The organism is Paraburkholderia bannensis NBRC 103871, assembly GCF_000685015.1.
Lineage (GTDB): Bacteria > Pseudomonadota > Gammaproteobacteria > Burkholderiales > Burkholderiaceae > Paraburkholderia > Paraburkholderia bannensis.
On the sequence record NZ_BAYA01000027.1, the window covers coordinates 57,333 to 115,003 of the forward strand.

At 62.9% G+C, this 57,671-nt stretch carries 53 protein-coding genes (2 of these 53 cut by a window edge); 30 read left to right on the forward strand and 23 right to left on the reverse strand.

What is annotated here, in order from left to right:
- The 3 genes in view from BBA01S_RS43385 to BBA01S_RS30110 are tightly spaced (at most 56 nt apart) and all read left to right on the forward strand, a layout consistent with a single transcriptional unit that may run on beyond the window.
- A protein-coding gene (locus tag BBA01S_RS43385) for a non-ribosomal peptide synthetase (protein WP_027819691.1) crosses the window boundary here: on the forward strand, positions 1-3,267 show its 3' portion. It extends 978 nt beyond the left edge of the window; only the last 3,267 of its 4,245 coding nucleotides appear in the window; its start codon lies off the left edge, out of view; its stop codon occupies positions 3,265-3,267.
- 6 nt (positions 3,268-3,273) lie between these two features.
- Positions 3,274-4,509, forward strand: coding sequence for an MFS transporter (locus tag BBA01S_RS30105; protein ID WP_027819692.1), 1,236 nt, complete (start codon positions 3,274-3,276; stop codon positions 4,507-4,509).
- A 56-nt stretch (positions 4,510-4,565) separates the two neighbouring features.
- Positions 4,566-5,192: a glutathione S-transferase family protein gene (locus BBA01S_RS30110; RefSeq protein WP_027819693.1), complete on the forward strand. Its 627-nt coding sequence runs from the start codon at positions 4,566-4,568 to the stop codon at positions 5,190-5,192.
- Positions 5,193-5,262: 70 nt separating this feature from the next.
- Here BBA01S_RS30110 and BBA01S_RS30115 read toward each other — a convergent pair whose 3' ends face one another.
- From BBA01S_RS30115 to BBA01S_RS30145, 7 genes are all read right to left on the reverse strand, one after another.
- Positions 5,263-6,183 carry a branched-chain amino acid transaminase gene (locus tag BBA01S_RS30115; RefSeq protein ID WP_027819694.1) on the reverse strand — a complete coding sequence of 307 codons (921 nt, stop codon included), beginning with the start codon at positions 6,181-6,183 and terminating at the stop codon, positions 5,263-5,265.
- A gap of 72 nt (positions 6,184-6,255) precedes the next feature.
- The gene (locus tag BBA01S_RS30120; RefSeq protein ID WP_027819695.1) at positions 6,256-6,885 is read right to left on the reverse strand and encodes a 2OG-Fe(II) oxygenase; all 630 of its coding nucleotides are present in this window, start codon (positions 6,883-6,885) and stop codon (positions 6,256-6,258) included.
- Positions 6,882-8,165, reverse strand: coding sequence for a fatty acid desaturase (locus BBA01S_RS30125; protein ID WP_084162644.1), 1,284 nt, complete (start codon positions 8,163-8,165; stop codon positions 6,882-6,884). Before BBA01S_RS30125 ends, BBA01S_RS30120 begins: the two co-directional genes overlap by 4 nt.
- A complete protein-coding gene (locus BBA01S_RS30130; protein ID WP_156966133.1) occupies positions 8,162-9,427 on the reverse strand; it encodes a hypothetical protein in 1,266 nt (421 codons plus the stop codon). The genes BBA01S_RS30125 and BBA01S_RS30130 overlap by 4 nt, the downstream gene beginning before the upstream one ends.
- A gap of 76 nt (positions 9,428-9,503) precedes the next feature.
- Positions 9,504-10,400: a DMT family transporter gene (locus BBA01S_RS43390; RefSeq protein WP_245641629.1), complete on the reverse strand. Its 897-nt coding sequence runs from the start codon at positions 10,398-10,400 to the stop codon at positions 9,504-9,506.
- A 458-nt stretch (positions 10,401-10,858) separates the two neighbouring features.
- Positions 10,859-12,268: an aminotransferase-like domain-containing protein gene (locus tag BBA01S_RS30140; RefSeq protein WP_174479188.1), complete on the reverse strand. Its 1,410-nt coding sequence runs from the start codon at positions 12,266-12,268 to the stop codon at positions 10,859-10,861.
- Positions 12,269-12,699: 431 nt separating this feature from the next.
- Positions 12,700-13,950 carry a PLP-dependent aminotransferase family protein gene (locus tag BBA01S_RS30145; protein WP_084162645.1) on the reverse strand — a complete coding sequence of 417 codons (1,251 nt, stop codon included), beginning with the start codon at positions 13,948-13,950 and terminating at the stop codon, positions 12,700-12,702.
- Between the two features lie 580 nt (positions 13,951-14,530).
- Here BBA01S_RS30145 and BBA01S_RS30155 point away from each other — a divergent pair.
- The 11 genes from BBA01S_RS30155 to paaD all read left to right on the forward strand — a co-directional run bounded on the left by BBA01S_RS30155 (position 14,531) and on the right by paaD (position 23,534).
- Positions 14,531-15,490: a DMT family transporter gene (locus BBA01S_RS30155; protein WP_027819700.1), complete on the forward strand. Its 960-nt coding sequence runs from the start codon at positions 14,531-14,533 to the stop codon at positions 15,488-15,490.
- A 68-nt stretch (positions 15,491-15,558) separates the two neighbouring features.
- On the forward strand, positions 15,559-16,566 hold the full coding sequence (locus tag BBA01S_RS43395; protein WP_027819701.1) for an iron-containing redox enzyme family protein: 1,008 nt from the start codon (positions 15,559-15,561) through the stop codon (positions 16,564-16,566).
- Positions 16,567-16,602: 36 nt separating this feature from the next.
- Positions 16,603-17,574, forward strand: coding sequence for a 3-oxoacyl-[acyl-carrier-protein] synthase III C-terminal domain-containing protein (locus tag BBA01S_RS47125; protein WP_156966134.1), 972 nt, complete (start codon positions 16,603-16,605; stop codon positions 17,572-17,574).
- Between the two features lie 13 nt (positions 17,575-17,587).
- Complete coding sequence (locus BBA01S_RS30170) at positions 17,588-18,349, forward strand: SDR family NAD(P)-dependent oxidoreductase (RefSeq protein ID WP_027819703.1); 762 nt, start codon at positions 17,588-17,590, stop codon at positions 18,347-18,349.
- 48 nt (positions 18,350-18,397) lie between these two features.
- Complete coding sequence (gene hemA / locus BBA01S_RS43400) at positions 18,398-19,735, forward strand: glutamyl-tRNA reductase (RefSeq protein ID WP_052391954.1); 1,338 nt, start codon at positions 18,398-18,400, stop codon at positions 19,733-19,735.
- Between the two features lie 9 nt (positions 19,736-19,744).
- Positions 19,745-20,143: a carboxymuconolactone decarboxylase family protein gene (locus BBA01S_RS43405; RefSeq protein WP_042298126.1), complete on the forward strand. Its 399-nt coding sequence runs from the start codon at positions 19,745-19,747 to the stop codon at positions 20,141-20,143.
- Positions 20,144-20,172: 29 nt separating this feature from the next.
- A complete protein-coding gene (locus BBA01S_RS30185; RefSeq protein ID WP_042298127.1) occupies positions 20,173-20,457 on the forward strand; it encodes a (2Fe-2S) ferredoxin domain-containing protein in 285 nt (94 codons plus the stop codon).
- 69 nt (positions 20,458-20,526) lie between these two features.
- Positions 20,527-21,267, forward strand: coding sequence for an SDR family NAD(P)-dependent oxidoreductase (locus tag BBA01S_RS30190; protein WP_027819705.1), 741 nt, complete (start codon positions 20,527-20,529; stop codon positions 21,265-21,267).
- Positions 21,268-21,294: 27 nt separating this feature from the next.
- Entirely contained in the window at positions 21,295-22,236 is a 942-nt protein-coding gene (locus tag BBA01S_RS43410; protein WP_052391955.1) for a Phenylacetic acid catabolic protein, read from the forward strand.
- Between the two features lie 18 nt (positions 22,237-22,254).
- Positions 22,255-23,025 carry a 1,2-phenylacetyl-CoA epoxidase subunit PaaC gene (gene paaC / locus BBA01S_RS30200; RefSeq protein WP_042298128.1) on the forward strand — a complete coding sequence of 257 codons (771 nt, stop codon included), beginning with the start codon at positions 22,255-22,257 and terminating at the stop codon, positions 23,023-23,025.
- Positions 23,019-23,534: a 1,2-phenylacetyl-CoA epoxidase subunit PaaD gene (paaD, locus tag BBA01S_RS43415; RefSeq protein WP_052391956.1), complete on the forward strand. Its 516-nt coding sequence runs from the start codon at positions 23,019-23,021 to the stop codon at positions 23,532-23,534. Before paaC ends, paaD begins: the two co-directional genes overlap by 7 nt.
- A gap of 41 nt (positions 23,535-23,575) precedes the next feature.
- Here the strand turns inward: paaD and pdxR are convergent, their stop codons facing one another.
- Complete coding sequence (gene pdxR / locus BBA01S_RS30210) at positions 23,576-25,024, reverse strand: MocR-like pyridoxine biosynthesis transcription factor PdxR (RefSeq protein ID WP_245641631.1); 1,449 nt, start codon at positions 25,022-25,024, stop codon at positions 23,576-23,578.
- 264 nt (positions 25,025-25,288) lie between these two features.
- Here pdxR and BBA01S_RS43420 point away from each other — a divergent pair, with 264 nt between their 5' ends.
- Positions 25,289-25,912 carry a TetR/AcrR family transcriptional regulator gene (locus BBA01S_RS43420; protein WP_042298131.1) on the forward strand — a complete coding sequence of 208 codons (624 nt, stop codon included), beginning with the start codon at positions 25,289-25,291 and terminating at the stop codon, positions 25,910-25,912.
- Positions 25,913-25,940: 28 nt separating this feature from the next.
- Here the strand turns inward: BBA01S_RS43420 and BBA01S_RS43425 are convergent, their stop codons facing one another.
- On the reverse strand, positions 25,941-27,035 hold the full coding sequence (locus tag BBA01S_RS43425) for an iron-containing redox enzyme family protein (protein WP_084162648.1): 1,095 nt from the start codon (positions 27,033-27,035) through the stop codon (positions 25,941-25,943).
- A 321-nt stretch (positions 27,036-27,356) separates the two neighbouring features.
- A complete protein-coding gene (locus BBA01S_RS30225) occupies positions 27,357-28,070 on the reverse strand; it encodes a hypothetical protein (RefSeq protein WP_027819708.1) in 714 nt (237 codons plus the stop codon).
- Positions 28,071-28,540: 470 nt separating this feature from the next.
- On the opposite strand from BBA01S_RS30225, the gene BBA01S_RS30230 reads away from it, so the two are divergent.
- Positions 28,541-28,903 (forward strand): hypothetical protein, encoded by a 363-nt coding sequence (locus BBA01S_RS30230; RefSeq protein ID WP_218004266.1) that lies wholly within the window; start codon positions 28,541-28,543, stop codon positions 28,901-28,903.
- 162 nt (positions 28,904-29,065) lie between these two features.
- On the opposite strand, the gene scpA is transcribed toward BBA01S_RS30230, so the two are convergent.
- The 9 genes from scpA to BBA01S_RS30275 are packed head-to-tail and all read right to left on the reverse strand — an operon-like array spanning position 29,066 to position 37,795.
- Positions 29,066-31,144 (reverse strand): methylmalonyl-CoA mutase, encoded by a 2,079-nt coding sequence (gene scpA, locus BBA01S_RS30235; RefSeq protein ID WP_027819710.1) that lies wholly within the window; start codon positions 31,142-31,144, stop codon positions 29,066-29,068.
- Entirely contained in the window at positions 31,137-32,000 is an 864-nt protein-coding gene (locus BBA01S_RS30240; protein WP_042298132.1) for a Pnap_2097 family protein, read from the reverse strand. Before BBA01S_RS30240 ends, scpA begins: the two co-directional genes overlap by 8 nt.
- A complete protein-coding gene (locus tag BBA01S_RS30245) occupies positions 31,984-33,267 on the reverse strand; it encodes an MSMEG_0569 family flavin-dependent oxidoreductase (RefSeq protein ID WP_027819712.1) in 1,284 nt (427 codons plus the stop codon). Before BBA01S_RS30245 ends, BBA01S_RS30240 begins: the two co-directional genes overlap by 17 nt.
- A 45-nt stretch (positions 33,268-33,312) precedes the next feature.
- Positions 33,313-33,594 (reverse strand): MSMEG_0570 family nitrogen starvation response protein, encoded by a 282-nt coding sequence (locus BBA01S_RS30250; RefSeq protein WP_027819713.1) that lies wholly within the window; start codon positions 33,592-33,594, stop codon positions 33,313-33,315.
- Positions 33,595-33,616: 22 nt separating this feature from the next.
- Positions 33,617-34,636: a sll0787 family AIR synthase-like protein gene (locus BBA01S_RS43430; protein WP_042298133.1), complete on the reverse strand. Its 1,020-nt coding sequence runs from the start codon at positions 34,634-34,636 to the stop codon at positions 33,617-33,619.
- Complete coding sequence (locus BBA01S_RS30260) at positions 34,633-35,196, reverse strand: MSMEG_0567/Sll0786 family nitrogen starvation N-acetyltransferase (RefSeq protein ID WP_042298134.1); 564 nt, start codon at positions 35,194-35,196, stop codon at positions 34,633-34,635. Before BBA01S_RS30260 ends, BBA01S_RS43430 begins: the two co-directional genes overlap by 4 nt.
- Positions 35,193-36,320 carry an MSMEG_0568 family radical SAM protein gene (locus BBA01S_RS30265; RefSeq protein ID WP_027819715.1) on the reverse strand — a complete coding sequence of 376 codons (1,128 nt, stop codon included), beginning with the start codon at positions 36,318-36,320 and terminating at the stop codon, positions 35,193-35,195. Before BBA01S_RS30265 ends, BBA01S_RS30260 begins: the two co-directional genes overlap by 4 nt.
- Positions 36,271-37,296 (reverse strand): Nit6803 family nitrilase, encoded by a 1,026-nt coding sequence (locus BBA01S_RS30270; protein WP_042298135.1) that lies wholly within the window; start codon positions 37,294-37,296, stop codon positions 36,271-36,273. Before BBA01S_RS30270 ends, BBA01S_RS30265 begins: the two co-directional genes overlap by 50 nt.
- A gap of 16 nt (positions 37,297-37,312) precedes the next feature.
- Complete coding sequence (locus BBA01S_RS30275) at positions 37,313-37,795, reverse strand: MSMEG_0572/Sll0783 family nitrogen starvation response protein (protein ID WP_027819717.1); 483 nt, start codon at positions 37,793-37,795, stop codon at positions 37,313-37,315.
- A gap of 367 nt (positions 37,796-38,162) precedes the next feature.
- On the opposite strand from BBA01S_RS30275, the gene BBA01S_RS30280 reads away from it, so the two are divergent.
- Positions 38,163-39,554, forward strand: coding sequence for an aminotransferase-like domain-containing protein (locus BBA01S_RS30280; RefSeq protein WP_027819718.1), 1,392 nt, complete (start codon positions 38,163-38,165; stop codon positions 39,552-39,554).
- Positions 39,555-39,743: 189 nt separating this feature from the next.
- On the opposite strand, the gene BBA01S_RS43435 is transcribed toward BBA01S_RS30280, so the two are convergent.
- From BBA01S_RS43435 to BBA01S_RS30300, 4 genes are all read right to left on the reverse strand, one after another.
- The gene (locus tag BBA01S_RS43435) at positions 39,744-41,228 is read right to left on the reverse strand and encodes a carbohydrate porin (RefSeq protein WP_167336057.1); all 1,485 of its coding nucleotides are present in this window, start codon (positions 41,226-41,228) and stop codon (positions 39,744-39,746) included.
- Positions 41,229-41,475: 247 nt separating this feature from the next.
- On the reverse strand, positions 41,476-42,318 hold the full coding sequence (locus BBA01S_RS30290) for an SDR family NAD(P)-dependent oxidoreductase (RefSeq protein WP_245641632.1): 843 nt from the start codon (positions 42,316-42,318) through the stop codon (positions 41,476-41,478).
- A 16-nt stretch (positions 42,319-42,334) separates the two neighbouring features.
- Positions 42,335-43,561, reverse strand: a complete 1,227-nt coding sequence (locus BBA01S_RS30295) for an MFS transporter (protein ID WP_052391959.1) — start codon at positions 43,559-43,561, stop codon at positions 42,335-42,337.
- Positions 43,562-43,759: 198 nt separating this feature from the next.
- Entirely contained in the window at positions 43,760-44,701 is a 942-nt protein-coding gene (locus BBA01S_RS30300; RefSeq protein WP_027819721.1) for a LysR family transcriptional regulator, read from the reverse strand.
- A 172-nt stretch (positions 44,702-44,873) separates the two neighbouring features.
- On the opposite strand from BBA01S_RS30300, the gene BBA01S_RS30305 reads away from it, so the two are divergent.
- From BBA01S_RS30305 to sapR, 13 genes are all read left to right on the forward strand, one after another.
- Complete coding sequence (locus tag BBA01S_RS30305; RefSeq protein WP_084162650.1) at positions 44,874-45,362, forward strand: VOC family protein; 489 nt, start codon at positions 44,874-44,876, stop codon at positions 45,360-45,362.
- A gap of 50 nt (positions 45,363-45,412) precedes the next feature.
- Complete coding sequence (locus BBA01S_RS30310) at positions 45,413-46,456, forward strand: SMP-30/gluconolactonase/LRE family protein (protein WP_156966135.1); 1,044 nt, start codon at positions 45,413-45,415, stop codon at positions 46,454-46,456.
- Between the two features lie 47 nt (positions 46,457-46,503).
- On the forward strand, positions 46,504-47,787 hold the full coding sequence (gene hisD / locus BBA01S_RS30315; protein ID WP_027819724.1) for a histidinol dehydrogenase: 1,284 nt from the start codon (positions 46,504-46,506) through the stop codon (positions 47,785-47,787).
- A 19-nt stretch (positions 47,788-47,806) separates the two neighbouring features.
- Positions 47,807-48,577: an SDR family NAD(P)-dependent oxidoreductase gene (locus BBA01S_RS30320; protein WP_042298136.1), complete on the forward strand. Its 771-nt coding sequence runs from the start codon at positions 47,807-47,809 to the stop codon at positions 48,575-48,577.
- Positions 48,578-48,615: 38 nt separating this feature from the next.
- Entirely contained in the window at positions 48,616-49,632 is a 1,017-nt protein-coding gene (locus BBA01S_RS30325) for a fumarylacetoacetate hydrolase family protein (RefSeq protein WP_027819726.1), read from the forward strand.
- On the forward strand, positions 49,629-51,497 hold the full coding sequence (locus BBA01S_RS30330; protein ID WP_027819727.1) for a phytoene desaturase family protein: 1,869 nt from the start codon (positions 49,629-49,631) through the stop codon (positions 51,495-51,497). Before BBA01S_RS30325 ends, BBA01S_RS30330 begins: the two co-directional genes overlap by 4 nt.
- Complete coding sequence (locus tag BBA01S_RS30335) at positions 51,494-52,438, forward strand: NAD-dependent epimerase/dehydratase family protein (RefSeq protein ID WP_027819728.1); 945 nt, start codon at positions 51,494-51,496, stop codon at positions 52,436-52,438. Before BBA01S_RS30330 ends, BBA01S_RS30335 begins: the two co-directional genes overlap by 4 nt.
- A 73-nt stretch (positions 52,439-52,511) precedes the next feature.
- Positions 52,512-53,444, forward strand: a complete 933-nt coding sequence (locus BBA01S_RS30340; protein ID WP_027819729.1) for a VOC family protein — start codon at positions 52,512-52,514, stop codon at positions 53,442-53,444.
- On the forward strand, positions 53,441-53,806 hold the full coding sequence (locus tag BBA01S_RS30345; RefSeq protein ID WP_042298137.1) for a Rieske (2Fe-2S) protein: 366 nt from the start codon (positions 53,441-53,443) through the stop codon (positions 53,804-53,806). Before BBA01S_RS30340 ends, BBA01S_RS30345 begins: the two co-directional genes overlap by 4 nt.
- Before the next feature lie 14 nt (positions 53,807-53,820).
- Complete coding sequence (locus BBA01S_RS30350; protein WP_027819731.1) at positions 53,821-54,984, forward strand: alpha/beta hydrolase family protein; 1,164 nt, start codon at positions 53,821-53,823, stop codon at positions 54,982-54,984.
- Positions 54,985-55,036: 52 nt separating this feature from the next.
- Complete coding sequence (locus BBA01S_RS30355; protein ID WP_027819732.1) at positions 55,037-56,170, forward strand: FAD-dependent oxidoreductase; 1,134 nt, start codon at positions 55,037-55,039, stop codon at positions 56,168-56,170.
- 44 nt (positions 56,171-56,214) lie between these two features.
- Positions 56,215-56,967 (forward strand): SDR family NAD(P)-dependent oxidoreductase, encoded by a 753-nt coding sequence (locus BBA01S_RS30360; RefSeq protein WP_027819733.1) that lies wholly within the window; start codon positions 56,215-56,217, stop codon positions 56,965-56,967.
- 185 nt (positions 56,968-57,152) lie between these two features.
- Positions 57,153-57,671 carry the 5' portion of a sap1 transcriptional regulator SapR gene (sapR, locus tag BBA01S_RS30365; protein WP_027819734.1) on the forward strand. 363 nt of this gene lie beyond the right edge of the window, so 519 of the gene's 882 nt are visible here — the first part of the coding sequence; its start codon is at positions 57,153-57,155; its stop codon lies off the right edge, out of view.

Genomic DNA, 57,671 nt, shown 5'->3' on the forward strand with positions numbered 1-57,671 from the left:
GCGCTGGCGACGCGCTGGCAGCTCACGCCGTTTGTGCTGCTGCTCGCCGCCTTCCAGACCGTGCTGGCGCGCTGGGCGCAGCAGGACGACTGCGTGGTGGGCGTGCCCTTCGCCAATCGCCGCCTGCCGGAAACGGAATCGATGATCGGCCTGTTCGTCGATATGCTGCCGATCCGCACGCGGCTGCACGGACAGCACACCTTCGAGACGCTCGCACGCGAACTCAAGCGCCATGTCGATGCCGCCTCGGTACATGCGGGCGTGCCGTTTTCGGATCTCGTGAGTCTGTCCGGCGTGGCGCATGACAGCGCCTGTCCGCCGCTCGTGCCCGCCGTGTTCGTGTTCGACAACACGCCACTCGCCACGCTCGCGCTGCCGGGACTGACGGTGCGCCAGCAGCGCCTGAAGACCACCACCTCGAAGTTCGACCTCACGCTGTTCATGCGCGAGGAGGACGGGCGTTTCACGGGCTACATTGAATACGCGACGGATCTGTTCGACGCAACGACCATGACGCGCTTCGCGGCCAGCCTCGCGACGCTGCTGGCCGACGCCGCCGCGCAACCGGAGCAGCCGGTGCACACGCTGGCGATCGTGCCCGCCGACGACCTCCAGCGCCTGCTGCATGCGCGCCACGGCGCGAAGCTTCCGTTCGATGCGAGCCGGCGCATCCATGACCTGATCGAGGCGCAGGCGGCCGCGCATCCCGAGCGCGTGGCGATCCACACCGACGAAGGCGTGCTGACCTACCGCGAACTGGACGAGCGCGCCAATCGCCTCGCGCACGCGTTGCAGGCACGCGGCGTCGTACCGGAAACGATTGTCGGGGTGTGTCTGGTGCGCACGCCGACGCTGATCGTCGCCCTGCTCGCGGTGTTCAAGGCGGGTGGCGCGTATCTGCCGCTCGACGCGGCCTGGCCGCGTGAGCGGCTGCGGTTGATGGCGCAGGATTGCGCGGCGCTTTTCACGCTGACCGAGCCGTGCTTCAAGGCGCATCTGGACGGCATCGGCACACTGGTACTGCTCGACGAACTCGCCCAGGAATCGCGCATCGACGATCACCAGCGCGCACCGTGCGCCGCCACCTCGGCGAACCTCGCCTACATCATCTACACGTCGGGATCGACGGGGCGACCCAAGGGCGTGGCGATTGAGCATCGCAATGTGATGGCGCTGCACGCGTGGGCCATCGACGAATACCGCGACGGCGAACTCTCGAACGTGATCGCCTGCACCTCGATCTGCTTTGATATTTCCATCTTCGAAATTTTCGTTCCGCTGATGAGCGGCGGCGCCGTCACGCTCGCCGTCAGTCCGCTTGCGCTGCCCCGCGCCGCGGCGCGCGCGCGCATTCTCAATACCGTGCCCTCGGCGGTCGCCGAACTGGTGCGGCAGCGCGCGGTGCCGCCTTCGGTGGATGTCGTCAACGTCGCGGGCGAACCGCTGTCCGCACGTCTGGTGGCGGCGATCTACGCGCATACCTCGGCGCGCCGCGTCTACAACCTCTACGGGCCGTCGGAAGACACCACGTATTCGACGTTCGCACGCGTGTCCCGCGACGCAGACCCGGTGCCGGTGGGCGTGCCGCTGCCCAACACGCAGCTCTATGTGCTCGACCGGCATCGCCAGCTCGTGCCTTCGGGCGTCGCGGGCGAACTGTATATCGGCGGCAGCGGCGTGACGCGTGGCTATATCGGCCGCCCCGATCTGACCGCGCAGCGCTACGTCGAGCATCCGCTCGCGCCGGGCGCGCGTCTTTACCGCACCGGCGACCTCGTGCGCTTTGGCGCGGACGACCAGCTCTACTGCCTCGGCCGGCTCGACCAGCAGATCAAGATTCGCGGCTTTCGCATCGAGATCGGTGAAATCGAAGCGACGCTGCTCGCGCATCCGGCCGTCGAACAGGCGGTGGTGACCGCGCGCGAGGATGCACACGGCGAACGCAATCTGGCTGCGTATGTCAGCCTGCGGGGCGCCGCCACGCACCGCCAGGCGCAGGCTGGATCGCCCGACGCGCAAGCGCTGCGCGAGCATCTGCGCAACACGCTCACGGAAGCCATGATTCCTGCGGATATCGTGGTGTTGCCGCTGCTGCCGCTGCTGCCCAACGGCAAGATCGACAAAAGCGCGTTGCCCGCGCCGGCTGTGGCGTTGCCTGAGTCAGCGCCTCGCGCCGGTCGCGCGGCGCCCACCCCCGCCGCCAGCGCCGATGAAGCCGCCATTGCGTCCATCTGGAGCCAGGTGCTCGGCGTGGCGACGCCCGATATCCATACGGACTTTTTCGAACTCGGCGGCCATTCGCTCAAGGCCGCGCGCGTGCTGCATCTGATCGAACAGCGACTGGGCGCGAGACTGCCGCTTTCGGCGCTCTATCGCGGCGCGACGATCGCCCAGCTTGCGCGCCTCGTCGGCACGCACGCGAACACGGCGGCGGCTTCGGAAGGCGGCGCCGTGCCGCTACGCGCGGGCAGCGGCGCGCCGCTGTTCGTCTTCCATCCCGCCGGCGGACACCTCTACGGCTACGCGGCGCTGGTGCGCCAACTGGGCTTCGAAGGCCCGGTCTATGGGCTGCAACGACCCGAATTGCGCGGCGGCCAGCTCATCCGGCTGCGCAGCGCGAGCGAACTGGCCGCGCTTTACGCGAACCAGATCCGCCAGGTGCAGCCAGGCGGCGTCTACCGGCTGCTCGGCTGGTCGTTCGGCGGGCTGATGGCACGCCTCGTCGCAGCGCGCCTGCGGGACGCGGGCTGCGAAGTCGCGTATATCGGCGCTATCGATGCGCGTCTCCCGCCAGCCCTGAGCGATGCGGACAGTCACGCGCTCGCGGCCTGCACCGGTCTGGTCGCCGCCGAAGCGCGGCTGCGCCTGCCGCCGGCGCTACTCGAACGGGTGCAGGCGATGACCGGTCTCGACAAAGCCCTCCAGCAAGCGAGCGCCGCCGACGACGCCCTGAACGCGCGCCTCGCCGATCTCTATCTCGCCGATCTGTGGGCGCTCGCCACCTACGCAGCCATGAGCGGGCAAGCAGCGCCACGCCTGGCCGCCGCGCCCACGCACGCCTATGACGCCAGCGCGACGGTCGCGCTCGACGCAGCCGGGCACGCCGATACAACGCTCGCCCAGTCGCCTCGCCTGCCCCGCACGCGCGTTTTCGACGGCGACCATTTCGCGCTGCTGCACGCTGCGACGGCGGCCACGCTCGCCCAGTGGATCGACGCCGATCTTGCCGTTCCCGTCGACCTCACCGCCCCGGCACTTTCCTCCTGATCGACCATGACACTGACGAGCACCGCTCTACCCGCCACCGATTTGCGCCGCGCGCAACGCCGCCTCACCGTGGCGCTCTGGGTCACGAATCTCGCTTCCGTGATCGCGAGCAATCTCTCCTATCTCTACCTCGCGAGCCTGATCTACCGGCGCACGCACGTCATCCAGTTCGCGAATGTAGTGCTGATGTGCCCGATGATCATTCCGGTGATCGCCTGCGTCGCACTTTCGTCGATCACGCGCCGGGTGGCCCCGCGCAGCATCTTCGTAAGCGCCAACGCCGTGGCGCTGGTCACCGCCCTCGTGCTGGCCGCGAGCCTCTCGCGACTGCCGGAACTGGCGCTCGCGGGGGCGGCGCTGATCGGCCTGATCGACGCGCTGCAACGCGTCACGCGCATCGTCGCCATCAAGGTGTTTTTCCCCGAAGGTAACGCGAAATTCGCCGTGCCCGTTGCGCTGAGCGCCCAGTTTGCCGCTGGCGGCTTTTCCGGCGTCCTGATGGCCGTTGCCCCTCATGACGCCGCCCCAGCCGTCATGCTGGGCGCGATCGCCGCACTCTTCACGCTCGCCGCCGCGGCGAGCCTGTTCCTGCCCGCGGCTTCCGGCGAAGTGTCCCCGTCCACGCAAACCGGCGGCAGCCTGCGCCTCTTTGTCAACGCACTGGCGCAAGCAAAGGGATTTCGCACCACGTTCCTGCGCGCCGTCGCCTTCGTTGGCGTGTTTCAGGGCCTCTACAACCTGACACGCGTGAGCTTGCCCGCGCATCTGCTGCATTTGTCCGATCGCTACGTCGGCTTGCTGCAATTGCTGTGCAGCCTGTCGATGATCGCGGGTGCGGTCGTGTTCTATCGCAGTGGGCGCCGCAACTTCCCGCACGGCCCGAAAGTCGAGGCGCTGCTGATCGGCTGCTGTGTGATCGCGGTGACAGCGGCCGTCAGCTGGCTCACGCCAGTGGGCAGTTTCGCGCTCTACTGCGTGTTCATCGTCGCGTTCGAATTCATGTTTTTGCAGTGCCAGGCCGATCTGGTCGAAAACTGCCCGCGCCCGCTGGTGGGCATCATGGCCACCTACCAATATGCGGCCATGTACGTCGCCATGCTCGCCGTCATGGCGGCGGGCAATGCCGCCTCGGAAGTCTTCAGCCCGGGTGCCATCAGCCTCGCCTGCGGCGTGCTGTATCTGCTGCTTCGTGCGGCGATCGCGTTCGACGGCAAGCGGGCGCTGGTGTCGCCCTCGCACTGAAGCAAGCGGCAGTGCATCAATCACGTCATTCGCCAACCCGAACTGCAAATCTGAATATGATCAAAATTCTCGGTAAATCCAGTTCGATCAATGTGCGCAAAGTCCTCTGGACTTGCGCGGAACTCGACCTTCCCTACGAGCACGAACAATGGGGCGACGGCTTTCGCGCCGTGAGCGAGCCCGAATTCCTCGCGCTCAATCCCATGGCTCAGGTACCGGTACTGATCGACGGTGACTTCGTGACGTCGGAATCGAATTCGATCATCCGCTATCTGGCGAATGTCTACGACGTGCAGGGCCGCCTGCTGCCGCAGGCACCCAGGCTGCGCGCGCAAGTCGAGCGATGGATGGACTGGCAGGCGACGGAACTGAACAACGCGTGGCGCTTTCCCTTCATGCACCTGGTACGCAAGCTGCCGGCGTATGACCATCCGCAGCTCGTGGCGAACAGTATCCGGTTGTGGACTTCGTATATGGCGCTGATCGATACGCAATTGCGCCAGACCCGGGCGTTTTTGCTGGGTGGCGAGTTGACACTGGCCGATATCGTGATCGGTCTTTCGGTGCACCGCTGGTATTCGACGCCGATCGATCGCCCGCCGTTCGAGGCGGTGAGCGACTATTACGCACGGCTCGGACAACGACCGGGCTTTCGTGCATTCGGCAACAACGGCACGCCCTGATCGTCAGGGCGTGCGGCATGCGTCGGCACGCGTCGGCCACGGTAACGCCGCCGACGTGTGGGCAAGACGATCAAATGTGCGTGAGCCAGTGCGCGTAGGTTTCGTTCTTGCCCGCCACCAGATCGAAAAAGGCCGCTTGCAGCTTCGCCGTCACCGGCCCGCGTGCGCCGCTGCCGATCGTGCGTCTGTCGAGTTCGCGGATCGGCGTGACCTCCGCGGCGGTGCCGGTAAAGAACGCTTCGTCGGCGGTATACACTTCATCGCGCGTGATGCGCTTTTCGATCACGTCGATACCCATGTCGCGCGCGAGCGTGATGACCGTGTCGCGCGTAATGCCGTCAAGGCATGAGGACAGATCGGGCGTATAGAGCTTGCCGTTGTTCACCAGGAAAAAGTTTTCGCCCGAGCCTTCGGAAACGTAACCGTCCACGTCGAGCAACAGCGCCTCGTCGTAACCGTCGGCCGTGGCTTCCTGGTTCGCGAGAATCGAGTTCACATACCAGGCCGAAGCCTTCGCACGCACCATCGACACATTCACGTGATGACGCGTAAACGACGAGGTTTTCACGCGGATGCCCTTTTCCATGCCGTCCGCGCCCAGATAAGCGCCCCACGGCCACGCAGCGACACCGGTATGGATCGTGTTGCCCTTTGCCGAAACGCCCAGCTGCTCCGAACCCACCCACACGATCGGACGGATATAGCAGGCTTCGAGCCGATTGGCGCGAACGACTTCGCATTGCGCCGCCGCCAGCGTAGCGGCATCGAACGCCACGTCCATACGCAGGATCTTCGCTGAATTGAGCAGGCGCCGCGTGTGATCGGCCAGGCGGAAAATGGCCGGGCCGCGTGCGGTGTTATAGGCGCGCACGCCTTCGAAAACCGCCATACCGTAGTGCAGCGTATGCGTGAGCATATGAATCTTCGCATCGCGCCACTCGACCAGTGCGCCGTCAATCCAGATCTTTCCATCGCGGTCGGCCATCGACATACCACTCTCCCGTCAAACAACATGAATAAAAAGGCGCCCGCTTCGTGCGGGCGCCTGCAAGACACAACGACTTCAGGCTGCGCGCTTGCGCTGATTCTCACCGCCCCAGCGGCTGAAGAAGAACACGAGCGTCGTGCGCGCGCCGCCCAGCACTTCGCAGACCTCATGCGGCAGATCGCAGCGGCTGATCAGCACCGAGCGATATTCGGTCAGGTACGTGCGCGCGTCGCCCTCGCCGCGTTGCACGACGAATTCACCGCCGGCGTACTGGCTGCCCAGTTGCAGCACCACCGATACTTCGTAGTCCGGATTGCTATCCTGGTCGAGATGCAGGCCGATGAACGAGCCCTTGCCCATGCGGTTGATCTGCACGCGGCGCAGATGCAGTTCGGGCGAGCCCAGCGCCTGCTGGCAATACGCCTTGACGGCATCGGAACCGATCACCGGCAGCAACTGTTCGGCCAGGTGATCGTTCACCACGCGCGGACGGTCGATGTCAGTCATGAAGCGCGCAACCTGCACGTCGTTGGGTTCGTCCGCGTCGCCCACCAGCACTTTTTCCCACGGCAATTCCGGGCTCGAAGCGATGCGCTCGATGGTTTCCCACTGAGCGGTCGAGAAGAATCCCGACGCCTCGGGCAAATAGATGCTCCCCGACTCTTCGAGCTGGCGGGCCGGCGTATCAATCGTGGTGACGTTCATTGCAGACTCTCTTGTAGATTTTGAAAATCCGGTTGGCGATGATTCGGTTGACGCGCAAACGTCTTTTGCTGGTATTCGCGATGTTCACGGCCCCAGGCAAGCAGGCCGAACGGATCATCCACACCCCGGCAAAGGTGATCCCGCTGTACGAGCAGGCTTTCGAGCAAGCCCCAGGTCTCCGCCATCGGCCCGAACTTTGACGGCAGGCCTTCATTGGCGGCCCGCTCCGGCGCAATGCGCCAGAAGTTGACCTTGGGACTACGGTGATGGAAATCGTGACTCGGCATGTCCTGCATGAACGAGTACACGCGCAACGGGATGTCGATCAGCAAGGTGCCCGCCGTCCAGCCCGCAGTCTTCACGATGCGGCGCAGGCCGTTTTCGGCGTGCGGGAACGGTCGGCCAAGAAAACGGCCCCAGCTCAGCGACGCGTACCAGACTTCGGGCGTCACTTCCGGATCCTTGCGGGCGAACCAGAGATGCTCAGTGATGTGCTGAAGCCACGACGAATGCTGCGTGATGAACAGGATCGGGATCAGGTAATACAGCACGAACGCATTGGCCAGATTGAAATAGACCACGAGCGTCAGCAGTACAGCCCAGTAGACCGTGCGGGCGATGCGCTCCGAACGCGTCGCCACCACGAAACTCTGCTCGAAACGAAAACGCAGATGTTCAAGGACGCGCATGGGATGAAACGGCGCGAATGCAATCAGGAACCAGAAGCGACGCTCCGACATGCCATGATAAAAGCCGTGCTGCTCCATGAACTTCTGGTCAGGGTCGTCGTCGGTGCAGAAGGTGCCGCGGCCGTGATGATCGCGGATATGGATCATCATGTAGCTTTCCCACGAGGTGTGCAGGATCGGAATCGACAGAATCCATTTGCACAGGAAGCGGGCGAGCGGCCGGTTGCTAACGCCCGCGCCGTGAATCGTGTAGTGGAACGTGTGCAGCATGCCGCGCTGACGGTTGGTGATCAGCACCATCAGCGGAACCGAAACCACGACCTTAAGCCAGAGGGGCCACGCGCTGGCGAGGATCGCATTGCCGCACAGCACACCGCCGATCAGCACCAGATAGGCCCAACTGATATGCAGCAACATCTGCCACGTCTTCAAGAGCGTTTGCTCCGGGGTGCGCGGAGCGGCATCGTTGAGCGACTTGCCGGTCACCCAGGTCCAGAACGGCTGGCAGGGCAGGCATCGGTAGGTCTCGCGTACATCGACGCCATAGCCGTGCCCTGAGCGGCGCGTGGCGAACAGCGGCGAACGGCTCATCGCGCACACTCCTGCTCGAGTTCGCGCGCTTCCTCGCGCCCTGTTCCAACCGATGCGGGCGCGCTCGCCGCCGCGTCCTCGACGATGTAATCGGTCTGGCGGTAAATCACCGCTGCCGGGCGGGCGAAGCCATAGAACGGCGCCATACGGTGATGATCCACCCCAAGCACGACGAAATGGTCGAAACGCTGTGCGTAGATTTCGCCCATCAGCGCGTATTCCGCGGCCTGTTTCAGAAAGACCTGCCGCAGCGCCTGTTCGTCCACGCCCTTGAACCACTCGCGATAGAGCGGCAAGCGTGTAGCGAATATGCCATCGAGCGCGGCCTGATCGAGCCCGGTCGAACCCAGATCGCCCGCCGCCAGCGCTTCGTAAATGCGCTTGTGACGCGCGATCCATGCGTCTTGCGTACCCACCTCGTCGAAGAAAAATGCGCGCCGCACGGGGACATCCAGGCGCTGGGCGATATTGCCAATCTGCTCACGCACGCATTGCACGAATTGCGGGCGCGTCACGCCAAGCGGAGAGTCCGCATCGTCGTAAGCCAGCGATTCGAAATCGCCGCCATAGAGATTGACGGCATAGCGCACGCCCAGCGCATCGAGAAAGCGCATCATCACGGGCAGGATATCGAGCACTTTTCTGCCCGCAAGACCCGGTTGCACGCCGATCGACGAGAACGTGTAGCGCACGTTGCCGCCTTCGGTCGTATGCGAATAGTCTGGGCAGATGGCCGACACCAGTTGCAGGGTCTGCCCGCTATCGCGGACATGCAGGACGGTATCGACAAAGCGATGGAACGCAGCGGCGTCGGGGTACACGAGCGTCGCCTCGGCGAACAGACGCTCGACAGGACGAGCCAGTTCACGAAGCCGGTCGCTTACGCCGTAGCGACGCTCCAGTTCGCCCAGATGGCGCACATCGTCATTGATCAGCATGGTGAGCAGCGACGGCAAATGACCGTCGATCTTGAAGTGATAGAGATTGGAGAGCGGCGCGCCGCTCTTGTCGATGTGGTAATCGAATTCCGCGTACTTTTCCTTGAGCAGCTGATAAAAGATCACGTTGCCGAACGCACTGCGCTTTTCATCGACATGCGCGCGGCGCGCAAGATAATGTTTCCGGAGGCGCTGCAGACGATGCTGGAGCCAGTCCGCGTCATCGTGACCCTCAGCGCGGCTAACCTGAAACTCCATGCCGTAGCGGATCGCTTTCAGAACCTCGCGACTCTGCCTGGCGTCGAACAAAATAGGTCGGTTCATTTCGATGCTTTCTCTATTCAACGGCCGTGGATCTGAGCCCACGGCCTTGTTCGCGGAATCGGTCGCGCGAAGGGTTTCAGCGCACCGCCGGTTTGACGATCACGGGTGCCCCCGCCGGTGCAAGCGTGCGTTTGGAGACAACCACGAGAAGGATCACCACCGCGCACATAGCGAGCGTCGGCCAGTCGAACAGTTCATGCATGAAGGCCACCGAATAGGCGTAGGTCACGAACGGTTGCAGCAACTGCAGCTGGCTGATGCGCTGGATGCCACCCAACGCGAGTGCGCGATTCCACGAGAAGAAGCCCAGCAGCGAATTCACGAAGGCGAGGAAGGCGAGCGCGCCCCAGCCGGCCCCGTTGAGCCCTTCTACCGCCGTCTTGCTGAACACGCAGGCCGAAAGCACCACCACGATCGGCAGGCTGATCGCCAGCGTCCAGCACATGACCTCCCAGCCCTTCATCTCCTTGGAGAGCGCACCGCCCTGCGCATAACCAAAGCCGGCCAGCAACACCGCGCCAAACAGTGCGAGATCGCCCACATACACGCCCTGCAATTCATGGCGCGACAGCGTGAAGGCCACCACCGCGGCGAAGCCGAGGATCGAGACGATCCAGAACGACAGGGGCGGCCTCGTGCGCGTAATCAGCGTGCCGAAAATCGAGGTGGACAGCGGCAGCGCCGCGAGCACCACGCCGCCGTGACTAACCGGCACATAGGCCATGCCGAGAGCCGTCAGGATTGGAAAGCCGTAAACGATCCCAAGCGAAGTGGCGAACAGACGCTTGAGCTGGCTGCGGTTCGGGAACGAGGAGCGTGTTGCGACCAGAATCGGCACGGCCGCGCATCCGGCCAGCAGGGAACGGAACAGCCCGATCTGCAACGCGCTAAGCTGTCCGGCCAGCACTTTGGCGAACGGCAGCGTCAAGGCAAAGGCCGCGACGGAGATCAGCCCGAGCAGATAAGCCTGCACATCCTGCGAGCTGCGACCCGGTCGCGCGGACGAGGAAATTGTCGTATTGAGGTTTTTCATATCGATAGAACCCGGTTGGGCTTTCGCACCCCATCAATATGGAGTACGAATTGAACTGGATCGCGTTATAACGAATACATCATGTCGCTTCCACGCGCCGCTTCATCCAGCCATCTGGACAGGATTATTATTTGCGCCGTACAGGGAGATGAGACATAAACACTTGCACGATAACTTTACGAAGTGTTCGCAAAAAACATACAAACAGTTCCGTGTCGCTACGATTGCGACGCCACATCGCGAAGGCGTACGTATCCTTCGACAAAAAAGAGGGTATCGAGCGGAAATTGAAGCAATGGCGCGCGTGGGTACGCAGAGGTGTCCAGGCGCGCGAAGGCGCCTGACGTCAAGGAGGGAGGTTGCCGGCGATCGACGAAGTGCGATGCGGCGTGACGCTATCAGCCCAGAACGGCTTCTACGGCTGCCGTACGGGCCTGTTCCGCGGTGTATTCGAGAAACGCCTGCGCGCGGCGGTCACTCAGATGAACTGCATTCAAACGGGTCCAGGGGGTCGCGCTGCCATCCGGACGGAATAGCGAACCTGGCAGCAGTTCGATATCGAACTGCCGGGCCCAGGCGGCGAGCAGCGCGGAATCCTCCACGCCCGGCACCCTCGCCCACAGGTTGTAGCCAGCGCTCGACGCGGTGTGCAACTCCCAGCCTGCTTCATGAAGGCGCCGCTGCGCGTCGGACAGCGACCGGTCGGCCATTCTTCGCAGACGTTCGAGATGCTTGCGATAGGTGCCGCGTTCGAGCAGCGCCGCAATCACACATTCGCTCAGCCGGGTTCCGGTCGACCCCGTCAACGACTTCAGATCGACCATGCGCTGGATGACTTCCGGATGCGCCGCGACCCAGCCAACACGCAGCGACGAAGACAGGGTTTTCGAAAAGCCGCCCACGTAGACAACCCGCTGAAGCTGGTCGAGCGCCGCCAGCCGTTGCGTCGGAACCGCCTGAAAATCCGCGTACACGTCGTCTTCGATGACGGTGAGTTCGTACTGCTCCGCGAGTTGCAGGATGCGAAACGCTGTCTGCGAGTGAAGCGAGCCGCCGGTAGGATTGTGCAGCGCCGAATTGACCACAAAGACGCTGGGCCGATGCAGCTTGAGCAGGCGCTCAAGTTCGGCGATATCGGGGCCGCGCTCATCGCGCGGAACCGCGATCAGACGCGCGCCCTGCACACGCAGGATCTGGAACAGATTAAAGTAGCCCGGATCTTCCACCAGCACGGTGTCGCCGGGCTTCACCAACATGCGCGTGAGCAGATCCAGCGCATGGCTGGCGCTTTGCGTCGCGACAATCTGGTGCGCCTGTGTGTCGATGCCGAGACGCCGCAAACGCAGCACGATTTGCCTGCGCAACTCCAGTTCGCCCTGGGCCGTTGCATATTCGGTCAGGCATTTACGATCGACGCGCGAAACCTGTTTGATGACCTGCGCAATGCCTTCGACATCCCGCCAAAGCTCGGGAATGAAACCATTCGACAACAGCAAGGGCGACTGGGCGTCGTGCCGGTCGCGATCGAATTCGTCTTCGCTGGAAACGGCGGCGTCTTCGTTCGGAAGCTGGATGACGTAATACCCCGAACCGTGCTTCGCCTGGATCAAACCACGCGCGGTTAGCTGGTCGTAGGCTTCGATGACAGGAAAGCGGCTGATCTTGTGTTCGGTCGCCAGTTGCCGGATAGACGGAAGACGCACCCCGGTCGAGAGTTGCCGCGAGCGGATCAACGTTTCGAGTTGACTGGCCAGTTGGCGCGAAATGGGTACACGCGCACTCGAATCAAGGTTCAGCTTCACGTTCATCAAATTCTCCCCGCCCGGACTTGGACTGCGACTATTTCATCTATAAGCGCGGATTTAGACCATCAAGGATATGCGTAGCATATGACCATGCTCCACAACTCATGCCGGAGTTCAGTCCGCCGACATGACGTGCACTACCCGCACTCTCCAATCCGCGCTTGTTTCTTGTACTCGTTTTTATCCTGCTCTCAGGTCAAACCGGCCTTCGGATGAAAGTGCCAGCAAGCCGTCGGCGTGCCTTGGGGCCGGCGGCGATTGCATTTTCATCAGAAGATACAGACCAGTATATCTCAGGCTTTCCCGAGCGTCGATCCATCGTCGAGCTCGTATTCTTTCAATAGCTGCGCCGCCGAAACCCGCTTGCAAACGCGCCATGACAGAGCCATGCATTCAACATAGGAAGCCGCCCATCGCCACCCATATGACGCATTCTACGAGTTGAGAAACGCCTCGACGGGATGGCGGGCGCACATCGACACCACGCGCTGACGAATCTCGTCGGCAATTGCTTCGGTACCCATCCTGTCGATCACGTCGCCAATCATCTGGGCAATTTCTTCGGCATCGCGGCGCGTCAAGCCGCGTGCGGTAATCGCCGCGGTGGACAGTACGATGCGCGTCCCCGTCAAAGCCGGCTTGATCAACGCATGGGTGCGATCGACTTCCACGCTAATGTGCGCGCGAGCGAGCGCAGCCACCAGACGGCCGGCCGGCAGACCCGTGCTGTCGCATTCGATCACAACGAGGTGCGACGCCTCGTCTTCGCTCACAACCGGAATGCCGCGCTGTTCCAGACCGTGCCGCAGTGCTCCGGCATTTTCGATCATGCGCGCATCGTACTGTGCGAAGCCCTCCTCAAGCGCCTCCTTGAGCGCCACCGCCTGCGTCGCCAGCAGGCGCAGGGACGGCGCCACGTTGCAATAGGTACGCACCGCCCGGTCGAGCGGTTCGCTATAGCGGGCGTTGGCGAGCAGCAAGGTGCCGCGCGGGCCGCGCAAGGGGCCATGAGTGGGCGCTGTCGCCATATCGACCAGACCGAGCGGGGAGGCTATACGGCCTGCGGCGATTGCACAGGCAAGCGTCGTGAGGTCGACGGCAAACGCCGCGTCGACTGCGTGAACCATTGCCGAAAATCGGGGGTAGTCGATGCGGGACTGATCCGCTGAAAAGGCAACACGAACGAGCGACGGGCGCGCCTTGGCGATGACTGCCTCGCAAGCGTCGTAATCAGGATGCCCGTTCGTCATGCCGATCTCGAACTGCGCTTCCGGTTCAAGCTGACCAATCACATTCATGCGCAGCACGTAAGCCACGAAGTATCGCGCCTGCCTGACGAAATCGACGACAGCATCGCCTCGTCTGGTCGACGACAGCAGGATGAGGTGATTCGCGCGGCCCGGCGAACTGGCGCGCAGGCTCGCGTAGTTTGCGCCGAACAGTGTGCAGGCGCGTGCGCGCCCCACCCGCTCGACGGTATCCGTCACACCGTCGATCACCGCCGCCGGGTGTCCCGCTTCGTGCGCCATGGCGCCGTCGAACGCAGCCAGCTCGGCTGCCTGCCAGGCGGTCGCGCTCACATAATTGCGCGCCTCCACCAGTTCGATATAGCTATCCTGCTTCGCGCGCGCGAGCCAAAGCTGATAGGCGATCGTTGGATCGACCGATTCCAATGTTGTAGACATGTGTCAACGCACCGTCTTCGCGTGCGGTTTCAGAATGCACAGGCGCACTACCGCCTCCCTTGTTCCCTCTGTCAAATCCGGTTCGCATGCCACAAGGAATGCGCATCAACCGGGGTTTCGCAGGGGGCGTGGATAGTTTCGCAGATATGAAGCAGCCTGCCATGTACAGTCCGCTCCAATCGCGGACAACTGTTCGGCCTGTTTCGCCTGACAGTTCCTCACGCCCGGCGCCTGCCCGAAAATCCGCGAGCGTGGCATCTCAAGCCTCGCGTCCTCAACGTTCCGGTTGAAACAAGCATCGACTGACCGTGCGTCATTTCCTACCCATCGCATTCCTTATCATTTCCAATCACGTGCGTTGCGAATTCAATCTTGTCCTGTTCGAAACGATCAATCTTGCCACTACAGTTGCCCGGTGCCCGACGGTACATTTTTCACGTCCTTGGAAGCACCTGAATCAAGCCTGGCGTCCTGCTTCACCCGGACGAGATCCACCAGCCTGCCGCCGTTGAATCCCATACGAACGACGCGCCGGTTAGTGGAGGATCAAAGCGCCTGGCAAACAATAGGAAAACACCCAATGCCTGTTCAGTACCTGCTTGGCTCGATCTTCTGCCTGATCGCAACGGTCTCATGGGGTTGCATGTTCCCGGTCATGACCCAGGCGCTCAAGCACGTCGACCCGTTTAACTTCACGGCCATCCGCTACAGCATCGCGGTCATCGCCTTCCTGATCGTTCTTGTCAAGCGCGAAGGCATCGCTGCCCTGAACCTCAAGAACGAGCGCTACGTCCTCGCGTGGCTGTTTGGCACCGCGGGCTTCGCGGGTTTCGGCTTTCTGGTCTTTCTCGGTCAGGAAATGTCGGGGCCGACCGGCGCGCTGACGGCCTCGATCATGATGGCGACCATGCCGCTCATCTCTTTGTTGGTCAACTGGCTGCTGCGCGGCGTCAAACCGCCGCCCGTTTCGATCGCGCTTATCGTGCTTTCGTTTATCGGCGTTGTTACCGTCATTACGGGGGGCGACTTCTTTGCCCTCTTTAATACCCAGTTCCAGTTTGCTGCCAATGGCTGCCTGATTCTTGGCGCGCTCTGTTGGGTCATCTATACGACGGGAGCCAGCTATTTCCCGAAGTGGTCACCTTATCGCTACACCACCATGACGACGCTGCTGGGTCTCGTCAGTGTTTTCGCGATCGATGCCGTGCTGATCGCGAGCGGCCATGTGGCGATCCCGGCGCAGTCGGCCATCATCGCGGTCGTGCCGCATCTGCTGTACACCGCGCTGATTGCGGGCTTCGTTGGCGTGCTGGGCTGGAATCTCGGCAACCGCATTGTTACCCCGATGAACGGCGTGCTGTTCATGGATGTGGTGCCGCTGACCGCGTTCGTCGTGTCGGCGCTGACGGGAACCATCCCGGCCCGCGCCCAGATCATCGGCGCACTGATTTCCGCCAGCGCACTCATTCTGAACAATCTGTATCAGCGCCGCAGGCTGGCCATGCAAAGTGTCGTGACGTTGCAGAAAGCGAAGGCCTGATTTTCCAGTCGCCCTCGCTATAGAAAGCTGAATCCCTCATTTTTCCCCCCTATTCTCTTGAGTCGTTGATGAAAACTTTTGACCACGTCCTGAAGCAAACGCGTTCGCTACTCAACCAGAAGCAAGCACCGGTAGCAGCGTGGCGGGAGATCCAGAGTGAAATCTCGTCGCTTTGCAAAGAGGCATTTTCCCCGTCGCAAGGCAACGCCTACCGGGTCTTTCACCAGATTCTCTTCGACTTCTATCAACTGACGTTTCTTCCGCCGCACGACGTGCGCGTACAAAACCAGTTCAATCCCGAGATGATCGGCGTTCGCAACCTGATGGAACAGGAATGGCGCAATCACCTGCACAGCGAGGTCGCGCAGGAACTGCGTGACGCGACGATTCCCACCGACGGCGAAGAATTTGTCGACTGGCTGCTTCAACGGCTCGAACAGCATCCTTCGAACGGTCATCCGCTCTACGAATACCTGGAGTCGTCCGCGAAGATCGAAGACTTCGAAATCTTCTTTCAGAGCGAAATCATCGTCAACAGCATGTTCGAGGAGTTCGTCGCACTGGCCCAGCTGGGGGCGCCCACCTACATCAAGATCGAACTGGCGAAGAACTACTGGGACGAAATGGGCAATGGCGTGGACGCGAAGGTTCACACCGAAATGTTCCAGAAGCTGCTCAACCATTTCGGACTTAACCAGGTCGATCTCGATCGCGTCGCGCACGCCAATCCTGTAGCGCTGGCGCAAGGCAATCTGTTCCTGATGCTGTCGATGCAGCGCAAGCACTTCTACGAAACGATGGGCTTGATCGGCGCCGGCGAATACCTTGTGCCGAAGCGCTATCAAAAAGTAGTCGATGGATCGCGGCGCGTGGGGCTCAGCGACGACACGCTCGAGTTCTATATCGAGCATATCGGCATTGATACCGACCACGCAGACGAATGGTTCCGCAATGCCATCGTTCCGGCCGTGAACGCCACACCTGAGGCTCGCATCGAGATGGCACAGGGAGCCTATTACCGCATGCTGCACATTCAGGCATTTTCGGACGTGCTGTTTCACCTGTTCACTCAATAACGCCTCGCAACCCTTACATGAGCGTGAAGGAGTGAAATGTCCGCGAGACTACTAGCGACCGGGATTTACCTGCCGGAAAAATCTGTGCCGGTCGCATCCTTGCTACCCGATGGAGTGGACAGCTATCAGACGGACGTGGTCGGCATTCATTCGGTACGCCGCGCCGCGCCCGACGAGCACGCCTCCGATCTGGCCATCAAGGCCGGACGCGAGGCACTCAAAGCCTCCGCGCTGGACCCACGCGATATCGATGTCGTCATTTACTGCGGTATCGGCGTCAACGATCGTGGATTCTGGTCGCCGGCCGCGCGAATTCAGCATGATCTCGGTGCATCGCGCGCTTTCGCTTTCGATGTCTATCAAGGGTGCGTCAACACGATTCTCGCGCTGAAACTGGCCAGAGATATGTTGAACGCCAATGAAAAACTGGGCGTAGTGCTGATCGTGGCCGGTTGCCGGGTGGAAGATGTGATACCCGGGCGCACGACAGGCAACACGTTTTATTCGGACGGCGGCGCTGCGGCGCTTGTCGTCCGCGATGGCGACGACTGGGTGATCGGGGACGCGTACTTCGAAACCGATGGCTATTTCCATGACGTGTTCTATTCGGGCAGCGGCGGGACGATCGCGCCGCCCACCCACCCTGATTCACTCGTGGGCTATGGCGTCCAAAACCGCGAAAAGCAGAAGATCGACCTGAAGCCGGTCTTCGACGAAAAGCTCATAGGCGTCATAGAACGGCTCGCGGGTCACCTCTCGCACCGCGAGATTTACGTGAACCTGTTTAATTACAACCGCCGTCTGACGGCGACACTCAATAGCAGGTTCGCGGGCAGGGTCAGCGGCTGGCTGGCCAGTTACGAATCTTACGGCCATATGGGCCCTTGCGACCCGATCCTGAACCTGTATTTGGCACGCGAACAACATCAAATTCCGCCGGGCGCAGTCGTCATCAACGTGGCGGCCGGCATTGGCATGACATGGGGAGGTTGTGCAATTGAACATTGACTTCACGCCTGAATTGACACGCGCCGCGCCGCGAATTCTGCTTACCGGAGCCAGCGGCGGCATCGGGCGCGATATTGCCCGGCGCTTTGGCCGTGGCGCCAGAATCGGTTTGCATTACCACCACGATCGCTCCGCTTCGATCGATGAAACGGCCGAAGCCATTCATGCGGCAGGCGGTGAAGTGTTGCCGCTTCAAGCCGATGTCACCCAGCCCGGCAACGTCGACGACATCGTCGAGCGCTTCACGAAATGGAGCGGCGGCGTGGATATCCTGATCAATAACGCGGGAGCGCTGCCATCGCGCGTGCTGATCGAGGATATGAGCCTGGACACGTGGAATCACAGTTTCGCGCTCAACGCGAGTTCGGTATTTCTGTTCACCAAAGCCGTCATCCCGTCCATGAAGAAGCAGGCCACGGGCGGCGCGATCATCAATATCTCCTCGATCGCCGCAGTGACCGGCGGATCGTCGCGCGCGAGTCACTACGCGAGCGCCAAGGCGGCCGTCTCATGCTTTACGCTCTCGGCCGCGAAAGAGCTGGCGCCCTACAACATCCGCGTGAACGCCGTCTCGCCTGGCTTTATCGAAACGCCATTTCATGACGGCATTACGGATGCGACTGTGATGAAACAGGTGGAACTCCAGACGCCCTTGCAAAGAAACGGCACTGCGCGAGACGTCGCCGAGGCTGTCTATTACCTCGCCAGCTCATCGGCGGCATTCGTTACCGGAACCGTTCTTGACGTGAATGGCGGCTTGCTGATGCGCAGCTGACGCCTCATTCATTTATCGACTTGCTCGTAGTAGATAAGGAGATATTTCATGGAATTCGGAGTGATCGGGCTAAGCCACAAATCGGCTGGGCTCGAAGTACGCGAGAAGTTCGCTCTCGATCAGAACCGCCTGATTGAAGCACTGCAACTTATCGACCGTGACTATTCATTCGAGGGGGTGCTGCTCAGCACCTGTAACCGCTTCGAGATCTATTTTCTGTCTGAAGATGGTGTCGCCGGCGCGCGTGAGTTTCTAGGCCGCTTTTACGAAGTCGACGATCGATTGCTCGACGAACATACCTATCGTAAGTCCGGCGAAGCCGCCCTGCGCCACCTCCTGCGTGTTGTCAGCGGCCTGGATTCGGTGGTGCTGGGAGAGAACCAGATTCTCGGGCAGGTTCGCACTGCCTGGCTGGTTGCGCAAGAGCAGAAAGTCTCGCGCAAGCTGTTGAATGGCATTTTTGAGCGTGCCGTGCGCTTCGGCAAAATGAGCCGCACCGAATCCACGCTCAACGCAGGTCCCGTTTCCATCAGTTCGGTCGCCGTGAAACTCGCAGAGAAGCAACTCGAACGGCTCGACGACAAGACCGGATTGCTCGTGGGCTCCGGCGAGATGGCGCGAATCGCGGTCCAGCATCTTCGCGATCGGGGCCTGTCGAGGCTTGTCGTCGCCAACCGCTCCCGCGACCGCGCACAACAACTGGCCGACGAATACGGTGGAAGCGCCATTGGTCTCGATGAAATCTATGGCGTCATTCCAGAGATTGATCTGGTCATCAGCGCGGCAAGCGCAAGCGAGCCGATCTTGACGCGATACGGTCTGGAACGGGCCATGTCGACGCGCACGTACCGTCCATTGGTGCTGGTCGATATTGGTGTGCCTCGCAACATCGAGCAAACGGTCGATACGTTGCCCGGCGTGGCGTTATATGACGTTGATTCGCTGGAGAGCATCTCCAGAGAAAATAGCCGCCTGAGGCAAGGCGAGATTGAGAAGATTGAAGCGTGGATCGACCGTGAAATTGAGGAAAATGCAACGCGATTACGCACCGAATGCGTAGTCCCGCTCATCAAGGCGCTCACGGCAAGGATCGACCTGGTACAGCAGGAGTCGATGAAAAGCATCCGCGAGAACGCACCAGACCTCGACGAACGCATCTACGAAGTGGTCGCCCGCTCTTCATTCGCCGCGTTGAATGGTCTTCTTAGAACGCCGATCAAGCGACTCAAGGAAATGTCGGTGAGTTCAGGGCCAGGCGATCTCCAGGAAATTGCGAATCAATTTGCTGAACTCTTCGAATTGCCGAATACGGACAACGCGCATCTTCACAAACTGGTCAAACGATTCGGCTCACAGCCAATGATCGGCGACCAATCCACACGATAGGGAACCGCCATGCAGATCAGCAGGATGGACGCCGGGTCAGCGCTGATTTCCTCGCTCTACGGCAGCAGCTATCAAGATGCACTGGAGCGTCTGGGGGAGATCGCACCGCACTTTCGCGACCTGATTGTCGAGGTCATCGCCGGCACGGTCTATACCCGTGCGCAACTCGATCAACGCTCTCGCGAGCTGGTGGCGATCGCGTCGCTTGCAACGCTTGGTCACGCCCTGCCGCAACTGAAAGTACATGTTGCAGGGGCGCTCGCACTGGGTTGGACGCGCAGTGAAATCGTGGAAGTGCTGACCCAGGTCGCCATGCATGCCGGGTTTCCCGCAGCCCGTAACGCGATCATGGCAGCCGCCGAAGTCTTCGAAGCGCAACAGATTCTCGACCAGAAGGTACCGCAGTGAGCGAGTCTTACTACCGACATCACGTTTTCATGTGCACGAACCAGCGCGAAAACGGCACGGCCTGTTGCGCCAACCTCGGCGCCGCGCAGGCCGGCGAACATGCGAAAACACGCCTGAAATCCCTGAGTTTTTCGGCACGCAGCCGGGCGCGGATCAATATGACCGGATGCCTGAATCGCTGCGGCCAGGGGCCCATCATGGTCGTCTATCCCGAGGGAACCTGGTACCGCTACGAGACGCTGAACGATATCGATGAAATTATCGACAGCCACATCGGTCGTGGCGAAATCGTGCAGCGGCTTCGCGTGAGCTAGGCCTCTTGCGTGACAAGCCGCAAATCTCGCTCCTCAATCCATTCACTTTCCTTACCGGTATCTAGCAATATGAGTGAATCTCCCCGCTACATGCTGCTCACGGGAGCCAGCCGCGGCATCGGGCACGCCACGGTCAAATTGTTTCAGGAGCGCGGCTGGACGGTATTGACAGTGTCGCGCCAGCCGTTCTCCTCGGACTGCAAGTGGCCGAATGCCGCCGCATCGCACATCCAGGCGGATCTCGCCCATATCGATGCGATTGAGGAGGTCGCCGCCGAAGCGAGACGCAGGTTGCCCGACGGGAAACTGCATGCGCTCGTCAACAATGCCGGGATTTCGCCCAAAGGCCCGGAGTCCTCGCGTCTTGGCGTGCTGGGTAGCGACAGTCACGTCTGGACGACGGTGATGAATGTCAATGTGGTTTCGAATGCCCTGCTGGCGCGAGCACTGTTTCCGGAACTCGTGGCCGGGCAAGGCGTCGTCGTCAATGTCACTTCGATTGCGGGCGTCAAGGTGCATCCGTATGCGGGAACAGCCTATGCCGCCTCCAAGGCGGCACTCGCGGCCCTGACACGTGAAATGGCTCATGAATTCGGACCTCATGGCGTTCGCGTCAATGCCATCGCGCCCGGGGAAATCGATACGTCGATTCTTTCTCCAGGCACCCAGGAGCTCGTCGATAGCGCCATTCCATTGCGTCGTCTGGGTAGCCCGCGAGAAGTTGCGGAGACGATCTATTTTTTGTCGACTCCCGCCTCTTCCTATATCAATGGCGCCGAAATTCACATTAACGGCGGTCAACACGTCTAGCATGAATCCGTTGGCCAGGGGGCCGGCATGAATAGCACAGAAAGCAAGCCCACTGAGTTTGAAACCGGGCAATTGCCGCGCACGGAAACTCACCTGGCCGACGTGATCGACGCGTTGCAGGACAGCGTGCGAAACCGGTTGATTCGCGAAATGGCGCAGCAGGCTCAAACAGAGGTTATTGGCGTACAGGTCATGCGAGCGTGGATCCCACGAGCGCCAACCCTGCAACAGAAATCTCTCCTGCTTGCGAGGGTGCAAACGATGGCCGCACATGCCTTGTCGCTACAGGGCGCACTCGCGAGGCTTGGCATAACGGGCGAACAGTTGCTCCGGCAGCGGCTCGACGGTACGGCCCGCTATCTGGACATTTTCAACTACCCGGTGCTGAGCTGGGGCGACATCGGCATGATCGGCTGGCTGGGCGGTACGGCGGAACTCGTCAGGCAGGCGATGCTATCGCGCCAGGGCTGCGAATCCTGCGCTCGCCTGATGGCGAACATCGGGCAGGAAAAGCGCTTTCATCACCGCCAGAGCTTTGAGCGTGTCATGAATCTCGCGCTGGGTACGCACGCACAGCGAAAGATGGCACAGGATGCGCTCGATCGCTGGTGGTGGCCCATGCTGATGGCGTTCGGAGCTCCACAGAGCCGCCCCGCTGCGCATCCAACTGCATTTGGTGAGACATCCGGATCTAACGATATGCTGCGCCAGAAATTCATCGACGAGACTGTTCCGCAAGTGCACTTTCTGCAACTCAAGCTGCCCGACGACAATCTGTTGCTCAACGATGAAACCGGCCACTATGACATTGGGCAAATTGATTGGGACACGTTCGAGAGCATTACGCGGCGGGGTGGCGTCTGCAACCGTACACGTATGGACGCCTGTAGCAAGACGTGGCATGAAGGCGCCTGGGTGCGTGACGCCGCTGCGGCGTACGCTGCGAGGCAAGCCACAGAAATGGTATAGCAAGAATAAGGTTAGCAGGTGAAAGCGAACGATCAATACCATCAGTTCCTGGCTGAGTATCTCCTGCGTCAGGGCGATAACTGCCTGATCCTTTCGCAACGACTCTCTTCGTGGTGCGGTAATGGCCCCACCCTTGAGGAGGATCTCGCGCTCAGCAATATCGCGCTTGGCTGGCTAGGGCAGGCACGCATGTGGCTCCAATATGCCGGTAGTCTGCCTTGCGTCGCGCGCAGCGAAGATGAACTCGCCGGTTTGCGGGATGCGCATGAGTTCCGCAATGTGTTGCTCGTCGAGCAGCCAAACGAGAATTTTGCCGATATCCAGACACGACTGTTTCTTTTTACGAGTTGGTATGGCCTGCTGCTGGACTCGCTGATCCACTCGCACGACGAGAGAATTGCGGCGATTGCTGCCGGCTCGGCGAAACAAATCGCTTTTTATCTGCAGCACAGCCGCCGCTGGATTGTGCGCCTGGGTGACGGAACCGCGTTCAGCCGCGCGAAGCTTGAGCGTGCGTTCGAGGCATGCTGGGACTTTCTCGGGGAGCTGTTCCTCATGGACGATCTAGAGAAAACAATGCTCAGGTATGGCGTCGGATGCAATTATGCCGTGCTTTATCCGATATGGTGCCGGCATATCGGCGAGGTTGCTGCACAAGCGAAAATCCAGCTGCCGCAGTGCGCCATGCGCATGCAGAACGGAAAACAAGGCAGGCATTCGGAGCATCTCGTTCCCTTACTCATGGAGATGCAATATTTACAGCGTTCGTTTCCTGGCTCCCTATGGTAGTCATACCTGATAAAAGTTCTGGGCAATTTCCTGTCGAGCGTGTATGGACGTGGCTTGCGGGTGTGCCCGACCCAGCGATCCCTTACATTTCGGTAATCGATCTTGGTATCGTCCGCGATGTGTACTGGGATGGAGATCAACTGCACATCATTACGACGCCGACGTGGAACGGTTGTCCCGCAAAGGCGCAGATTGAGGAGGCGATCCGTGGCGTACTCAACGATCACGGCGTGGCCCATTTTACGATCGAGTCGCGACTCGCGCCGGCCTGGACCACAGAATGGATCAGTGAGACCGGCAAACAGAAACTCGCGACGGCCGGCATCGCACCGCCTCTGCCAATCGAGGCCGGATGGCAGGCACTGCCTTTACCTCGTCAGAAACCGCCCTGTCCCCATTGCGGATTACGTGCGACCCGTATGACCAGTGCTTTCGGTAGCACACTCTGCAAGTCGATGCATATCTGCAATCGCTGCCAGAAGCCCTTCGAGCATTTCAAGGCGATCTGAGCGCGCACGCGGTTTGCAGGGATCGCCATTGCACCAACGGTTCAATCGCTCTCGTCCAGCGCCTGCTTTAACGCGCGCGAGAGCGCGAGCGCCCCGCTCTCGGACTTGACATTGGCGAAACCGAGCAAGAGCCCTTTCTGGGGCGGCGCATCCATATAGCGAACCGAAAGCGCCTCCACGGCAAGCCGGTGTCTCTTTGCCTTTTGCGCCAGGTGCAAATCGTCTTCTGAGTCGTCAAGCCCCGCGAGCAAGGTGAGCCCGCACGGCATATCATCGAAATGCATGCGATCGCCGAACGTGGCGCGCATGCTTTGCACCACCATTTCGCGCCGCTGCGAATACACCTGACGCATTTTCTTCAAATGCCGCGCAAAGTAGCCTTGATTAATGAAATCGGCTGTGACGCCCTGGATCAGTACGGGACTGCCATCGTGTAGCCGCGTGCACGATTCGTCGAAACGCGCGACCAATGGCTTCGGAACAACCAGGTAAGTCAGGCACAGCGCCGGACTCAGGGCCTTGCTGAAGGTGCCGACAAACAGCACATTGTCTGTCTTGACGAAACTTGCCAGCGCCGGCAAACGTCCGTCATAGCGGAATTCGCTGTCGTAGTCGTCTTCGATGATAAAAGCGTTGTTCTGCTGCGCCCAGCCGATCAGTTCAAGCCGCCGCTCGATCGACAGCGATACGCGGGCGGGACCTTGATGTGTGCGGGAGACCAGCGCAAAGCGCGCATGCGGTGCGAGCTCCTTGCCCTTCGCCACACATAATCCCTCCTTGTCGACCGGCACCGGAATGAGCCGTGCGCCCATCTCGGCGAACAGATGACGCCGGCTGGGACGCAAGCAGGGATCTTCAAGCCATAATTCGTCGAGCGGTCGCAACAACGTGCGGGCGAGCAGGCTCATGGCGCCGCGATAGCCGGACATGACGAACACCTGTTCCGGCTGGCAATCCAGCCCGCGGGAAATCTGCAAATGCGACGCGATGGCTTCACGTAGCGGCTGATAGCCTGCCGGATTGGGATACGCGAAATGCTGGGCTTGCATGCGCGCCTGCCGGGTGACCAGGGTCGCCCAGAGCTTGTGAGGAAACTGATCGAGAGCAGGAAGCCCGACCTGAAACGGCTGTGGCGCAGTTTGCGCGCCATGATGGGGCGAGCGACTGACGGCCCGGGCTTCAGTGGCACGCGCGAGCGAATCGTGCACCTGCCCCGCAGCGAGCGAGGGTGACACCACGGTTCCCGCCTGACCGCGCGCTACGAGATAGCCATCGCCGATCAGCAGGTCATAAGCCATTTCCACGGTTCCACGAGAAATCTGCAACTCGCTTGCCAGATTGCGAACCGACGGTACACGCATACCGGGCGCGTAGGCGCCGTTTGCGATGGCGCGACGAAAGCGCTCGTAGATTTGCCGATACAGAGGTTCGTCACTACCTTCCAGTAGCGACACAGCGCGGCCGCTTAGCAAAAATTCTGCACTCGACAATTCAATACTCCCGATCAGGCTATTGTGTGGTTGCTCGCGTTTGCGTGTCTGCCAGTCGAGCTTTTGTTATGCGAAAGCGCTTGTCGTATGGGCGGCCCACTATTTTCCCTTATAACAAATGATACCAGGCCGTATCATGGATAAATGCTAGCACGACAGGTATTCGTCGCAAGAAATAATTTCTTCGATTCAATCCAGACTTGCACGCAAGAATCGCGCACCCGTCCTATAATTTCGGCACGCACGATTAAGGAACTACTGAATATGCAGAAAAACGCCAAGCGTCAGTCCATCGTAGAGACCGCGACTCAGCTATTTGCACAACATGGTTACCACGCCGTCGGCACCGACAGGATCATCGATGAGTCGGGCGTCGCGAAGATGACGCTCTTTCGCAACTTCCCCACCAAGAACGACCTGATTTCGGAAGTACTGTCCCAACGTGCGCAAAGCGCGCTGAGTTCGCTCGCCAGCATGGTCGCAAGCAAGCGCACCGCGCTCGAACGGATTGAGGCGGTTTTCGAGTGGCACGAACAGTGGTTCACATCGCGCGATTTCAGCGGCTGCATGTTTACTGGCGCGCTTGCCGAATTCCAGTCGGAGTCCAGCGAAATCACCCGCATCGCTACGGTTCAGAAGGCCAATCTGCGTTTATTTATCCAGAACCTGCTGCTGGATCTCGTGCCCGCACCGTCCATCGCGCTGCTGGCGCGTCAGATCGTCATGCTTCTTGACGGCGCGACGATGTCGGCCGTGGCAGGAGACCATGAAAACGCCGCGCATGAAGCCCATGCGGCGGCGATGAGCCTGATTCTTTCTCTACAGGCGCCACCGGCCGCCGCCGCCAAGGCGAGCCGGGCCAGATCCGAACAAAAGAAAACAAGTTAGTTCGTCGCCTGGCCCGGCTTGGCGATGGTCATCGATCCAGGATTCGCGCGTACAAGGCATCGTAGTATTCGTTGCACGATGCCAGCCTCAAGGCCGCGCCCAGAACGATTTCCTGAGCGACCTCGGGTGTCTCCTCAACAACAGGCGAGATGACGTTGGCCAGCCAGCCTTCGCCATGCACCACATCGATCGTCACATGCTCCAGGTAGTACTCTAGTTCGTTTTCCGCACCAAGGCCCACGCGCTCGCAGCCGCGAGCGAGTTTGGCGTACTGGCTTGGATCGAGTAACTCGGTCATCGCCATGACGCCCAGCAGCTTGAAGTAATGCTGGCGATTCACGCAGCACAGCATGAAAAGGTTATAGCCGGCGAGCCCCTGCCAGTTCAATTCGCTTGCGTGGTGGTCGCTGGCGCGCTCGACGCCGACCGTGTCGAGCAGATATTGAAACAGACTGACATGGCCGCGCTGCGCGTCGCCCCGACCGGATTCGTCCCAGAAGTTCTGGGCCAGTTCCTTGCGCACGCCCATGCGTGAGCCGATCATCGAATAAACCAGCAAATCGAAGAAGCGGATATTCAGCGCGCTGTCGCTCTTAAAGAACGTGACGATCTGTTCGCGCGACGCGTCCTTCTCCAGAAAATCGAACAAGGGATGCGCGGCCACGGGATGTTGCGCCCACAATGTTCTCAAGGCTGACACAACGCTTTCACTATCGGCGGCCACCCGCTCCGGTTCGGCCTGCCGCTGCGCATGTGCCAGCCATGCACGTTCGATCCGGGCACGCAGGCGAGTGAGTGTTGGATCGAACTGATTGACTGCTCGTGGCGACGCGCCATCGAGCACGTGCAGTTCGTATAGCCAGAACAGTGCGCGATGAATTTCCTTCAAGGCGAAGGCGTCGCCTCGCGAAAATGCGGCCTGAAGGACGGTATCGGCGCGTTCCAGAAAGGCGCGTTCCCACGCAGGGTTGCCGTCAACCAGCGCGCCCAGTTCCCTGCATTCGCTTAAACTCCACACCGCATCGTCGAGCGTTTTTTCTAGCATGGCGGCAAGAAATCCGCGCGTCGCCTGCTGCTCGACTTTTTCTACTTCTCCTCTGGATGCTGCATCAAATGCCGTCATGGCGCCCCCCGGTTTCAGTTTGATTTCTATTGGTGATGATACCGACCAGTCTCACGCGATATGCATAAATTCAGTCCCACGCGATGCATTATTTATCGCCATCGCGAGAATAAAGGTTGATTGTTGCTGAATCAAGCGATAAGTGTGCGAATAGACCAACTACCCGGTATTTGAGCGCACGTGGATCAGCGAGGGGAATGGACGCTCGTTCGGGCGCGCGCCGACGGACTGGAATGGTCGTCCGGGTCGTCACCACGCTCGGCACTCACGGTGCAGCGATTGTGCTTCCTGCTGTGTTCATCGAAAGACTGGAACAGTTGGCTAGTCAACGCGCAGTAAGCGACCCGATTGCGGGCACACGGCGACTGGTGAGCCGTTAGACCAGACTTGCTCCTTCTCAAGTTGCCGCGACGTCGAGGGGGCAACATCGAACACAACCTTCAGCGCGCTGCCAATGTGGGCGTCTTCTATGGGAAGTTCCCACGTCAGGAAAATCTGGACGAAGTCCTGGCCCGGGGCGAATTCGGCCGTAGAGAAACTGTCGCTGCCGCGTCGAATGACGCCGTGTGGCTGAACCGGATCGAAAATCACGGCTGTTCCCCGCTTGAGGGGAATGCGTTGGCCCGTAGAGGGAAAGTGCAAGTCCAGACCCTTATCTTCACTCAGAAAGAGATTGCCGAAAGCGGCGCCGCCGTATTGTTCGCCATCGTGGTGATACCTCGCGCCACGACACGCCATCAGCGCCATGTCGCAATCTGCAATGACTGCGGGTAGTCCCAGGGCGTCGATCCACTCAGACATCGCCTGCACGCAGCGCCTGTAGTCCGGCCAGCGCAGTTGCGTGCGCGCCAGAGGCATCACCTCGACATCCCCCGGTTCCAGAGCGAGCCGCACCTCTGCCTCTCTTTGCCAGTCCGCAAGCACGGCCGCAGTAGGCGCCGGCAGATCGAGCGTTCCGGATAAAACGATGTCACTTACGCGGCGACTGCGGATGGCGTCGCCGCTCCAGAAAAAGGAGGTCAGGATATTTCGCATTCGATTCTGCCAAAGGTAGTTCGCGAAGCATTGTAACGATTCATCCTGGGCATCCCGATGGAGATCGGGCCTGCATCGAAACCCCGGCAGGCGCGCCTGACGCTGGAGTAGAAATCCCGACTGACTAAACCCGCAATGGGATTTATGCGTTGCGGCGATGCGCTGGTCATGCATGTTTCCTTGAACAGCGTCTGTACGAAACAGACGTCACGCCAGTAAGCGGTAATTTACGGTAATGGTTAGGACAAGAAAATATAATGCCAGCTGAATATAAAACGAGAGCAAACGTTTGAAGAATGCTCAATTTGCCGATACCTATCCATCCGAATAGGTGCAATGTCAGTGCGCTAGAAGTAATTTACGTCTTCGTTGGGATCGCGAACGGAATTCAGATGACTTAGCATCGATGCTCCGTTTACGTCTTGACGTGAGGAAATATCTCGCGATGCTTGCGACGATGTTCTTAAAAAATGCTGGCGAAAATTCCCGAATGCCACGGCTGCGGCAGTGACGGGAAAATTTCAGTGCAGCCACACGCAAAGGTGAAAACTATGTCGACATCATTGGTTGGTGGTTGGTCTGCTTTTAACTTCGAACTCTCATCCGCGGCACGAGAAGTCTTCCAGGAAGCGGTACGACATCTGCTGGGCGTCAGCTACACGCCGTTTGCTTTCGCGACGCAGGTGGTAGCAGGAACCAACTACTCCTATCTTGCGCAAGCCAAAACCGTGGCGCCGGAATCATCGTTGCGCGTCGTACGTGTGCACATCTTTCAGCCGCTTCCGGGCAAAGGTGAGCCGCATGTGACGCAAATCATCGCCATCGAGCCGTGATCGTCAGCTCGGGCTCATGACCCGAGCCAGGACTTCAAAGGTCATTCCGGATTTACGCTTGCGTAATATCAGGAATGACCTTTATCGTTTTACCAGCTCCTGATCTGCATTCTTGCCCTCTTGCCTCATGCATGGCCTGCTCCCCGCGTTCACGATGCGGCGTCATGAAGCTAGCCGATTCTCCGAAACCGCAGATGCGGCAGTCAGCACGCCCAGCAGTTCGTGAATCATTGCATCGAGCGGCGTATCCGGGCCGAACAGCTTACTCACACCGCAGGCGAACAAGGCTTCTCGATGAGCGTGCGGCACGATACCGCCCACAACGACTGGCGCATCGATTGCGCGCTGCCGCAAGGCGTCGATCAAGGCCGGCACGAGCATCATGTGCGCGCCAGCAAGCGTCGATACGCCGACGATATCGGCATCGTGCATGCAGGCCCATTCTGCCGCCTCGCACGGCGTCGCAAAGAGCGGCCCCAGCCTGATATCGAAGCCCGCATCGCCCAGCGCCGCGGATACCGCTCGCGCGCCGCGATCGTGGCCATCCTGTCCCAGCTTCACGAGCGCCAAGCGCGGCTTGCGTCCCTGCACCGCGCACCATCGCGAGACCGCATCGCGCGCGCTCTGCCACGCCGAGTCCTGCTGCCGTGCCTGAGCGTAGACATTCGACTCGATGCCGGGCGCGACGTGAAAGCGCGGCCACACATGCTCCAATGCCGCCGTGCATTCGCCGATCGTGGCCCGCGCGCGCATTGCGTCGATGGTCGCCGTCAGCAGGTTGCCCTTTCCCGTGCTGGCGCATTGCGTCAGTGCGTCGAGCGTGACCTGCACCTGCGAGGCATCGCGCGACGCCTTCAACAGTCGCAGACGTTCGGCCTGTTTCGCGCGCAGGCGGCTTGCGTCGGTGGTAGTCGGCGTGTGCTGTACGGCATGATCGGCGCGATAACGATTCACGCCGACGATCACGCGCTCGCCTGTATCGATCTGCGCCAACGTGCGTAGCGCGCCGCAATTCAGCCGCGCCTGAACCGAGCCGGATTCGATGGCGGCGAGCACGCCGCCCTGGCGTTCGATGTCTTCGAGCATCGCCTCCACCGCGTCCACGGTATGCGCAGTCAGCGATTCGACCAGATACGAGCCGCCCCAGGGATCGATCACCTCGCACAGACCCATTTCATGCTGAAGCATCCGCTGCGTATCGCGTGCGAGCGTGGCGGCCGCTTCGCCGGGCAGCGAAAGCGCCTCGTCCCAGGCGTTCGTATGCAGCGACTGCGTGCCGCCAAATACGGCCGCCATCGCCTCCACCGTGGTGCGTACCACGTTGTTGTGCGCCCCCTGCGCATGCAGGCTCGATCCCGCCGTCTGGCAATGCATGCGCAGGTGCATCGCGCGTGGCGTGCGTGCGCCAAGCGCGTGCGCAATCCGCGCCCACAAGACACGCGCCGCGCGCAGCTTGGCGATTTCGCCGAAAAAGTCCGGGCCCACCGCGAAGAAGAAGCTCAACTGCCCGCATACGCGTTCGATATCGGCGCCCTCGTTCACCAACCGCTGCACGTAGGTGCGCGCATTGGCGAGGGTCAGTGCAAGTTCGAGCACGCTATCCGCGCCTGCTTCGTGCAGGTGATAGCCGGATACCGACATCGCGTTAAAGCGCGGCATGGTCGCGAGCAGGTGATGCACGACATCGGCGGCGATCCGCATCGACGGCTCGGGGGCGAAAATGTAGGCATTGCGCGCCATGAACTCCTTGAGGATGTCGTTCTGGATCGTGCCGCGCAAAAGCGCCGCGTCGTAACCGCCCTCCTGCGCGGCGACGATGAACGCGGCAAGCACGGGCAGTACCGCGCCGCTCATCGTCATCGAAACGGAAACTTCATCCAGCGGCACGCCGTCGAAAAGGCGTTTCATGTCCTCTACCGAATCGATCGCCACGCCCGCCATGCCGACATCGGCGGCTGCGTGCGGATGGTCTGAATCGTAGCCACGATGCGTTGGCAGATCGAACGCCACCGAGAGTCCCTTCGCGCCGCCTTCGAGCGCACGCCGATACGCCAGATTCGAGGCGGCGGCGTCGCCATAACCCGCGTACTGGCGGATGGTCCACGGGCGCTGCGTGTACATGGTTGCGTGGATGCCGCGCGGGAACGGGTAGTCGCCGGGGCGCGCGTCGAGCCACGGCACGTCGGCGATATCGGCTTGTGTGTAGAGCGGCTTTCGCGGCTCGCGCAGGGTTTCATTCATGCGACCACCGTTTGTGGGTGACGATATCGGCGATGCGTGCGCCGTCCGCCGCCCGGAAAATCGTGCACCAGTGCGAGAGGCCATCATGTCCTGCGTGGCGCGCGCCAAATGACAGCGTGAGCCGGTCGCCGACATTCGCATTGCCATAGAACGCCATATCGCGCTCGACCAGCGCGGGCGGCGCGGAATGCGGCGCCGAGCGCCAGTGCCACTCGGCGCGCTCCACCATCGACTGGAAGCTCGCGAAATACAGCAGGTGCGCGCCGTTGAAGTCGAGCGATGGACACGGCAGATAATCGACCACGTGCTCGGTGGCGTGCGCTGCGCGATCCAGGCGCCCATGACGTGACCAGTCGCCCGCGCGCAATTGTTTCGTCAACGCAATCAAGGCTTGCGCGGCGGCGGGCGCTGGTGTTGCGAGTGCGCCCGCGAACATGGCTTTGCTCACCGACCGGTTGTCGCCTGCCTGTTCGCGCCGCACGAAGGTCGACAGCATGTCCACCTTCGCCACCGCGCTTTCCGTTGTGAAGACGCGGAACTGGCCGAAATGACGCGCTCCGGCGATCCGCTTCACGTCGGCTTCGATGGCGAAGCGCTGGTTTTCGCTCACCTCTTCGAGCCGCGCCTCGCTCAGGCGGATCGCCGTGAACGCCGCGTACGATTTGCGCCCTTCCTCGTCGTAGAAGTCCGGCGAGCCAAGCTGCGCCTGCGCGGCCAGCGCGTTCCAGTGCAGTTGCCCGCAGGTGCGCAGCAACCATTGTTCGGAAAGGCCCGCGAACGCCAGCTCCGGCATGCCCGCCACGTAGTGCGTGCGCGTCTGCGCGGGCGCACGCCCGGCCTCATGCCGCGCGCGCATCGAACCTCGCAGGCGCGCAGATGCAGTCGGCCAGGTAGGCGGCGTCGCGCGCGACGCCGGAAAAGCGTCCCGAGCCCCACGTGTGCAGCCACGGCAAACCCAGAAAATACAGCCCGGGTTGCGTCGTCACTCCGCGGGTGTGGCCGGGATACCCGCGTCCATTGAAGATCGGCAGATCGATCCAGCTAAAGTCGGGCCGAAAGCCGATACACCAGACAATGCTGCCGATGCCGCTCGATGCGAGGTCGAGCACGCTACGCTCGTGCTGCGGCGTCCACACCGCGCGATACGGCTCGCCTGGCGGCGCGTCGATGCCGTTCTGCACGATGAAGCGGTCGATCGAGGCGTTGATGCGGTTATAAGTGTCGTCGGCGCTATCCAGGTTGGCGCCCAGATTGGATTTGAAACGCAGCGCGCCATCGACGTAGTCGTCCAGCGCCCCATATAGCTCCATGCCTTCGCTTGCGAACTTGCGCAGATCGATATCGCGTCCGCCGTCGCGGCCCGTGACATAGTGATTCGTGTTGTCGCGCACGCCCTCGCGCAGCGGATGTTCTTCAACGGGCATGTCGTAGTACTTCATGTCCGCGAGCCAGTCCACCACATCGCGGCCTCGATAAAAGCGCGCGCAGCGCGGCGCTTCCCCCACCGCGAGCACGACTTTGCGGCCTGAGAGATGCAGGTCTTCGGCGATCTGCGCGCCCGATTGTCCCGAGCCGACCACCAGCACCGCGCCTGCGGGCAAGGCGTTCGCATTGCGATACTCGGACGACTGCATCTGCACGATCGAAGCCGGCAGACGCTCGGCCATGCGCGGCATGATCGGCGTGTGATAGCCGCCCGAGGCCACGACCACCTGATCGGCACTCAACGCGCCTGCGCTGGTCTGCACGACAAAGCCGCCGGTTGGACGCCGCGCAACGCGCGTGACACTCACGCCTTCGCGCACTGGCGCATCGACATGCCGCACGAAGCCATCGAGCCACGCGATGATTTCGTCTTTTTTCATGAAGCCGTGCGGGTCATCGCCACGATACGGATAGCCCGGCAGCGCGCATTGCCAGTTCGGCGTGACGAGCGAAAACGCGTCCCAGCGTTGTTCGCGCCACGCGTGCGTGACGCTGCGCTTTTCAAGCACGACGTGATCGACGCCGCGCTCCTTGAGGTAATAGCTCATCGACAGCCCGGCCTGGCCGCCGCCGACGATCGCGACGCTGAAATGCTCCTCGGGAACCGGTGAGGTGGCCGTGGGCGTCTGGGTGGACATGTGCTTCTCCTGGTGTTGTCGGGATGGTTTGCAGTCTGGGTGGATTCAGTCGACGCTCACGACGGTCACTTCGGCCAATGCCTGCGAACGGAACGGCTCGGCGGTGCGTTCGATTAACGCCCACTGGTCGAGCGCCGATGAGCACGCATAGCCGAACTTCGCGCGCACGCGCTCGGATGCGGCATCGAGCGCCGCGTGCGCGCTGGCGAGAAACTGGTCGAGCGGATAGGCGCCAGGGCGCAGATAATCGCGCACGACCGTCGACGGGCAATAGCAGCGTTCTTCATGGCCGTCAGGCCAACGCACGACGAAATGGGTCACTGGCATGGTTGTGCTCCTTGCCTGGCGCTCAGTTTGTCGGCTGGGCCAGCGGTGTGGGTTCGAAGGCGCGCGTCGCGCGCCGGTCGGCAGGCACGATGAACGGTTGTGCGTCGAGTCGCCAGACGTTGCGCGTTTCGCCGTTCCATTGCAGGTCGACAGTGGGTTGCGCGTGAATCTCGCCGATGGCGGCGCAGGCGATCTCGCGCGCGGCGAAACGCGCAATCACGGCATCGACATGTTCGTCGCGCACGCTCAGCAGATAGCCAAAGCTCGGGAAGATTTCGAGCCAGCGTGCGAGCGGCACGTCGGCAGGTTTGGGCAATTGATCGAGGTCGATGCGCACGCCCACGCGCGAGCACTCGGCCAGCATCATCGCGGTGCCGGCGATACCGGCCATGCTGATGTCTTTCGCGGCGGCGCACAGGCCGCTTTCGGCCAGCCCGGCGAGCACGGCCAGATCGTCACGCAGACGTTGCGCGGGCGCTTCGGTCGCGGCGTTCCAGTAGGGATAAGGCTCGACGAACGCGCCGCGCAAGTCCACGGCCATGAGCAATTTTTCGCCGGGTTGCGCGGTGAAGCTCGACAGCAGACGCTGCGCCCGGCCCACAATCGCCACCGCGAGTTGCGTGCGCTCGCTGCGTGCATTGCTATGGCCGCCGACGATCGGCACGCCCAACTGGCGCGATGCGGCGGCCATGCCTTCGAGCACCGGCGCGGCGGGCGCAATGCCATCGCTCCAGATCACGTCGACCACGGCAATCGGGCGGCCGCCCATCGCGCACACGTCGCTGACGTTCACCAGCACCGAACAGTAGCCCGCAAACCACGGCATGGCGTCGATCAGGTCGCTCACCATGCCTTCGGCGGCAAACAGCAGGTAGCCGTCGCCATCGGGAATGGCGGCGCAGTCGTCGCCCGCGGCCATGATGGCGGAATTCGCGCGGCCTGCGTCGTCCGCATCAAGCGCCGCGAGCATCGGCGCGATATCGGACTTGTGCGCGACGCCGCGGCTCGCCCGCAGTTTCGCCACGATCTCGTCGAGCGTCATGCGGCCCTCCGGTGATCGATGACGAAGCCGTCGAAAGGCGTCGCGCAGGGCGGATAGTGCGCGAGATCGGCCTGCATGACGTGATGCGCGCGACCGAAGAAGATCGCCTCGTCGATTGTGCGCCAGTGCAGCCGATGAAAGAGCGGCGCATTCTGCGCCTGGACGTGCGCCAGAAACGTATCGCAGCCAAACGCATGCGCGCTGCTCACGGCCAGCCGGATCAAGGTCGCGCCGATGCGCCCATGACGGCGGTACGGCGCGCTCACGGCAAGCCGCGAGCCATACCACGTCGCCTCGGTCGCATGATCGCGATGAATGCGCACCGTGCCGATCACTTCGCGTGCGTCGCCGTGCGGATCGAGTACGGCCACGAGCAGTTGCGCGTGGGCGTCGATGGCGTCGCGATCGTCCTGTTCGAAGACGCCCTGCTCCTCGCAGAACACCGCGCGCCGTATCGCCAGCGCCGCTTCGCGCTCCCAGTCGTGCCGCGCCCAGCGCACGACGATGCTATCGGCCACGGAATTGGCCACCGAATTGGCAACCGAAGCGATCGTACTCATGCCGCCACCTTTTCGAACGAGGACAACGCGGAGCACGCGCCACACTTTCCGCACCCGGCCTTGATATCGGCCGCGCGCAAGCCGGCTTCGCGCACCATCGCGCCCAGCGGCGCGAGAATCGAGCGCATGAATTCCGGCGTGGGCGGCGCGTGATCTTCCAGCGGCGTGCCGGAGATCGGCACGAAGGGCACCACGAACGGATAAACCCCAATGGCGAGCAGTTGATGCGCGACATCGAGCACGCGCTGCGGCGGATCGCCCAGTCCCGCGAGAATATACGTGCTCACCTGGCCGCGCCCGAACACCTTCACAGCAGCCTCGAATGCGCTCATATAGCGGCTCACCGGCACCGTCGCCTTGCCCGGCATGATGCGCGCGCGCTCAGCCTCGCCCAGCACTTCCAGATGCATGCCGAGCGTGTCGATCCCGGCTTCGCGCATGCGGGCAAACCACGCGTCGTCGTCGGGCGGCTCGCATTGCGCCTGGATCGGCAGATTGACGGCGCGTTTGATGGCCCGCGCGCTGTCGCACAGAATCGCCGCGCCCCGATCGGGTGTGGGTGGCGTGCCCGTCGTGAGCACCATATGCTTGACGCCGTCGAGCAGCACCGCCGCCCGCGCGACTTCGGCCAGTTGTTCCGGCGTCTTGTGCGCGACCGTTCGGCCCGCTGCGAGCGACTGGCCGATTGCGCAGAATTTGCAGGCTTTTTTGCGGCTCTCGTAGCGGATGCAGGTTTGCAGCACCGTGGTCGCGAGTACATCGGTGCCGTGCAGCGTGGCGATGTGCGAATACGGCACGCCATCGAGTGTCTGCAGCTTGTAAAAACGCGGCTTCTTCGCAAAGGCAATCTGCGCGATCGGGATGCTGCCGCGCGTGAGCACGCTCACGCCGCTCGCATCGGGTTCGTTGGCGACGAAGACAGATTGATGCGCGCCGTGCGTATGCACCGGCACCATCAGCGTGACGCCGTCGATCACGACGGCCTTGTGATCGGAGGGGCCCGCACCGCCGCGTCGCGACAGTCCATCGGACTCGCCCTCGGGCGAGGCGAGACGCAGGCCGCTCGACTGCAGCTCAGTCAAGAGTTGCAGGCTCGATTCCGGCAGATTGACGCTGGCGTTCATCGTGAAGGCTCCATGAAACAGTGGCAGGCGTGTCGTCGAAAGAGAAAACCGGCGTGGCAGGCCGCTCGTTGATCGCAAGACTCAGCAATTCGGGCCGTGCATAGTGGCCGACCGAATCCATCATGCGTTTGCGCTTGGTGATGAGCATCATGTCGAGATCGGCAATCACCATGCCCTCGCCTTCGCGCAACGGCGGCGCGAGATGCTGCCCTTCGGGCGAAATGATCGCGGCGTTGCAGCCGCCGCGCAGCGCCTTTTGCAGCTTCGGATCGCTGGTGACGGATTCGATCTGCGCGTCACTGAGCCATCCCGTTGCGTTCACAACGAAACAGCCGGATTCGAGCGCGTGATGGCGAATCGTCACTTCGATCTGTTCGGCGAAAATCGGCCCAACCAGCGAGCCGGGAAACTGGCTGCAGTGAATCTCTTCGTGCTGTGTCATGAGCGCGTAGCGCGCCAGCGGGTTGTAATGCTCCCAGCAGGCCAGCGCGCCCACGCGGCCCACGGCAGTCTGCGCAACCTTCAGCCCGGCGGCGTCGCCCTGCCCCCAGATCATGCGTTCATGAAACGTGGGCGTGAGCTTGCGGCGCTTGACCTTGATCTGGCCATCGGCGTCGAAAATCAGCTGGGTGTTGTACAGGCTGCCGTGATCGCGTTCATTGACGCCCAGCACGATCACCATGCCGTACTCGCGTGCCAGCGCGCCGATGGTTTCCGTCACAGGGCCCGGTATCGTCACCGCCTCCTCGTACAGACGCAGATGTTCGGCGCCCGACTGCACCGGCGGCAGCACGAACGAAAAGTACGGGTAGTACGGCAGGAACGTTTCGGGAAACACGGCCAGTTGCACGCCTTCGCGCGCGGCGCTGACGATCGCGTCGGCAACGCGTGCGAGCGTGCCCGCACACGATTGAAGATCGGGCGCAATCTGTACAGCCGCCGCACGCACAATGCGCTTCGTGGATGGAGTCGACATGGCGATACCCGTGAACTCAAACTGTCCAGGTGTCGATCACGAGCGCGTTCGACTTGCGATGCAGCAGCTTCAGGTCGAGCACATCGAGCGGATTGATCGGGCGCACGCCTTCGATCAGCGCGGCCTCGGTCTGGCCGTAAAGCGCCTGAAGCGCAAAGCGGCACGCGTAGACCTTGCCGCCTTCGGCCATGAATTTCATCAGTTGATTGTTGAAATTCAGGTGCCCCGGGAAGGCTTCGGCGCCCAGCGTGGGAAAGCCGCGCTGAACGCCCAGCATCACGCCGGGGCCATACAGCAGGATCGAGGTTTCGAAGCCCTTGCGCTGCAAACGCGTCGCCTGGAGCATATTGACGAAGCCGATCGAACCTTCGAAAGCCACCGTATGGAAGGTGACGAGTGCTTTCTCGCCGGGCTCGGCCTTGACGTCCTCGAACACCTTCTCTTCGTAATCGACCAGATGGTCGCCGGTCTTGTGCGCGGGCAGGGTGATGGCGGGCATTGCGTGACTCCGTTCAATGATTGAGGACTGTGACCGACCGGTGGCCGGCGTCTCTCATTTCGCAACGGCTATGCCATCAAGAACCTGGCGTCATGCAATCAATCCGCAATCAATGGCGCGTGTCGCGAATGATCCCGACGATTATTTTTCGCGAGCCACGGGCGCGGCCTGCAGGTGAACGGTTCTGTGCGTCGGGCGCGCAACGGCGTGCGCCCCGGGGCTGGGCAATGTGCATTCAATTCAGGTGCATGCGTGCATCATTTCGGATCATTCAATGCAATCGTGTGCGATCAATTGATTTATTTTTCGGCGCCCATTCTCACTAGAATGAATGAGTCCATTTCGAAGGCGCCCGCGCGCACGTCCCATGTCGAATGTCACCGCCCACTGGCTCAAACGGCTCGCCGAAAGCGATAAACCCGTTTATCAGACGATTCCCGATCTCATCGAAGAGGATGTCGCGAGCGGCCGGCTGCGCCCGCGTGACCGGTTGCCCGCGCTGCGCGATCTCTCCGACGCCCTCAAGGTCAACTACACGACGCTCGCGCGCGGGTATGCCGAAGCGCGCAAGCGCGGCTTGATCGATTCGCGCGCGGGCAGCGGGTCGTATGTGCGCGGACGTCCGCCCACGATGCCGCTACGTGCGGGCACGGCGCTGGAAATGACCATGAACATGCCGCCCGAGCCGCCGGAAATGACCGCGCTGCTGGCGGAGTCGGCGGCGCAGATCATCGGCGCAGCGGATCCCTGGTCGATGCTGCGCTACCAGGATTTTGGCGGCTCGCGGTTCGAACGCAGCATGGCGAGCCAGTGGCTGCGTCGCACCCTGCCCTCGCATCGCGCCGACGCACTGCTGGTCTGCCCCGGCATTCACAACGCGCTCGTGGCGTTGCTGCTTCGACTGGTGAAGGCTGGTGAAGCGATCTGCACCGATTGCCTCGCGTATCCCGGTCTCAAGGTCATCGCCAATCAACTGGGCATGCCGCTCGCCCCGTTGCCGCGTGACGACGAAGGCCTGAGCGCCACCGCGTTCGAGGCGCTCTGCAAGTCGCGCAAGCCCGGTGTGCTCTATTGCAATCCCACGTTGCAGAATCCGACTACGCGCACGCTCTCGCAGAATCGCCGCGAGCACATTGCCGATATCGCGCTGCGCTACAACGTGCCGATCATCGAGGACGACGCCTACGGCATGCTGTGCGACACGCCGCCCGTCGCGCTCGCCACGCTCGCGCCCGAACTCACTTACTACGTGACGGGGATGTCGAAGTGCTTTGGCGCGGGCTTGCGCGTGGCCTTCGTGGTCGCGCCCGGCGCACGCCACGCCGAAAGGCTGTCCGGCGCGCTTCGCGCGACCACCGTGATGGCGAGCCCGTACATGTCGCATCTCGCGGCGCGCTGGATCGAAAGCGGCGTTGCGCAGCAGATGCTCGATGCGATTCGCAACGAGTGCGCGGTGCGCCAGCATATCGCCGCGCAGGTGTTTGCGTCGCGCGAGATCGAGACGTCGAAGGAATGCTTTCACCTGTGGCTGACGGTGCCGCCGGAAACGGGCTGGAGCGCATCGGAACTGGCTTCGCATTTGCGCACGAAACAGATCGGCGTGGTCTCGGGCGCTGCGTTCAGCACCGACGGTAATCCGCCCAACGCCGTGCGCATCTGCCTGGGCGGCCCTGGCGACGCGATCGAAATGGAAGAATCCCTGCATATGGTGGCCGATATGCTCGACCATCCGGATCATCTGCATTCGCCGATGCTGTAGTGACCGGACGATAGCCCGTTTAGCGAACATTGCGCCCCGCTCCTGCCCAGCCGGATGCGTTTGCGCGTGTGGTGGCCCAGAACACACGAAAGCCGCCGCGTGTTGCCACAGCGGCGGCCGGTTAAGGGCATCAAGCGCCGGGAAGCGCAACGTCCCTGGCGATGTCCGTATGCTCAGTGCAAGCCCGCTTCAGCGATCCGTCAACCCGAGCATCTTGTCGAAGAACACGCTCGCGACGATCCCCGCGACAATGCCGTTTTTCGGCGTGGCCGAATAAGCCGGATTGCCGAATGTGCTGGTATTCCACGTGCGCATGACATACGGACTCAAAATGATGCTGCGCGTCAGCGCGATATTCGCGTCGATCTTCAGTCCGTACTGCGTGCGCCCGACCGTATAGCCGCTGCCGCCCGCCGCAAGATTTTCCTGCTTCAGATATTCCTGCTCGTGCGGCGTGAGCGTCGCCCAGTTCAGCGAAATCGAAAAACTGTCGTGCGGGCGGCTGCGCAGCGGCGCTTCGACAATCACGCCCGCGCTGCCGGTCATCGCGAGGCCGTAGCTCGAATGCGCGTCGAAGCTGCCGGTCGCCGTGGCGAACAGCGAAACCGCAGTCGGGTCAGGCGCGCCAGCCTGACCGCCATCGGGGCGCCAGACGACCTGACGCCCGCCAAAGTAGATCCCCGACGTCCCTTTGTGCGTGTCCTGCGTGAATGGGTCGGTCTGCGTGCGCGTGTTGTAGTACAGCATCAGCTCATAGCTCTTCGGATACGGATCGCTCTGATACGTCGTGCGGTACGCGGTGCTCGCGAGCCACACGTTGCTGTCCGGCACGCTGTCCGTCCATTCCCAGCCGTTCGTGAACGGATAGGCGGGATTCGAGCGGAACAGCCCCGCCTGCACAGACCATGCAGGCGTGATGTTGTAGCGGGCCCGCCCGCCCCAGTTCACGTACACCGGCGGATTCATGCCCGCGCTGTTTTGCAGGATCGCGCTCTGGCAACCGAAGCCCTGATTGCACACCGGCGCGCCAAAGTACGCACCCGCATTGGTCTTGCCGAATTCGACGTCGAGCTTGTCGTGAAACGCCTTTTGCTCCCATGTGAAGATCCCCAGATGCGACACCTGCGGCACATACGGCCCCGGCTGGCCCGCCAGCACGTCGCCAACCTGCGTGCCCCACGCGAGGTTGTTCGTGAACGGCACGAACAGTTGCTGGAAGTGAATCGTCGCGCCGGGAAAACCAGCGATCTTTTCCATGTCGAAATCGCCGCCCACGGCAATGAAGGTGAGCGCCTCGTGATTGCCCGTCTGCTGCCCGACACTCGGATTGGCCAGGTACATCTGCACCAGATTTAGCGACGGCGTGAAGCCCCAGTCGTTGAGCTTCTGGCCGATGCCGGCGAGCAGACCCTGACGCGGCCCGGGCGCAGGCGACGGCGTGGCGTCGCCGATGTGCGAGACGCCGAGCTGGTCTGTCGACGGAATGCCTTGCTGCACGCTCGGCCGGTCGGTCGAGGCCTGCTGCAGCGGTGCATCGGCGGCGGCGAGCCTGACGGTGGCGGCCGCTGTTTTCAGCTTCGTCGGCTTCGTCGGCTGGCCGGTTTGTGCCGCGGATGGCGCATCGATTGGCGTGGCCGCGGTCGCGGTGGCGTCGCTGGACTGTGCGTGAAGCACACCGCTTGCGAGCATAGCGGCCAGTGCAATCGCCGAACGGCATGGGGCGCGGTTCGAATGGCGCGTTGGGAAAGCGTGGGGTACTCCAAACCTGTCGATCGTCATTGTTATCGTCTCCTGTTTTTTAGGGCAAAGCGTCTCCCGCCGCGTCTGTCGCCAGATGCGGTGAGGTATTCATGGGAATCGGAGAAAGCGGCCTGGGCGCCGCTAGCGCGGGGTCATGGCGCGCTGACTGCGCGCGTGGCGGCTACCACGCCGTCGCGCCGCCATCGACGGGGAAATCCGCGCCGGTGATCCACGCGGCCTCGTCGGATGCGAGAAACAGCGCGCACCACGCCACGTCCTCGGGCTGGCCGACGCGCTTGATCATCAGCTTGCCGAGCGCGCGCTCGACGAATTCCGGCTGCGCGTGCATGTGGCGGCGCGTCGCGTCGGTTTCCACCAGCGCGGGCGAAATGGTGTTGGCGCGAATGCCGTGCGGCGCGCCTTCCATCGCAAGCTGGCGCGTCATGGCGAGCACCCCGCCCTTGCCCGCACAGTGCGCGAGCGCGGGCGAGCCGTCGAGCGCAAGCGCCGCGTTCGCCGAGGCGAAATTGATCACCGCCCCGCCCCCGCGCGCGATCAGCGCAGGCCACGCGGCGCGGCACAGCAGGAACACGATGTCCAGTTCGCCGGTGAGCGTCTTGCGCCACTGTGTCTCGTAGTCCATATCGGTGAGCCACGCAAAGGCGCCGAAGGCGGCGGCGTTGACGAGCACATCGATGCCGCCGTGCAGTTCGACCGCATGGTCGATGACGCGCGCCGCCTCGCGCGGCTGCGTGAGATCGCAAGGCTGCACGCCGTCGATGCGAAAGCCGCGCTCGCGGGCTTCCTCGATGCAGCGAGCGGCGGCGTCGGCGTCGATATCGCAGCCCACCACGCGCGCGCCCTGCGCCGCGAACATCAAGGCGCAAGCGCGTCCAATGCCGCTGCCGATGCCCGTCACCACGGCGACCTTGTCACGCAGACGCTCGCCGCGCCGGATCGGCAACGCGGGCTGCCACGCCGGGTGCATCGCCGGCTTCGTATCCGGCTTCGAATCCTGATTCATGCGCGTCTCCGTCCGCTCAGCCGAGCTTGAGGCGACGCACACGCAGCAGCGAACCCGCCACGCAGACGGCGGCGAGCGCGAACAGCGCCAGTCCCCAGCTTTGCACGACCGCAAAGCGCGAGCCGGCGTGCATGACCATGCCCATGACGAGAATCGGGCTGCAGAAGTAGCCGATGAACTGCGCCGCCGTGAATGCGCCGGTGCCGAAACCTCGCCGTGCGTACGGCAAGGAGCGCAAGCCCCAGCTCACGAGCGCGGGCAGCACGATGCCGCAGCCCACGCCGTTGACCGCGCCGCCGAGCGTGAGCAGGCTTGCGTCGTGCGCCGCGCCCATGCACACGAAGCCAAGCCCGCAGACCACCGTGCCGAGCACGAATTGCTGCAGCACGCTGCACCGGCTCGCGATAAACCAGCCGAAGCCCAACGTGCCCGCGATGATGCCGACGCTGTTCATCGCATACGCGAAGCCGATCGCCCCGGTCGCATGGACGCCCAGTTGAACCAGCATGAACGACAGGTGCACGGGCACGACCATGAACACCATCCCTACACCGAAAGCCGCCAGGCAGATGAGCGCAAGCAGCCACGGCTTGAACTCGGGCTCGTCGGCGGTGTTGCGCAACGGCGCTTGCGGCGCCGCGCCGCGCGTGTCCCAGATGAAGATGTGCACGAGCGGCGCGAGCAACAGCGGCAGCGCGTACGCGATGAACGGCGCGCGCCAGCCATATGCGCCGAGCAGACCGCCCATCAGGTTGAACACGAACGCCGAGGTCGAGGCCACCGTGACCTGAAGCGCCGCGTAGCGGTCGCGCTTCGCGCCCGTGAAGTAGTCGCCGATGAACGACGTGCTCACGGTCATTGCGGCGGCTTCCGCCAGCCCGACGAGCGCGCGGCTCGCCAGGATCGCGTGGATCGAATCGAGCCACAGCGGCGCCGTGCCCGCGAGCGCATACAGTACGAGCGAGCCGACCAGCACGCGCTTGCGGCCGATCCTGTCGCTGATTGCGCCGATCACCATTGCTAGTGCGCCGAGCACGAACATCGGCATCGTCACGACAACGGGCACCAGCGTTTCGATATTGGGCACCGAGGCGAAATGCTGCTGCATCGCCGGCAGCACGGGGCCGATCACGGTCGGCGCGAGTGTGCCGCAGATCACCGTGCTTAGAAGAATCAGCGCGTGCAGAAAATGGGCTTCGCGACGCGCGGGCGCGCCGTCGCGCCGCTTGAGGTGGACTTGCATCAGGTCGTCTCCGTTTTATTCAAAAAAGTTCGTCGGCGAGCACGGCGCGCGAGGCGTTCGTGCCAGTCCGAGAGCTTCCCGTTTGTGTGAGACGAATGATTCCGGCGGCGACGTTACGACACAATCAGATTGCGTTGACGAGACCATTTGATGTCGTCAAATCAACGCGGCCCGCGCTCGCGTCCGCAGGCGCGCCTTTTACGCGCGCTGCGTGAGCACGGCGCCAGGCGCGAGCGCGCTGGCCTGCGCCTGTTCGAGCAGCACGCGGCGCATCCACGTATGCGCGGGGTCGCCGTTGTTGATCGCGTGCCACTGGATCATCTCCACGAGCGGCGGCAGGTCGAGCGGCAAGGGCAGCACGCGCAGCGGGAGGAAATGCGCGTAGATGCGCGCGAGGCGTGTGTGAACGGTCGCGATGCGCGTGGTGCCGATCACCAGCTGCGGCAGCGTGTTGAAGTTCGTCGTGGTGACTTCGATGTTGCGCGTGATGCCGCGATTGGCCATCACGAATCCTTCGAAGCTGGCGCTGCGGCTGTCGCCGAACGTGGCGGCCACGTGGCCCAGTTCGGCGTATTGCTCAAGCGTCAGCGCATCGCCCACCAGCGGATTGCCTTCCCAGACCACGCAGCTGAATGTCTCCTCGAACAGCGCCTGGGACGGATGGTCGGGATTCACCGACACACTTGGATAGATCACGAAATCGACTTCGCCGCGATCGAGCCGCTCCGGCACGTCGTCGGCCATGTTGGCGATGTGCAGCGTGATGCCGGGCGCTTCGCGTTGCAGGCGCTGCACCACGTCGATCAGCAATACGGTGGTGAGATAGTCTGACGCGCGAATCACAAAGTTGCGCCGCGCCTGCGCCGGATCGAACTCCAGCCGCGCCACCACCGTCGACTGCACGGTCAGCAGGATCTCGCGCACGGGCTGCGCGAGGCTGCGCCCAAGCGGCGTGAGTTCCATGCGGCGGCCGACCTGCATCAGCAAGGGATCGTCGAAGTATTCGCGCAGACGGCCTAGCGCGCTGCTGGTCGCGGAAGCGCCGATATGCAGCCGCTCGCTTGCGCGCGTCACGCTGCGCGTGTCGAGCAGCGCATCGAGCGCCACCAGCAGATTCATGTCGAAGTGACCGAGTCTCATGGTGCGCCACTATCGCGTGACCATCCGATCGCATCAATGCGTGTTTCCACTAGGAATTGATGGTTTCGACAAGTGAATATCTCTAGAGTGGTGCCATACGAATCAACGATGCCGTTGGCCTGGCGCGAACGCCAGCGCCACGCGGCACGAACAAGCCGGAGACAAAGCCACCATGACGACCGTGCCGTGCACGCCCGCGCCGCTGGCGCTCGACGAAACCGCCCATGACGCGCCCCTGCTTGCCGCGCTGCGTCCGCATCACTTCGGCATTAGCGTGCCGGATCTGGATGCGGCCATCGCGTGGTACCGGCGCATGCTGGGCTTCACGCTCGAACAGCAGCTCTCGATCGACAAGATTCCCGCGCGCGTGGCCTTCGTGCGTCGGGACGCCTACCGCATCGAGATCTTCGAAGTGCCCAATGCTGCACCGCTGCCAGCCGATAGGCGCGTGCCGAATCTCGATCTGCGCACGCATGGCAACAAGCACATGTGTTTCGAGGTGCCCGATGTACCTGCGGCCGTGACGGCGCTGCGCAAAGCCGGTGCCGATATTGCCTTCGAACTCACCGTGGACGGCAATCCGACCGCCTTTATCCGCGATGTCTGCGGCAACCTGATCGAACTGCTGGAGCCGTTTGCCGCCGATCTGCGCGCGGCATGAACGGCAGGCTTTCGCACCTCGCCCCACTCCCTACACTCATGACGACATCGATGACGACATCGACCAATCCGCTGCACGGCTGGCAAGTCAACCGCGACGACATCCGCATGGTGGGCCGCGACCTGCTGCGCCCCGAATGCATTCTGGCCGAGCCCGACGGCACGCTCTGGACAGCCGACGCGCGCGGCGGCGTGATGCGTATCGCGCCCGACGGCGAACAAACGTTGATCGCGCAACAAACGCCTGAAGCGAACGCGCCAGCGTCGACCGATGCGCAACAACTGGTGATGGGCGGCACGCTGCCCAACGGCCTTGCGTTCGATCGCGACGGCAACATCGTGATCGCCAACTTCGGCACCGATGCGATCGAACTGATGACGCGCGATGGCGCGTCGCGCACGCTCTACGACCGCATCGACGGCCAGCCGCTGGGCAAGACCAATTTCGTGCTGACCGATTCGCGCGGGCGCATCTGGTTCACGGTTACGACGCGCCAGGTGCCGTGGACGCGTTCGATCAACGAGAAGACCGCCGACGGCTACGTGGGCCTGATCGACGAAAACGGCATTCGCATTGTGGCGGACGGCTTTGTCGGCACCAATGAAATCCGGCTGGACGCGAACGAGGAATGGCTCTATGTGGTCGAGACCAACGCGCGCCGCATTTCGCGTTTGCGCGTGCAGGACGACGGCTCGCTCTCCGATCGCGCCATCTACGGCCCGCATGACCTGGGCGGCTTTCCCGATGGCTTTGCGTTCGACGCGCACGGCAATTTGTGGATCACGCTGATCCTCAACGAAAAGCTGATCGCGCTCACGCCCGAAGGCGAGATCCTCACGCTGCTCGACGACGGCAATCCGCAAGCGTTCGCCCGTTACGAAGAACACTATCGCAACGGCACCACCACGCCTGAACTGATGGGCGCCTGCCGCGGCACGCTCGCGCCGATGATGGCGAGCCTCACCTTCGGCGGCCCGGATTTGCGCACGGTGTATCTGGGGAGCCTGGGCGGCACGACGCTCGCGAGTTTTCGCTCGCCCGTGGCCGGCCTGCCGCTCGCGCACTGGCACCGCACCGCCGCGAACGCCTCGTAACGGCTTCTCCTCTTACTTCTCTTCACGGATACACGGATAGCAACGACATGATCGAACATCTCAAGACCGGCCAGACGGCCCAGGTGAAAGCCGACAACAACGCGCAGGTGCGCATGACCGTCGAAAAGATCATCGCCGATATCGAGTCGCGCGGTGAATCCGCTGTTCGTGAGTATTCCGAACGTTTCGACAAGTGGAATCCGCAGCACTTCCGCCTCTCGCAGGACGAGATCCAGGCCTGCATCGACGCGCTCTCGCCGCAGGCCATCGAGGACATCAAGTTCGCCCAGGCGCAGATTCGCCGCTTCGCGCAGATTCAACTGCTGTCGCTGCGCGATGTCGAAGTGGAAACGCTGCCGGGCGTCGTGCTGGGCCACAGGAACATTCCGGTGAATTCAGTGGGCTGCTACATTCCGGGCGGCAAATATCCGCTGCTGGCGTCGGCGCATATGAGCGTGCTGACTGCGAAAGTCGCGGGCGTCAAACGCGTGATCGCCTGCGCGCCGCCGTTCGACGGCAAGCCGTCGCCGGAAATCATCGCCGCGATGGCGCTCGCGGGCGCCGACGAAATCTACGTGATGGGCGGCGTCCAGGGCGTGGCGGCCATGGCGCTGGGCACGGAACACATCGCGCCGGTGGATATGATCGTCGGCCCGGGGAATGCCTTTGTGGCCGAAGCCAAACGCCAGCTTTACGGCCGCGTGGGCATCGACCTGTTCGCGGGCCCGACCGAAACGCTGGTGATCTGCGACGACAGCGTGGACGCCGAACTGGTCGCCGTCGACCTGCTGGGCCAGGCCGAACACGGGCCGACCTCGCCCGCATACTGCATCACCACGAGCAAAAAGATCGCCGCCGAACTGGCCGCCGCAATCGAAACCGTGCTCGCGCGCCTGGACACAGCGCCGGTGGCCAGCGTCGCCTGGCGCGATTACGGCGAGATCATCCTGTGCGACACCGACGAGGAAATGTTGCAGGAAGCCGAACGCCTGTGCTCGGAGCACGTCCAGGTGATGACGCGCGACCCGGACTGGTTCCTGCAGCGCATGACCAACTACGGCGCGCTGTTCCTCGGCCATCGCACCAATGTCTCGTACGGCGACAAGGTGATCGGCACCAATCACACGCTGCCGACCATGGGCGCGGGGCGTTACACGGGCGGCCTGTGGGTCGGTAAATTCATCAAGACGCACAGCTACCAGCGCATTCTCACGGACGAAGCGTCGGTGAAAATCGGCGAAGTCTGCTCGCGGCTGTGCGCGCTCGAACACTTTTCGGGCCACAAGGAGCAAGCCGATATTCGCGTGCGCCGTCTTGGCAAGCCGCAATAAGGCGAGGTTCAAACTCGACATGACGACGTTCACCACCACCACGGGCGAGCGCCCGGTTGCGCTCGTGACGGGCGCGACCGGCGGCCTGGGCGCGCAGATCTGCCGCACGCTGGCGCAAGCCGGTTGCGCGGTTGTCGCCGGGTATCGCAGTTCGGCGCACGCGGCGCAAACGCTGGTTGCGCAACTCGACGGCGTGGGCCATCGCGCCTTCGCCGCGCCGGTCACGGACACGGCCGCGCTCGCGCGTCTGGCCGATGATGTCGCGACGCATTATGGCCGCTGCGATGTGCTCGTGAACTGCGCGGGCACGACGCGCTTCGTCGCCCACGACGATCTCGACGGCATGAGCGACGCGCTCATCGACGATGTGCTGGCCACCAACGTGCGCGGCCCGTTCGCCATGGTGCGCGCGCTGCGCCCGCTGCTGGCGCAAAGCACGCTGGCGGGCGGCGCGGTCGTCGTCAATATCTCGTCGATTGCCGCGCACACGGCGATGGGCAGCAACGTCATTTATTGCGCGTCGAAAGCGGCGCTCGACAATCTCACGAAGTCGCTGGCGCGCGCGCTGGCGCCGCAGATTCGCGTGGTGTCGGTCTCGCCGGGGCTCGTCGATACGGAATTCGTCAAGTCGATGGACACCGCATGGCGCGACGAACAGGCCGCACGCACGCCGCTCGGGCGCCTTGCCGATCCGCAGGAGATCGCGCAGGCCGTGCTCGTCGCCGCGCGCGATCTGCGCTTCACCACCGGCTGCGTGCTGCCCGTGGACGGCGGCCGTCCGCTGCGCTAAACCGTCAACTCAAAAGCAAAACGAAGGAGACAGACACCATGAAACTCGCGTCGCTCAACACTGGCCACCCGGATGGCGCGCTGATCGTCGTTTCGCGCGATCTGCACCGTGCGGTGCACGCCGACGCCGTCGCGCCCACCCTGCGCGCCGCGCTCGACGACTGGACGCGCGCCGAACCCGCCTTGCAGGCGCTTTACACCGCGCTCAACGCGGGCACCGCCGCCAATGCCTTCGACTTCGATGCGCGCGCCTGCACCGCGCCGCTACCGCGCACGCACCAGTTCATCGACGCCTCGGCGTTCCTGAACCACGGCCGCATCATGACGCAGGCCTATCATCCGGAGAAGCAGTCCGATCCCACGACGCCCGTGCTGATCCAGCGTCAGGCCGACGATTTCGCGGGCCCGCACGCCGATTACCCCTTCCCCGACGAAGCCGACCACTGCGATTTCGAAGGCGAAGTGGGCGTGATCCTGGGCGATGTGCCAATGGGCACGCGGCCAGCCGAAGCGCTCGACCATGTGTGCCTCATCGTGCTGTTCAACGACGTGAGCATGCGCAAACACCTGTTCCGCGAACTGGGCATGGGCTTCGGCTTCATCCTCGCCAAGCCCGCCACGGCGTTCGCGCCGGTCGCCGTCACGCCCGACGAACTGGGCGACGCGTGGCGCGACGGACGCGTGCAGCTCGACATGGAAGTCTCGCGCAACGGCCAGCGCTTCGGTTCGCCGAATGGCCGCGAGATGAACTTCGGCTTTCACGAACTGATCGCGTATATCGCGTACAACCGCAATCTGCGCGCGGGCATGCTGCTCGGCTCCGGCACGTTTTCAAATGTCGATTACCGCCAGACCGGCTCGGCCTGCCTCGCCGAACAACGCGCCATCGAAGCGCTGGAGCACGGCGAGTCGCGCACGCCGTGGTTGCGGTTTGGCGAGCGGTTGCGCTTTGAAATGAAGGGCCGCGACGGGCAATCGATCTTCGGTGCGATCGATCACCGCTTTGTGCAGGCCGACTATGTGCAGCAAAACGTGACGTCAGGAGTCGATGCATGAGCCAGCAGTACGACATCGTTGCCATGGGCGCGGGCCACAACGGGCTGGTGGCCGCAGCCTATCTCGCGAAAGCGGGCAAAAAAGTGCTGGTGCTGGAGCGCAAGGCGTGGCCCGGCGGCGGCGTGAGCACGCGCGAACTCAACACGCCTGGCTACTGGCACGACGAGCATTCGAGCGTGCACATCATGATTCAGGGCAATCCGATGCTGCGCCAGGACGAACTCGGCCTGCTGTCGGAGCACGGCCTGAAGTACCACTATTCGCCGGTGCCGCACGCCACGGTGTTCCCAGACCAGTCGGTGCTGTTCACCTACAAGGATCTGGACAAGACCTGCGAATGCTTCGCGAAGGTCTCGCAAAAGGACGCCGATACCTATCGCGCCTTCGTGAAGATGAGCCAGCAGGTGCTGCAGATGTTCATGCCGGGCCTCTATTCGCCGCCGCCTCCGCTGGGCGAGCTGGTGGCCATGCTCGATCGCAGCGACGAGGGCCGCCTCATGCTCGACTACATGAATCGCGATTGCCTCGACCTCGTCAATCAACTCTACGAGAGCGACAAGATCAAGATTCACCTGCTGCGGCTCGTGAGCGAAAACCTGCAGGCGCCCAACGAACTCGGCACCGGCATGGGCGTGCTGCTGATGCCCGGCATCATCCACACCTATGGCGTCTCGCAGCCGGTGGGCGGCAGCGGCAAGCTGACCGAATCGCTGGTGCGCTGCATCGAATCGCATGGCGGCGAGGTGCGTTGCAACGCCGAAGTCGCGCAGATTCTCACGAGCGCGGGCCGCGCCAGCGGCGTGCGTCTTGCCGACGGCGAAACGATTGTCGCGAAGGACGCGGTGATCGGTGCGATCCATCCGCATGTGATCCGCCGCTTCGTGGAAGGCGTGCCCGAGCCGGTGCTCCAGCGCGCCGAGCGCGCGACGCTCGCGCCCTTCTCGATCATGGTGAGCCACTACGACCTGAAGGAAAACGCGCGCTTTTATGCGGGCGAGGAAGTGGGCTATGCGACCATGCTCGAATTGATGGCCACGGACAGCCTCGACGACATGCTCGCCGATTTCGACGACCTCAAACGCGGCCTGATCACCGAGCGCCGTCTGTGCGCGGGCGGTGACGAAAGCATCGGCGACAAAACGCGCGTGCCGGCGGGCAAGGGCATGTTCCATGGCATCACGTTCGCGCCTTATAACGTCAAGGACAAACGCTGGGCGGGCCGCCACTGGGACGACATCAAGGAAGAGATTGGCGACCTGTCGCTGGCGCATTATCGCCAGTTCGTTTCGAACCTCACGAGCGACAACATTGTCGCGCGCAGCATCGTGAGTCCCGTCGATCTCGAACGCTCCAGTCCGAACAGCATGATGCGCGGCGACCTGCACGGCGTGGCGCCTTACTTCTACCAGAGCGCGGGCCATCGTCCGACGCCCGACCTCGGCCAGTTCACGGTGCCGGGCGTCGAGCGTCTGTATCTGGCCGGGCCGTTCCAGCATCCGGGCGGCGGCGTCTACGGCGCGGGCCGCGCCACCGCCATCAAGATGTTCGAGCAACTGGGCATGGATTTCAGCAGCGTCGCGAAGGGCGCGCGCCAGGATAGCGGCGTCCCGGCTACGGCTCAGCAGAACGGTGCATCAAAGAAGGACGGCATGGTGCTGCGCGGCCCCGCCGACGAAGAACTGATGCACGTGGAGTCGCTGGAGCGCGTGGGCAACGAACTCGTCATCAAGGGCAAGAGCTTCGGCACCATGCCGATGGAAGCGCGTCTGGACGCCGCTTCGGCGCGGGCGGGCCTGAAGATGCTGGGCGCGTCGCGCCTCGCCTTCCTCGCCACGCTGCCGTTTCGCAAGGGAGACCCGCAATGAGCCATGTCGTCGTCACGGGCGCGCAGGGCTTCGTCGGCCGCGCGCTCGTCAAGCGTCTGCTGGCTGACGGCCTGGGCGCGCGCGCCGTCTCGAAGCTCACGCTGCTCGATATTGCATTCGACGCGCCGCACGCCGACGCTCGCGTCACGCAGATCGCGGGCAGCATCGCCGATGCCGATGTGCGCGCGCAGGCGTATGCCAGCAGCGTCGATGCCGTGTTCCATCTCGCCAGCATCCCGGGCGGTGCGGCCGAGCGCGACTATGCGCTGGGCCGTGCAATCAACCTGGACGCCACGCTCGGCCTGCTTGAAGACCTGCGGGGTCAGCCGCGCCCGCCGCGCTTCGTGTTCGCGAGCACGGTGGCCGTCTACGGCGAAAGCTTGCCCGCCGTGGTCGATGAAAACACCCTGCCCGCGCCCGCGCTGAGTTATGGCGCGCACAAGCTGATGGGCGAAGCGCTGGTGGCCGACGCCACGCGCCTGGGCTGGGTGCAGGGCTGCTCGCTGCGCCTGCCTGGCGTGGTGGCGCGTCCTGGCGACGGCGCGGGCCTGATGTCGGCGTTCATGAGCCAGTTGTTCTGGAAACTCGCCGCCAACGAAGCGCTCACCGTGCCGGTTTCGCCCGACGGCGTGGCGTGGTGGATCTCGGTTGGCGCCTGCGTGGGCAACCTGCTGCACGTCGCGAGCGTCGACGTCGATCGCTTCAACGCGCGGCGCAGCTACCCGATGCCGGTGCTGCGCCTGACCATCAGCGAAGTCGTGGACGCACTGGCTGCGCGTTACGGAGAAGCGCGCAAGGCGCTCGTGAGCTACGCGCCCGATCCCTTCGTCGAGCGCTTGTTCGCGCGCTATCCGCCGCTGCTGACGCCCGAGGCCGAACGCCTTGGCCTGCGCCACGACGGCGACGTAGACCAGCTGATCACGCGCGCCATGGCGCAATAAACCCCGCGCAACCCGCACACCACGCCGTACCCCATCAACGGCGGCGCGAAGCAAACGAAAAGGATTCCTGATTATGCAGATCGTTGGACTCGAATATCTCGTCTTCGGTATCGACGACATGGTGGGCGCCCGCCAGTATTTGCTCGATTACGGCCTCGACGAAGTCGACTACGATCCCGTGCGCGGCGGCGTCTTTCAGGCGCTGGACGGCACCGGTCTCGTGATGCGCGCCGCCGACGACCCGAGCCTGCCGCCGCTGCCGCCGAAGGCCGCCACGCCCAGCCTGCGCGAAACCGTCTACGGCGTGGACAACGCCGATACGCTCGCGTCGATCCGCGCGCATCTGGAAGCCGAGCGCGCCGTGACGGTGGACGCCAGCGGCACGGTGCATTGCATCGACGACGCGGGCTTCGGCGTGGCCTTCATGGTGACGCAACGCCGCCCATACGAAGCGCGCTATCTGGGCTTCAACGTGCCGGGCCAGGCCGCCGGACGCGCGCCGAACGACTGCGCCGCCGATCCGGACGCCGTCATCAAGCCGCGCACGCTGTCCCATGTGGTGTATTTCGTCGAGGACGCGCAAAAGGCCGAAGCCTTCTACACGCGTCTGGGCTTCATCGTCACAGACCGCTTCAATCACCTTGGCCCGTTCATGCGCCCGGCGGGTACGCTCGATCATCACACGCTTTTCATGATCGAAAGCCAGAACGATCACATGATCGGCTGCAATCACTTTACGTTCCATCTCGGCTCGCCCGCCGAAGTGCTCCAGCACGGCTGGAATTTCGTGAAAAAAGGCTACAAGAGCTTCTGGGGGCCGGGCCGCCATGTTCTGGGCAGCAACTTCTTCTGGTATTTCAACAGCCCGTTTGGCGCGACCATCGAATTCGACGCCGACATGGATCATCACGACGCCAGCTGGACGCCGCGCGCCGTCGATCCCGGCTCCGACAATTCGCAGATTTTCCTCTTCGAGGCGCGCAACAAATGGGCGCCAGGCGAATGACCGCGCCCGCGCGGGAGCGCCGGCTTTGCGCGCTCGACGCGCTGCCCGACGGCGGCGCGCGCGGCATGCTGCGCGAAGGCCTGGACGATCGCCTGTGCGTGGTGCGCCAGGGCGACGACGTGTTCGTCTGGCTCAACGACTGCCCGCATGAACATCGCCCCATGGAGTACCGCCAGGACCGCTTTCTTTCCGGCGACGGCCAGCACATCGTCTGCTACGCGCATTCCGCGCATTTCGACATCCGCACGGGCCATTGTTTTGCGGGGCCATGCACCGGGCAGTCACTCGTCAACGTGCCAGCCCGCGTCGTCAACGGCGAAGTCTGGATTCCCGCCGAATTGCCCTCGATTTTCGACCTTTAATACGGACTACCATCATGTTCCAGTACTTCCCCACCAATTACGTGTGGAGCCTCTCGACGATGATCGCCCTCTCGCACGGCGGCAACATCGGCGAAGTCGATGCGATGTGCGCGCCGCTGCGCGATGCCGCGCTCGCAGGCGACGATCCCGGCACGGTCGCGTTTTATGAGGCATGGAAAGCGGGCGCAGACCAGCTGTCCGCACTCGCCGACGAAGACGTCGCGCAGGGCCACACGCTGTCGGCTGGCGAGAAATACGGGCGTGCTGGCCTTTATTACGGCATCGCCGAACGCATGCAGGCACACGGCTTCGAAGCGCGCCTCGCGATCTACCGGCGCTCGCTCGAACAGTTCGAACTCGGCCGCACGCTGGGCCGCGAAAATTGCGTGCGGGTCGAAATCCCGTATGGCGAAACCCATCTGGCCGCGCTTTACGTGCGCGCCGAAGGCCTGCAAGCGGGCCAGCGCGCGCCCATCGTCGTGGTGATGAACGGCCTCGACTCGACCAAGGAAATGCTGCAAAAGAGCGTGATGGGCACGATGTTCGCGCGGCGCGGCCTGAGCGCGCTGTTCGTCGATCAGCCCGGCACCGGCGAGGCGCTGCGCCTGCAAGGCCTGCCCGCCGTCCACAATACGGAAGCCTGGGCCGCGCCCATCGTGGACTGGCTCGAACGGCATGACGAGGTGGACGCGCAGCGCATCGGCGCGCTGGGCGTGTCGCTGGGCGGCTATTACTGCCCGCGCGCGGTCGCATTCGAACCGCGCTTTGCGTGCGGCGCCGTGTGGGGCGCGAATCACGACTGGCGCGCCGTGCAGCAGGCGCGCCTGAACCGCGAAGGCGAAAACCCCGTGCCGCACTACTGGAAGCACGTGCAATGGGTGTTCGGCGCGCGCGACATGGACGACTTCTTCGCGAAGGCGGAGCACATGCATCTGAATGGCGTGCTCGATCGCATCCGCGTGCCGTTCCTGGTCACGCACGGCGAAAACGATCGCCAGATTCCGCTCAAATACGCGCACGAAACTTTCGAACAACTGATCAATAGTCCCAGGAAAGACCTGTTTGTTTTTGGCGCGCGCGAAGGCGGCGTGGAGCACAGTTCGCTCGACAATCCGCTCAACGCGGGCAACCGCATCGCCGACTGGCTTGCCGCCCAGCTTGGCGGCACGCTCGCCTGAGCGCGCGGGCAAGAACCGGCGCGCACTCCAACCATAACTACAGAGACACACCATGGCACTCGTCAACAAGGTTCTGATCGTCGGCGGCGGCATCGGCGGCATGTGCGCGGCGATCACGCTGCGCCGTCAGGGCATCGACGTCGATCTCGTCGAACTCAATCCTCAGTGGGCCGCCGACGGCGCGGGCATCACCATCAGCGGGCCGACGCTGCGCGGCCTGCGCGAAATCGGCGTGGTCGACGACGTGCTGCGCGTGGGCGGCTCGTGGCGCGCCGTCGATATCTGCGACGCCGATGGCGCATTGCAGGCCTGCGTGCCCATTGATCCTGCGCACGGCGCCGACGGCCTGCCGGGCGCGGCGGGCATCATGCGCACGGCGCTGGCGTCGATTCTCGGCGACGCCACGCGCGCAGCCGGCGCGCAGGTGCGTCTGGGCGTGAGCTTCGAAACGCTGGCACAGGATGCCGAAGGCGTGGATGTCGTATTCACCGACGGCCACCGCGCGCGCTACGACCTCGTGATCGGCGCGGACGGCGTGAATTCGACGGTGCGCCGCCACGTCAAGCCCGACTTCGTTGGCCCGCGCTTCACGGGCCAGGGATCGTGGCGCGCCGTGGTGCCACGCCTGCGCGAGAACTCGACGATCTACATGGGCAAGACCACGAAAGCCGGCATGAACCCGATCAGCGCGACGCACTGCTATCTGTTCGTGCTCGACAAACGCGAGGGCGTGGATTTCGTCGCGCCCGAACAGTGGCCGCGCCTGCTGGCCGAACTGCTCGAAGAATTCGACGGCCCGATCGGCGATTTCCGGCGTGCGCTGCTCAACGGCTCGCCCGACGAGCATCGCGTGTTGTACCGCCCGCTCGCGGGGCATATCATCGACGGCCCGTGGCATCGCGGCCGTATCGCGCTGCTGGGCGATGCCGTTCACGCCACCACCCCGCATCTGGCGTCGGGCGCGGGCATCGCGGTTGAAGGCGCGATCGTGCTGGCGCAGGAACTGGCGCGGCGGCATTCGCTCGAAGGCGCGCTGCTCGCGTATGCGGGACGGCACTACGATCGCGCGCGGCTCGTGGTGTCGTCGTCGGCCAGGCTGGGCGACATCGAGCGCAACGGCGGCTCGCGCGACGATCACACGCGCATCATGGTCAACGCCTTACAGGCGCTGCGTGCGCCGATCTGACCCGCGCCAACAAGGTTCAACCCAATACGAACAGTGACACCATCATGACCGAATCCCAATCGAACCCGGCCCGCGTGGCCGTCGTCACGGGCGCAGCCGGTGGCCTTGGCGAAGCGTTCGCGCTGCGGCTCGCCGCCAGTGGCCACACGCTCGTGCTGACCGACCGCGCGCCCTGCGACGCGCTCGCGGCGCGCATCGAAGCCGCGGGCGGCCACGCGCTCGCGCTGCCCTGCAATCTCGCCGATATCGACGACATCGCGCGCTTCACGTCGCGCGTGCTGGAACAGACGGGCAAGGTCGACGTGCTCGTCAACAATGCTGCATTCATGCCGATGGCGCCGGTCGCGAATATCAACGCCGCGCTCTGGCGTCAGATCATGACCGTCAACGTGGACGCGCCGTTTCTGCTCGCCCAGGCGTTTTCGGCGGGCATGATCGAGCGAGGCTGGGGGCGCATCGTCAATCTCGCGTCGAGCACGGTCTGGGGGCCGCCGCCCGGCATGAGCGCCTATGCGTGCAGCAAGATGGCCGTGATTGGCCTCACACGCGCGCTCGCGTCGGAATTCGGCGCGCATGGCGTGACCGTCAACGCGATCTCGCCGGGCCTTACGAAGCACGCGGGAAGCGCGGCGAACCTGCCCGCCGGGGCGTTCGAGGCGGTGCGCGCGCGGCAATTCATCCCGCGCACCGAGCAGCCGGACGATCTGACCGGCGCGCTTGCCTTCCTGGTCAGCGACGATGCGTGCTTCGTCACCGGCCAGGTCATCAATGTCGATGGCGGAGGCTTCGGTTTCTAGGCGGCAAATGTATTCGTTGCCGTCACCCTATATAGCGAGTCGCGCAGCAATGCGCCTTCTCGCTATTGGTTTTCGTGATCCGATAAAAAAATCAAGCTAGCACTCGCTTTATTGTCCTTGTCATATACATACCAGTTCGCCGAGCCATGACAGATAACTAACGAGAAGACCGGAATCGCGACTCGATGTCCACCGCATTCGCTCATACAGTCGAAGCGAGTTTTGCGACGCTCACGCCCACGGCCAAGCGCATTGCCAGTTATATGCTTGCGAATCTGGAGCGCCTCGGGCTGGAGACGGCGGATCAGATAGCACAACAGACGGGCACGAGTGGTATTTCGGTCGGGCGCTTTCTGCGCAGCGTGGGCTATCGCAATCTCGACGACCTGAAGCGCGAATTGCGCGGTGCACAAACACGGCCGTGGTTCATCACGGATCGTCTCGACGCCTGGCGCAGCGAGCGCCCCGACGGCTACGCCAACGGCGTGGACAACAAGCGTGACATGGCGCTTGCGCGCTCGCTCGATCTTGAGGTCGATGCGATCCGCTATGTGTACCAGCTTGCGCTAGGCGACACCTTCGCCCGCGTCGCGCAGCGCATCGCCACTGCGGATGCCGTCTATATTCTCGGGATCCAATCGACGCGCGGCATTTCGAATGCGTTCTACAGTTACCTCGAATATTTGCGGCCCCGTGTGTTCTTT

Bases quoted from the DNA above. Each gene is read 5' to 3' on its own strand.
- BBA01S_RS30105 (WP_027819692.1), top strand. From the start codon at position 3,274: ATGACACTGACGAGCACCGCTCTACCCGCCACCGATTTGCGCCGCGCG.
- BBA01S_RS30110 (WP_027819693.1), top strand. From the start codon at position 4,566: ATGATCAAAATTCTCGGTAAATCCAGTTCGATCAATGTGCGCAAAGTC.
- BBA01S_RS30115 (WP_027819694.1), bottom strand. From the start codon at position 6,183: ATGTCGATGGCCGACCGCGATGGAAAGATCTGGATTGACGGCGCACTG.
- BBA01S_RS30120 (WP_027819695.1), bottom strand. From the start codon at position 6,885: ATGAACGTCACCACGATTGATACGCCGGCCCGCCAGCTCGAAGAGTCG.
- BBA01S_RS30125 (WP_084162644.1), bottom strand. From the start codon at position 8,165: ATGAGCCGTTCGCCGCTGTTCGCCACGCGCCGCTCAGGGCACGGCTAT.
- BBA01S_RS30130 (WP_156966133.1), bottom strand. From the start codon at position 9,427: ATGAACCGACCTATTTTGTTCGACGCCAGGCAGAGTCGCGAGGTTCTG.
- BBA01S_RS30140 (WP_174479188.1), bottom strand. From the start codon at position 12,268: ATGAACGTGAAGCTGAACCTTGATTCGAGTGCGCGTGTACCCATTTCG.
- BBA01S_RS30145 (WP_084162645.1), bottom strand. From the start codon at position 13,950: ATGTCTACAACATTGGAATCGGTCGATCCAACGATCGCCTATCAGCTT.
- BBA01S_RS30155 (WP_027819700.1), top strand. From the start codon at position 14,531: ATGCCTGTTCAGTACCTGCTTGGCTCGATCTTCTGCCTGATCGCAACG.
- BBA01S_RS43395 (WP_027819701.1), top strand. From the start codon at position 15,559: ATGAAAACTTTTGACCACGTCCTGAAGCAAACGCGTTCGCTACTCAAC.
- BBA01S_RS47125 (WP_156966134.1), top strand. From the start codon at position 16,603: ATGTCCGCGAGACTACTAGCGACCGGGATTTACCTGCCGGAAAAATCT.
- hemA (WP_052391954.1), top strand. From the start codon at position 18,398: ATGGAATTCGGAGTGATCGGGCTAAGCCACAAATCGGCTGGGCTCGAA.
- BBA01S_RS43405 (WP_042298126.1), top strand. From the start codon at position 19,745: ATGCAGATCAGCAGGATGGACGCCGGGTCAGCGCTGATTTCCTCGCTC.
- BBA01S_RS30185 (WP_042298127.1), top strand. From the start codon at position 20,173: ATGTGCACGAACCAGCGCGAAAACGGCACGGCCTGTTGCGCCAACCTC.
- BBA01S_RS30190 (WP_027819705.1), top strand. From the start codon at position 20,527: ATGAGTGAATCTCCCCGCTACATGCTGCTCACGGGAGCCAGCCGCGGC.
- BBA01S_RS43410 (WP_052391955.1), top strand. From the start codon at position 21,295: ATGAATAGCACAGAAAGCAAGCCCACTGAGTTTGAAACCGGGCAATTG.
- paaD (WP_052391956.1), top strand. From the start codon at position 23,019: ATGGTAGTCATACCTGATAAAAGTTCTGGGCAATTTCCTGTCGAGCGT.
- BBA01S_RS43420 (WP_042298131.1), top strand. From the start codon at position 25,289: ATGCAGAAAAACGCCAAGCGTCAGTCCATCGTAGAGACCGCGACTCAG.
- BBA01S_RS43425 (WP_084162648.1), bottom strand. From the start codon at position 27,035: ATGACGGCATTTGATGCAGCATCCAGAGGAGAAGTAGAAAAAGTCGAG.
- BBA01S_RS30225 (WP_027819708.1), bottom strand. From the start codon at position 28,070: ATGCGAAATATCCTGACCTCCTTTTTCTGGAGCGGCGACGCCATCCGC.
- BBA01S_RS30230 (WP_218004266.1), top strand. From the start codon at position 28,541: ATGCTGGCGAAAATTCCCGAATGCCACGGCTGCGGCAGTGACGGGAAA.
- scpA (WP_027819710.1), bottom strand. From the start codon at position 31,144: ATGAATGAAACCCTGCGCGAGCCGCGAAAGCCGCTCTACACACAAGCC.
- BBA01S_RS30240 (WP_042298132.1), bottom strand. From the start codon at position 32,000: ATGCGCGCGCGGCATGAGGCCGGGCGTGCGCCCGCGCAGACGCGCACG.
- BBA01S_RS30245 (WP_027819712.1), bottom strand. From the start codon at position 33,267: ATGTCCACCCAGACGCCCACGGCCACCTCACCGGTTCCCGAGGAGCAT.
- BBA01S_RS30250 (WP_027819713.1), bottom strand. From the start codon at position 33,594: ATGCCAGTGACCCATTTCGTCGTGCGTTGGCCTGACGGCCATGAAGAA.
- BBA01S_RS43430 (WP_042298133.1), bottom strand. From the start codon at position 34,636: ATGACGCTCGACGAGATCGTGGCGAAACTGCGGGCGAGCCGCGGCGTC.
- BBA01S_RS30260 (WP_042298134.1), bottom strand. From the start codon at position 35,196: ATGAGTACGATCGCTTCGGTTGCCAATTCGGTGGCCAATTCCGTGGCC.
- BBA01S_RS30265 (WP_027819715.1), bottom strand. From the start codon at position 36,320: ATGAACGCCAGCGTCAATCTGCCGGAATCGAGCCTGCAACTCTTGACT.
- BBA01S_RS30270 (WP_042298135.1), bottom strand. From the start codon at position 37,296: ATGTCGACTCCATCCACGAAGCGCATTGTGCGTGCGGCGGCTGTACAG.
- BBA01S_RS30275 (WP_027819717.1), bottom strand. From the start codon at position 37,795: ATGCCCGCCATCACCCTGCCCGCGCACAAGACCGGCGACCATCTGGTC.
- BBA01S_RS30280 (WP_027819718.1), top strand. From the start codon at position 38,163: ATGTCGAATGTCACCGCCCACTGGCTCAAACGGCTCGCCGAAAGCGAT.
- BBA01S_RS30290 (WP_245641632.1), bottom strand. From the start codon at position 42,318: ATGAATCAGGATTCGAAGCCGGATACGAAGCCGGCGATGCACCCGGCG.
- BBA01S_RS30295 (WP_052391959.1), bottom strand. From the start codon at position 43,561: ATGCAAGTCCACCTCAAGCGGCGCGACGGCGCGCCCGCGCGTCGCGAA.
- BBA01S_RS30300 (WP_027819721.1), bottom strand. From the start codon at position 44,701: ATGAGACTCGGTCACTTCGACATGAATCTGCTGGTGGCGCTCGATGCG.
- BBA01S_RS30305 (WP_084162650.1), top strand. From the start codon at position 44,874: ATGACGACCGTGCCGTGCACGCCCGCGCCGCTGGCGCTCGACGAAACC.
- BBA01S_RS30310 (WP_156966135.1), top strand. From the start codon at position 45,413: ATGACGACATCGACCAATCCGCTGCACGGCTGGCAAGTCAACCGCGAC.
- hisD (WP_027819724.1), top strand. From the start codon at position 46,504: ATGATCGAACATCTCAAGACCGGCCAGACGGCCCAGGTGAAAGCCGAC.
- BBA01S_RS30320 (WP_042298136.1), top strand. From the start codon at position 47,807: ATGACGACGTTCACCACCACCACGGGCGAGCGCCCGGTTGCGCTCGTG.
- BBA01S_RS30325 (WP_027819726.1), top strand. From the start codon at position 48,616: ATGAAACTCGCGTCGCTCAACACTGGCCACCCGGATGGCGCGCTGATC.
- BBA01S_RS30330 (WP_027819727.1), top strand. From the start codon at position 49,629: ATGAGCCAGCAGTACGACATCGTTGCCATGGGCGCGGGCCACAACGGG.
- BBA01S_RS30335 (WP_027819728.1), top strand. From the start codon at position 51,494: ATGAGCCATGTCGTCGTCACGGGCGCGCAGGGCTTCGTCGGCCGCGCG.
- BBA01S_RS30340 (WP_027819729.1), top strand. From the start codon at position 52,512: ATGCAGATCGTTGGACTCGAATATCTCGTCTTCGGTATCGACGACATG.
- BBA01S_RS30345 (WP_042298137.1), top strand. From the start codon at position 53,441: ATGACCGCGCCCGCGCGGGAGCGCCGGCTTTGCGCGCTCGACGCGCTG.
- BBA01S_RS30350 (WP_027819731.1), top strand. From the start codon at position 53,821: ATGTTCCAGTACTTCCCCACCAATTACGTGTGGAGCCTCTCGACGATG.
- BBA01S_RS30355 (WP_027819732.1), top strand. From the start codon at position 55,037: ATGGCACTCGTCAACAAGGTTCTGATCGTCGGCGGCGGCATCGGCGGC.
- BBA01S_RS30360 (WP_027819733.1), top strand. From the start codon at position 56,215: ATGACCGAATCCCAATCGAACCCGGCCCGCGTGGCCGTCGTCACGGGC.